35 protein-coding genes, 1 rRNA gene and 1 pseudogene (1 of these 37 cut by a window edge) are annotated in these 44,118 nt (G+C 60.9%); 13 read left to right on the top strand and 24 right to left on the bottom strand.

Annotated elements, in window-relative coordinates; translation table 11 throughout:
• A 16S ribosomal RNA gene (locus FE782_RS27715) occupies positions 1–287 on the bottom strand; the annotation flags it as partial.
• A 349-nt stretch (positions 288–636) separates the two neighbouring features.
• Positions 637–1,173 carry a hypothetical protein gene (locus tag FE782_RS27710; protein ID WP_138197598.1) on the bottom strand — a complete coding sequence of 179 codons (537 nt, stop codon included), beginning with the start codon at positions 1,171–1,173 and terminating at the stop codon, positions 637–639.
• 93 nt (positions 1,174–1,266) lie between these two features.
• On the opposite strand from FE782_RS27710, the gene FE782_RS27705 reads away from it, so the two are divergent.
• From FE782_RS27705 to FE782_RS27685, 5 genes are all read left to right on the top strand, one after another.
• Entirely contained in the window at positions 1,267–2,181 is a 915-nt protein-coding gene (locus tag FE782_RS27705) for a phosphatidate cytidylyltransferase (RefSeq protein ID WP_138197597.1), read from the top strand.
• An 89-nt stretch (positions 2,182–2,270) separates the two neighbouring features.
• On the top strand, positions 2,271–2,573 hold the full coding sequence (locus tag FE782_RS27700; RefSeq protein WP_238392687.1) for an alpha-helical endospore appendage domain-containing protein: 303 nt from the start codon (positions 2,271–2,273) through the stop codon (positions 2,571–2,573).
• A 3-nt stretch (positions 2,574–2,576) separates the two neighbouring features.
• Positions 2,577–3,041: a hypothetical protein gene (locus FE782_RS27695; protein WP_138197595.1), complete on the top strand. Its 465-nt coding sequence runs from the start codon at positions 2,577–2,579 to the stop codon at positions 3,039–3,041.
• Positions 3,042–3,137: 96 nt separating this feature from the next.
• On the top strand, positions 3,138–4,565 hold the full coding sequence (locus FE782_RS27690; RefSeq protein WP_158299589.1) for an MFS transporter: 1,428 nt from the start codon (positions 3,138–3,140) through the stop codon (positions 4,563–4,565).
• A gap of 101 nt (positions 4,566–4,666) precedes the next feature.
• Positions 4,667–5,788, top strand: coding sequence for a glycoside hydrolase family 88 protein (locus FE782_RS27685; protein ID WP_238392686.1), 1,122 nt, complete (start codon positions 4,667–4,669; stop codon positions 5,786–5,788).
• 64 nt (positions 5,789–5,852) lie between these two features.
• Here the strand turns inward: FE782_RS27685 and FE782_RS27680 are convergent, their stop codons facing one another.
• From FE782_RS27680 to FE782_RS27670, 3 genes are read right to left on the bottom strand one after another with little or no spacing between them, the layout of a single operon-like run.
• Positions 5,853–8,153: a DUF4962 domain-containing protein gene (locus tag FE782_RS27680; protein ID WP_138197592.1), complete on the bottom strand. Its 2,301-nt coding sequence runs from the start codon at positions 8,151–8,153 to the stop codon at positions 5,853–5,855.
• 5 nt (positions 8,154–8,158) lie between these two features.
• Positions 8,159–10,183, bottom strand: a complete 2,025-nt coding sequence (locus FE782_RS27675) for a heparinase II/III domain-containing protein (RefSeq protein WP_138197591.1) — start codon at positions 10,181–10,183, stop codon at positions 8,159–8,161.
• Complete coding sequence (locus FE782_RS27670) at positions 10,180–10,947, bottom strand: SDR family NAD(P)-dependent oxidoreductase (protein WP_138197590.1); 768 nt, start codon at positions 10,945–10,947, stop codon at positions 10,180–10,182. Before FE782_RS27670 ends, FE782_RS27675 begins: the two co-directional genes overlap by 4 nt.
• 167 nt (positions 10,948–11,114) lie before the next feature.
• On the opposite strand from FE782_RS27670, the gene FE782_RS27665 reads away from it, so the two are divergent.
• Positions 11,115–12,821 (top strand): outer membrane protein assembly factor BamB family protein, encoded by a 1,707-nt coding sequence (locus FE782_RS27665; RefSeq protein ID WP_138197589.1) that lies wholly within the window; start codon positions 11,115–11,117, stop codon positions 12,819–12,821.
• Positions 12,822–13,631: 810 nt separating this feature from the next.
• On the opposite strand, the gene FE782_RS27660 is transcribed toward FE782_RS27665, so the two are convergent.
• From FE782_RS27660 to FE782_RS27640, 5 genes are all read right to left on the bottom strand, one after another.
• Positions 13,632–15,497, bottom strand: coding sequence for a cache domain-containing sensor histidine kinase (locus FE782_RS27660; RefSeq protein ID WP_138197588.1), 1,866 nt, complete (start codon positions 15,495–15,497; stop codon positions 13,632–13,634).
• Entirely contained in the window at positions 15,494–16,531 is a 1,038-nt protein-coding gene (locus FE782_RS27655; RefSeq protein ID WP_138197587.1) for a response regulator transcription factor, read from the bottom strand. The genes FE782_RS27660 and FE782_RS27655 overlap by 4 nt, the downstream gene beginning before the upstream one ends.
• Before the next feature lie 112 nt (positions 16,532–16,643).
• Positions 16,644–18,266 (bottom strand): type 2 periplasmic-binding domain-containing protein, encoded by a 1,623-nt coding sequence (locus tag FE782_RS27650; RefSeq protein ID WP_238392685.1) that lies wholly within the window; start codon positions 18,264–18,266, stop codon positions 16,644–16,646.
• A gap of 114 nt (positions 18,267–18,380) precedes the next feature.
• Positions 18,381–19,259, bottom strand: a complete 879-nt coding sequence (locus FE782_RS27645) for a carbohydrate ABC transporter permease (RefSeq protein ID WP_138197586.1) — start codon at positions 19,257–19,259, stop codon at positions 18,381–18,383.
• A gap of 13 nt (positions 19,260–19,272) precedes the next feature.
• A complete protein-coding gene (locus FE782_RS27640) occupies positions 19,273–20,238 on the bottom strand; it encodes an ABC transporter permease (RefSeq protein WP_138197585.1) in 966 nt (321 codons plus the stop codon).
• A gap of 201 nt (positions 20,239–20,439) precedes the next feature.
• Here FE782_RS27640 and FE782_RS27635 point away from each other — a divergent pair, with 201 nt between their 5' ends.
• Positions 20,440–21,285 carry a hypothetical protein gene (locus FE782_RS27635; RefSeq protein ID WP_138197584.1) on the top strand — a complete coding sequence of 282 codons (846 nt, stop codon included), beginning with the start codon at positions 20,440–20,442 and terminating at the stop codon, positions 21,283–21,285.
• 58 nt (positions 21,286–21,343) lie between these two features.
• On the opposite strand, the gene FE782_RS27630 is transcribed toward FE782_RS27635, so the two are convergent.
• The 12 genes from FE782_RS27630 to FE782_RS27575 form a co-directional block, all read right to left on the bottom strand.
• Positions 21,344–24,013, bottom strand: coding sequence for a family 78 glycoside hydrolase catalytic domain (locus FE782_RS27630; protein WP_158299588.1), 2,670 nt, complete (start codon positions 24,011–24,013; stop codon positions 21,344–21,346).
• A gap of 164 nt (positions 24,014–24,177) precedes the next feature.
• On the bottom strand, positions 24,178–25,101 hold the full coding sequence (locus FE782_RS27625; RefSeq protein WP_138197582.1) for a carbohydrate ABC transporter permease: 924 nt from the start codon (positions 25,099–25,101) through the stop codon (positions 24,178–24,180).
• 15 nt (positions 25,102–25,116) lie between these two features.
• The gene (locus FE782_RS27620; RefSeq protein WP_138197581.1) at positions 25,117–26,088 is read right to left on the bottom strand and encodes an ABC transporter permease; all 972 of its coding nucleotides are present in this window, start codon (positions 26,086–26,088) and stop codon (positions 25,117–25,119) included.
• Between the two features lie 105 nt (positions 26,089–26,193).
• Positions 26,194–27,903 (bottom strand): type 2 periplasmic-binding domain-containing protein, encoded by a 1,710-nt coding sequence (locus FE782_RS27615; protein WP_138197580.1) that lies wholly within the window; start codon positions 27,901–27,903, stop codon positions 26,194–26,196.
• 111 nt (positions 27,904–28,014) lie between these two features.
• Entirely contained in the window at positions 28,015–29,790 is a 1,776-nt protein-coding gene (locus FE782_RS27610) for a sensor histidine kinase (RefSeq protein ID WP_138197579.1), read from the bottom strand.
• A 13-nt stretch (positions 29,791–29,803) separates the two neighbouring features.
• Positions 29,804–31,384 (bottom strand): response regulator transcription factor, encoded by a 1,581-nt coding sequence (locus tag FE782_RS27605; RefSeq protein ID WP_138197578.1) that lies wholly within the window; start codon positions 31,382–31,384, stop codon positions 29,804–29,806.
• Positions 31,385–31,614: 230 nt separating this feature from the next.
• Entirely contained in the window at positions 31,615–31,809 is a 195-nt protein-coding gene (locus FE782_RS27600) for a hypothetical protein (protein ID WP_138197577.1), read from the bottom strand.
• Between the two features lie 69 nt (positions 31,810–31,878).
• Positions 31,879–33,036, bottom strand: coding sequence for an ABC transporter permease (locus tag FE782_RS27595; RefSeq protein WP_138197576.1), 1,158 nt, complete (start codon positions 33,034–33,036; stop codon positions 31,879–31,881).
• Positions 33,037–34,137 carry an ABC transporter permease gene (locus FE782_RS27590; RefSeq protein ID WP_238392684.1) on the bottom strand — a complete coding sequence of 367 codons (1,101 nt, stop codon included), beginning with the start codon at positions 34,135–34,137 and terminating at the stop codon, positions 33,037–33,039. It lies immediately after the preceding gene.
• Between the two features lie 22 nt (positions 34,138–34,159).
• A complete protein-coding gene (locus FE782_RS27585) occupies positions 34,160–35,098 on the bottom strand; it encodes an ABC transporter ATP-binding protein (RefSeq protein ID WP_138197574.1) in 939 nt (312 codons plus the stop codon).
• Between the two features lie 96 nt (positions 35,099–35,194).
• The gene (locus tag FE782_RS27580) at positions 35,195–36,325 is read right to left on the bottom strand and encodes a sensor histidine kinase (RefSeq protein WP_238392683.1); all 1,131 of its coding nucleotides are present in this window, start codon (positions 36,323–36,325) and stop codon (positions 35,195–35,197) included.
• The gene (locus tag FE782_RS27575) at positions 36,318–36,986 is read right to left on the bottom strand and encodes a response regulator transcription factor (RefSeq protein ID WP_138197573.1); all 669 of its coding nucleotides are present in this window, start codon (positions 36,984–36,986) and stop codon (positions 36,318–36,320) included. Before FE782_RS27575 ends, FE782_RS27580 begins: the two co-directional genes overlap by 8 nt.
• Positions 36,987–37,154: 168 nt before the next feature.
• Between FE782_RS27575 and FE782_RS27570 the strand changes: the two genes are divergently transcribed.
• The 6 genes and pseudogenes from FE782_RS27570 to FE782_RS33440 all read left to right on the top strand — a co-directional run.
• On the top strand, positions 37,155–38,456 hold the full coding sequence (locus tag FE782_RS27570) for an efflux RND transporter periplasmic adaptor subunit (protein WP_138197572.1): 1,302 nt from the start codon (positions 37,155–37,157) through the stop codon (positions 38,454–38,456).
• Positions 38,456–39,175 carry an ABC transporter ATP-binding protein gene (locus tag FE782_RS27565; protein ID WP_138197571.1) on the top strand — a complete coding sequence of 240 codons (720 nt, stop codon included), beginning with the start codon at positions 38,456–38,458 and terminating at the stop codon, positions 39,173–39,175. The genes FE782_RS27570 and FE782_RS27565 overlap by 1 nt, the downstream gene beginning before the upstream one ends.
• Positions 39,153–40,325 (top strand): ABC transporter permease, encoded by a 1,173-nt coding sequence (locus FE782_RS27560; RefSeq protein WP_138197570.1) that lies wholly within the window; start codon positions 39,153–39,155, stop codon positions 40,323–40,325. Before FE782_RS27565 ends, FE782_RS27560 begins: the two co-directional genes overlap by 23 nt.
• 29 nt (positions 40,326–40,354) lie before the next feature.
• Complete coding sequence (locus FE782_RS27555; protein WP_158299587.1) at positions 40,355–40,918, top strand: RNA polymerase sigma factor; 564 nt, start codon at positions 40,355–40,357, stop codon at positions 40,916–40,918.
• 68 nt (positions 40,919–40,986) lie between these two features.
• Entirely contained in the window at positions 40,987–41,442 is a 456-nt protein-coding gene (locus FE782_RS27550; protein ID WP_158299586.1) for a ferritin-like domain-containing protein, read from the top strand.
• A gap of 261 nt (positions 41,443–41,703) precedes the next feature.
• A pseudogene (locus FE782_RS33440) lies at positions 41,704–41,875 on the top strand (transposase family protein); the annotation flags it as partial.
• Between the two features lie 702 nt (positions 41,876–42,577).
• On the opposite strand, the gene FE782_RS27540 reads toward FE782_RS33440, so the two are convergent.
• A complete protein-coding gene (locus FE782_RS27540) occupies positions 42,578–43,474 on the bottom strand; it encodes a Gfo/Idh/MocA family protein (protein ID WP_238392682.1) in 897 nt (298 codons plus the stop codon).
• On the bottom strand, positions 43,471–44,118 hold the 3' portion of the coding sequence (locus tag FE782_RS27535) for a GNAT family N-acetyltransferase (RefSeq protein ID WP_158299585.1). It continues 420 nt past the right edge of the window; the window shows 648 of its 1,068 coding nt (coding positions 421–1,068); its start codon lies off the right edge, out of view; it ends in the stop codon at positions 43,471–43,473. The genes FE782_RS27540 and FE782_RS27535 overlap by 4 nt, the downstream gene beginning before the upstream one ends.

Here is a 44,118-nt window from a genome sequence, read left to right as displayed (position 1 = left end):
ACGCATCGTCGCCTTGGTGGGCCGTTACCCCGCCAACTAGCTAATGCGCCGCAGGCCCATCCACAAGCGATGCCGAAGCATCTTTCACGATTCGCTCAGGCGAGCGAATCGATTATCCGGTATTAGCAGGCGTTTCCGCCAGTTATCCCGGTCTTATGGGCAGGTTGCCTACGTGTTACTCACCCGTCCGCCGCTAAGTGAACCCCGAAGGGAACACTCCGCTCGACTTGCATGTATTAGGCACGCCGCCAGCGTTCGTCCTGAGCCAGGATCAAACTCTCCAAAAAGGGTAGTTCAATATACTGCGCTCATTACAAGCTAGCATTTCTTACTTTAAGCATATGCTTGGAGATTTTTTCTCGGCGAGTTCCTCGCCTGCGAAAAAACTCCGGCTCATGTTCAGTTTTCAAGGAGCAAGCTTGTCTTACTCGGTGTTGCTTGTCCGACTCGCTCTCACGGCCGGAAGACTAATGTACCACATTCGATCATTCGATTGCAAGCGACAATGTTTTCCAATTCGTTCGACATCTTGTCGTTCGCCGTCGGATCGACCGGCCGCTCGTCGCGGCGGATTAACAATATACCATCCCGCCGCGATGTTGTACAATGGAAACTCCAACCAACGTCAAGCGAAGGTTAAGGAACGTACTCGCTTAGCTTTCCCTCGTAAATCAATCGCAATCGGTCGCTTTTCCTAAAGTCGTCCGGCGTCACCAGAGCGGGCAGTTTGTTCCAAAGCCGGATCCCGGACCGCTGCAGGATTTCGGCGACGAATTGCGAACAAAAATAAGAATTGCTGAATTCCACCGGTTCGTTCAGCACGATGCCGAAGACGCCCAGCAGGTTGTACAGATATTTCTGACGGCTTCGGATAAAGATACGCAGAACGCGCTTCATCTTATCGACTTCCCGCCGCGTCGCCTTCAGCTCGTAAATGACGCAGGTCGTATTGGGATATTTGCTGTAGGTCCCCGTCTTGATGTCTTCCTTCACGAAGCCGCCGTTCAGCGGGTTGTTCGGGTTTTTCCTCCCGAAGCTGTACAGCTCCGTCAACTCGCGGTCGAACGAGATCGAGGCATGGTTATACGGCGCCTTCGTATAACTCTGTATGGATTTCGTAAACAACGTACCGGTATTCGTAAGCAGGATATAAACCGAACGATCGGAATCCATGGCGAATCTCCCTTGCTTCATATCGTCTACATGTATTATGCCGTATCCCGATTTCGATGCCTACTATAAAAGTGCATAGGTTGGTGTTCGCTCATGGTCAGCGCGTTGTGGACGCTCGGCGTCATTTTCGCAAGCTTGGTCTTCATTACTCTTGCTTTCTATATCGTACGGAAGAAGCAGCCGAACAAGGATTTCGAAGCGATCTCCGCGCGAATCGGCACGTGGTGGGGCATGTTCTTCATCTTCAGTCTGGCGACGCTGTTCAATCCGGTCGTCTCTCTGCTCTCTCTCATGGTACTGACGTTCTTCGCGCTGAAGGAGTATTTCTCGATGATCAAGACCCGGAAGGCGGACCGCCGCATCTTCCTCTGGGCGTATTTGTCGATCCCAATTCAGTTCTATTGGATTTACACGGGATGGTATGGGATGTTCATCGTCTTCATCCCGATCTACGTTTTTTTATTTTTGCCGCTCCCGCGCTTGCTTAACAAAGGAACCGTCGGCTTCCTCCGCTCCGTCAGCTCGACGCAATGGGGGCTGATGCTGATGGTGTTCGGCCTGAGCCATCTGGCGTATTACCAGATCGCCACGCCGGAATACGGCGCCGAGCTCGTGTTGTTCCTGGTCGTCTTGACGCAGGTGAACGACGTCGTCCATTCGTTGATCTCCATCTACTTCGGCAAGCGGAAGATCGTACCCACGGCGAATCCGAACATGACGTGGGAGGGCTTCGCCGTCGCCCTGCTCGCCACGACCGCGGCGTCTTACTTCCTATATCCGCACCTGACTCCGTTCGACGTCTCCTTCGGCATCTGGTCGGGCATTCTGATCAGCGTAAGCGGATTTTTCGGGGCGTTGACGATTTCCGTGCTCAAGCGCGACCTGCTGATCGGGGACGACGCGAAGCCGGAGGAAGGAAAGAACAGCTACTTGAACCGCGTCGACAGCTTGACGTATACGTCGCCGATCTTCTTCCACGCGATCCGATATTTCTTCGATTTCATGTAAGCCTGCTCGCCTCCGCCGCGACATACTTTCCGGATCGGATCATATGATGAGAGAAACATCCGCGCCGGAAAGAGGGAACCGCCGTGAGCATGCCGGAAATCCCGGAGGGGACGAACCGACCGAACTTGAACGAGACGCTGATCGACCTGCTCGAGTCGATCGCGCTGGAGGAGATGGCGCTCGCCCATCTGATGAACGCCAAGGCCGAGGAGATGCAAGCTTTCGTCGGCAGCAACCTCGATTTCCCGACGAACCCGAGCAACGACGACATCCTGCGGTTCGACGTCAGCGTGACGCGGTTCATGGAGACGTTGATGTTTAAAGAGCTGTTCCTGTTGCGAAAATTGGAAACCGCGCTAGCTTTGCGGACGCAGCTTCCGGACGAGGAATAAGGTATGGGCGTGAAGGACTTGATTCGCGCCGACGAAGCGGCGGAAATCGGGATCGCCCGTATCCTTGAGCAATTCTCCCGCAGGTTAGCCGCAACCCGCCGCCGAGGCGGGTCCCGCCCGTCCGACGCGTATTTCGCCTCGAAGGCGCTCGCGGCGCTAAACGCCATCCTTCGATTCCATCTGCAGAAATACGCGTTATACGCCGCGGCCGCCGCGGGCGCGAGCGTCGACGACGCCGGAGCCGCGGAACGAGCGTTGATGCGGGCGTCGCGATCGCTTCGCGCTCAGATCGCGCCGCTGCGCGCCGGAGCGCCGGCATACCCGCTCTCCGCGGCGATGCTCGCGGAGCTGGAAGCGTTTCCCGCCCGGAAGAGGGACGCGCTCTCCGGGCCGACGTCCGAGGCTCGCCCTTCGCCGCCATGGCTTCATCCGAACGTGCCGAGAACCGCAAGAAGCGCCGAACCGTAATTCCGGGTTCGGCGTTTTTTCTTCAATGTCTTTGAAGGATATCGGGCGTCGACCATGGAAATGAACTATCCGTGAATCGACATGGAGGTGATAAGTTTGGAACGACTGCGGAGCTCGCCCTTCGACTCCCGACACCGCAATCGATGGAGCATTCTCCAGATCGTGAATATGGGCACGCTCATTTCGACGCTCGACGTGGGCATCGTCAACGTGACGCTCCCGACGATGTCGGAACAATTCGGCGTCTCCCTCTCGCAAATTCAGTGGGTCGCGACCGCTTATTTGCTGACGATGGTCGCGCTTCTTCCGTTCATGGGGAAATTGTCCGATCGGTTGGACCGCCGGAAAATTTACAGCTGGGGCTTCCTGCTCTTCAGCGTCGGATCCGCTTGCATCGCGCTTTCGGACGGGCTGGTCAGCATCCTGCTTTCCAGGATATTGCAAGGCGTCGGAGCGACGATGATCATGGCCAACAGTCAAGCGATGGTGCGCCAGCTGTTCCCCGATCGGGAAAGAGGCCGCGCGCTTGGAATGAATGCCGTCGTCATCTCGATCGGGACGATGTCCGGTCCGGCTCTAGGCGGGTTGATGCTCGAGGTCGTCGAATGGCCGTGGCTGTTTTGGATCAATGTGCCGATCGGCCTTTGCGCGTTCGTCTTGGGGCTTCGTTGGTTTCCGAGCACGGAAAGAGGGCAGGATCGAAGTCCGTTCGACTTTCTCGGGTCTTTCTTGCTGGCTGCAGGGACCTGCCTCCTCATGTTCGCGGCCGAAGCCGGCAAGGAGAACGGCTTCACGACTCCTATTCTGTACCTAGGCGCCGCCGGATTGGTCCTCTTCGCCGCCTTATGGTTCGTACAACGTAAAATTGCGTACGGGATCTTGGATCGAGAGTTGTTCGGTCGTCGGAAAATCGCGCTCGGCAACGCGAGTTCCTTCTTTATCAATCTCGCGCAAACGGCGACGCTGATCCCGATCGCGTTTTATCTACAAGGCCCGTTAGGCTTATCGCCTTGGAGCGTCGGTCTCCTGCTGATCGTTCAGCCGCTGTTGATGGGCGTCGCCGCTCCGATCGCCGGCTGGGTTCGCGATCGGTTCGGCGCCTGGTTTCCGATTACGGCCGGTTCCATGCTTTGCGCCGCATCGATGCTGTTCATAGCCGCGCTCCCGAACGTGACCGTCGTCGGAATCGCGCTGCAGCTGGCCTTGTTCGGCATCGGCGTAGGGCTGTTCCATGCGACGAACAACGCCGAAATTATGAGCGACGCCCCGGATCGTAAAATCAGCCTCGCCGGAAGCCTCCTGGCCATGGTTCGCTATCTGGGCAATATCGCCGGAATCGGACTCGCCACGCTGCTGGTAGGCTCGATGACGCTTGGGGACTCGCTCCGCGGCGGCGCGGACGAAAGCATGGACCTCCGGATGCGGATGTTATTCGGCATATGCTTCTTGTTCTGCCTAGGCGTCGCCGGCATGGGAAAGCTTCGTCCCAAGGACAAGCCCGCGACAACGGAGATCGGCGCATAACCGGATCGTAAAAAAACAAAACCCGACCTGAAGTTTCCCCATGGGGAGGCGGCCGGCGGCATGCTACAATTTCGATGGAACGACAGTCGGGAGGGGTACGCATGACCGGAGGGTTGTTGGAGAAGACGATACGGAAAATGGAACGCTCCTCGCGGCGCATCGGCGCTAAGTCGCCGCATGTCGCGAAGGAAGGCGTATACGACGACGCGCGGCTCGATTGGTGGACGTCCGGCTTCTGGCCGGGCATGCTGTGGATCGCGGCCGACTTGACGGGCGACGCCGCGTATCGGGAAGCCGCTTGGACGTACGACGAACGGATGGAGCGGCTGTTCCTCGTGCCGAACCGGTTCCACCACGACGTCGGGTTTCAGTTTTTGCCGACGGCCGTGCTGAAGCACCGGCTGACCGGCGACGAGGACGGACGGAGGCGCGGCCTGTTCGCGGCGAACTTCCTCGCCGGTCGATTAAACCTAGCCGGCGGCTTCCTGCGGGCGTGGAACGACGTCGCCGATCCGACCGCGTGGAACCGGAACAACGCGGGCTGGGCGATCATCGATTCGATGATGAACCTGCCGCTCCTCTTCTGGGCGTCGGAGACGAGCGGCGATCCGCGGTACCGGCACATCGCCGCCGCCCATGCGGATACGGTGCTTCGCCGCTTCGTCCGGGAGGACGGCTCCGTCGCGCATATCGCGAGCTTCGACCCGGCGACGGGCGACTTCCTCGGCTGGATCGGCGGTCAAGGCTTCGCGCCGGATTCCGCCTGGAGCCGCGGCGCCGCGTGGGCGTTGTACGGCTTCGCGGTCGCCTGCCGGTACACCGGCGAGGCGCGCTACTTGGAAGCGTCCCGACGGGTCGCCGACTTCTTCCTCGCCTCGGTCGAGGCGGACGGCGTGCCGCTGTGGGACTTCCGCGTCGTCCCGCGCGAGGGCGAGCCGCGCGATACGTCGGCGGCGTCGTGCGCGGCGTCGGGGCTGATCGAGCTCGCGGCGTTGCTGCCGCCGGACGAGGGCGAGCCGTACCGCGACGCCGCCCGCCGGACGCTCCGCGCGCTCGCGGACGGCTACGCGGCCTGGGACGATCCGAACGACGAAGCGCTGCTGCGCGGCGGCACCGGGAACAAGCCGGCGGGCCAGAACGTCGACGTCTCGCTTATCTACGGCGACTATTTTTTCCTCGAGGCGCTTGCGAAGCTGTCGGGGTGGAAACACCGAGTGTTCTAAATAAGCTGCGAAGGGCCGTCTCCGCATGTCGCGGGACGGCCCTTGCGTCGTTTTCCCGATATCGTTAATAGGCTTTCGGTACCTCGATGCGCTTCGTAACGCCATGCTCGGTGAAATATAGATGTACGCCGTGATCCTGATCGTCCAGGAACGTCGAGACGAGCTTCGGCTCGCCCTTCTTCGCCGGCACGAGCAGCGTCACGATTCGGTGCGACAGCGCGCGCTTCGTCTCCGCAAGCAGCCTTGCATGCGGCGCGAGCCCTTCGATCTCGGACGGTTCGACGTCCTCGAAGCCGGTAAAGGCGGTCAGCCGCAGCTCGCCCGAGGAGCAATAGACGAACTTGCCGGCGAGCTCGGCCTTCTCCCCGTCTACGCGGAACGTCTGCCGGTTCGGCTCGGGCTCCCGGAGCGCGTGCAGCTGCCAGGTCACGCGGCCCGGCTGCTCCAGATCGACAAGGTCGACGACGACGACGTAAGAGCCGCCGACGAAATACAGCTCCCTCGCGACCCGCTTCGCATACGGAATCTCGACGCGATACGCGGCCGTCGCGTCCATCCGCGCATACCCGACGCCGTCCCGAAACCGCGCGTCCTCGACGCGGCCCGACGCTTCCAAGTTGAGCGACTTGTCGCGGCCTGCGTACTGCCCCCGGCCGTCGATGAGCGGCGCGTTCTTCGACCGCGTCTGCCGGCGCCAGTTCAGATGCATGGTCGAGCCGAAGGCGACGTAGTATCCGCTGTCGATCGCGAGCGGCTCCCCGTAGGCGTGCAGCAGGAAGCCGTTCTGGTCGCCGTGGCTGTGGCTGATCGAGCCGTACGGGCTGCTCTTCGCGAGCAAGACGACGTGCTCCGCGGGATCGTCCATCCGGTGGTGCATCGCGACCCAGCCGACGTCCCGGAACCAGCGCAGCGGTTCGACGCCGTCGAGAGAACCCGGGGCGTCGTCCGGAATTTCGTGCCGGTAGACGAGCTCGTCGAAGCGGAAATCCCACCAGCCGTAATTGTAAAACTTCGTATCCGCCTCTTCCGGCGATTCGCGCGCGCGCACCTGATCGTAATACCACCGATACGCCGGATTGCCCGTCTGACCGGCGAACAGCCGCATGAGCGCACCCGTCTTCAGGCTCGGCAGGTCGCCCAGCGTCGACTGGTCGCCGAAGCTTGCCCGCGTCGTGTCGGGGGAGAAGCAGTAGAGCGGGAAATCCCCGGTTTTGCGGAAGAAGGGTCGCCGGTATAAGTCGATGCCGACGTAAGCCTTCAGCAGCCCCATCGCCTCGGTCACGAACGCCATGCCGGTCGTCCAATACATCGGCCCTTCGGCCCAGCCGCCGTCCGCGCCGCCCCAAGGCGAATACAGGCAAGCGAAGTAGTCGATCGCGTAATCGAGCCACTCTTTCGCTTGCTCCTCCTCGTGGAGCAGGGCGATGCAGCAGGGCGTCAGCACCGACGAGAGCGAGCGGACCGCGTGCGAGTCGTACGGCACGTGGTGAATTTTCGACCGGTCGATGACGTGGAACGCCACCTGTTCGGTTCGGCGAAGCAGCGAGGCGCGCACGAGGCGTCGTTCGTCGTCGGTCAGCTCGCCGTGCAGCCAGTCGTATCCCCACGCGAGCGCCCCCGCGACGCGGAACGCCGCTTCGTCGTTGTAATCCCTGGATGTCGTGCCGTCCGGGTCCCACGACGCGGCATGAAGCAGCCATGCTTTAGCCTTCGCAAGCAGCGCCTCGTCCTGCAGCACGACGCCCGCCACCGCGAGATGCCGGATCGCGTACAGCGTCTCTTGACAGTCCATGTACATCCGCCGCCATAACGACGCCACCCGCTTGTTGTCCGGGTACCGCGCGGGCTCGGCGATCTGCTCCCGTTCGGCCCACGGCAAGACGGATCGCTCGTAGAAGGCGGTCCAACCGCAGCCGTCCGCGTCCGTGCGAACGCGTGCGCGGAGCGCTTCGACGCCCGCCGCGTCCAGCCACAGCCGGGGATGCGCCTCGGACGACCCGGCGTACCGGTCGGCGCGGGACGGCAGCGGCGTCTCCGGCAGGCCGGGCGCGACGCGGAACCGGCGCGTGCGGCTCCAGTCGGACGCCGGACCGTCGCCGTCCCAGAGCGCATATCGCCAGTAGTACGTCCCCGGCGCGAGTACGCGGTCCGGGGTATAGAAGTTGTAGGGCAGCGGCCCGAACGTTACCGTCTCCTCGCCTTGGAACAACTCGTCCGTCGACAGCTGCAGGGCGTAGCGTTCGTCTTCCCACGAGCCGCCCATCCAAGTGAAGCGGGGCGGGTTTTCCCGAAGCTCCGTCTCCTCGGTCGGCGCATACTGCACCGTCAACGGGCCGCTGATCGGCTCGAACAACGTCTTTCGCATCTCGGTCACTCCCTATGAAGTCCATGTTCGGTCATGCGGAACCGCATCGCCGTTCCCCCGCCGCCGGCGGGCGCGACGAGGACGCTGCCTTCGTCGCCGCGCGCGAGGCGAATCGGCGCGTCGCCGGCCGCGAACGCGGCGACGAACGTCGCGCGCCTCCCCCGCGCGCGGTATAACAGGCCGTCGAGCGGCCGCGACGGGTCGACCGACGTACCGGGCGACGCGATCCGGTACAGCTCCCCGCCGGGGACGGCGAGCAGCGACGCCGTCACCCGCTCCCCGCCGCACGTCGCGGCGACGGCGGCGAACGGCTCCTCGGCGGTCCATCTCGCCGACGTCGCGACGTACCCGTACGCCTCGTCTTCGCCGGGCGCCGCGTCGGGCGTGCATGCCGTCCACCCGCCCCCGACGTTCAGCGGCTCCGCGAAATGGAGCCAATAATCGACCGTCTCCTCTAGATCGAGACGGACCTCGAACCAATCGAGCGCGACGTCTCGATCGACCCATAGATGCCGGTCCAGCGTCGCTCCGGCGTACGCCCCTTCGCTGCGCAGCCACGCGTACGAGCGGCGGGCCTCGGCGTCGAACCGGAGGCAGACGCCCGTATGCGGCGCTTGCGTCCGGCCGCCGACCGAGACGGCGTTGTGGCTCGGCGTCCGGGCGAACCAGCGCCGCCGCAGCTCCGAGCCGTACGGGACCATGCCGCGCTCCGGCAGCACGAAGCCGTTCCGGTGCATAAGGACGACGTTCAGCTTGTCGTCGTGGCCGTGGCTGCCGCCGTGCGGACCGAAATCCGCGAGCAGCGACAACGGGTTATCGGCATGCCGGAGCACGGCGAACCCCGCCGACGCGTAGAGGCGGGACGGCTCGCGCAGCGGCTCCGCCGCGGGCCAGTCGCCTTCGCCGTACAGCACGGCTTCGAGCCCGCGCCGTTCCGCCGAGCCGGTCCCGCCGCCGCAGCCGCCGTCCGCGCGCCGATACGCCTCGCGCAGGATCGGCGCAAAGCGCGCGTCGCCGTACCGCGCATACCCGATCTCGAACACCTCGGCGATCTCCCGGGCGTACGGCGGACGGCTGTACGGGCCGTCGTGCAGCGCAGGCAGCTCTCCGTTCGGCGCGGCGAGGCCGACGAGCGCCTCCAGCATGCCGCGGAAGCTCTGCCCCGCGCTCCCCGTCCACGCCGTCGCGTCGAATCCGAGCCGCTCCGCCATCTCGGCGGCGATGAAATACGCTCGCAGCACGAAGACGTGATAATAGAGACTCCCCTCGAATTCCAGCTGATCCGGCAGCACCCCGATCTCCAGATGATGCCGCAGGCCGCCGCGCGCCGAGACGAGCGTCTCCATCCCGTCGCGGTCGTCCCGTACCGCATAGTAGCAAGCCAGGCAGGCGTTCAACCAAGCCGTATAATTGTTCGCGGGCTCGTCCCGCTCCTCGATCAGGATGCGGCGATACTCCGTCATGCTGCTCGAGACCATCGCGAAGAAGACGTCCGACGCCGCAGCGTCGACCTGCAGCGCTCCTTCGTCCCGTAGCAGCAAGAAGGCGCGCAATATCGTCGTCGCCCAGATCGCCTCCGTAAGCGCCTGATGGAACGCCCGTCCCTTCAGCATCCATGGCTGCGCGTCCGGATGAACCGGATAGCGCGGATATCGCGAAGCGTACGCTTCAAGAATCGCGTTCGCGGCCTCCGCGTACTTCGCCTCCCCCGTCGCCGCGTACATCGCCGCCGCCGACAGCGCCGTGCGCGCCCGCTCCTGATGCTTGAAGACGAGCCACGCGCCGCGGTACGCCTCGCCTTCCAGGACGCAGCCGTGCGGACAGCGAAACGCGGTCGCCTCCCGCTCGCGCGGATCGAACCGAAGCTCCGTCCCGTGCGTCGGGCAAACGTATTGGTGCCACCAGCCCCCAGGCTCCTCCGGCACGTCCACGCCGGCTTCCAGCGCGGCGTCGGTCTCCTCCAGCAGCGCCCGGAGCGCGGCGTCGAACCACCCGTACCGCTTCTTCTCCCGCAGAGGCGCCGCGATCATCGCATGAACATGCCGCCGTTCACCTCGATCGTCTCTCCAGTAATGTAGGAGGACAGATCGGAAGCGAAAAACAGCGCAGCCCCCGCCACGTCGTCCGGCGTCCCCTCCCGCCCGAGCGGGATGCCCTGCACCGTCGCCTTGCGCGCCGCCTCCGGGGTGAACGTATCGTGGAAGGCGGTCTGCCCGATAAAGCCGGGCGAAATCAGATTCACGCGGATGCCCGCGCCCGCAACTTCCTTCGCCAGTCCCTTCGAATACGCGATCATCGCCGCTTTCGCGCCGGCGTACACCGCCGCCCCCGCGCCGCCGCCGTTATGCGCCGCGACGGATGTCATGTTAACGATGCTGCCGCCGCCCTTCTCCCGCATCCCCTTGCCGAACGCGGCGCACATGAGCACGCAGCTCTTGAAGTTGACGTCCATCACCTTGCCGTAGTGCGCTTCGGTCATGTCGAGACTCGGGACGCGCCCGATCAGATGTCCCGCATTGTTCACCAAGACGTCGACCGAGCGTCCGAACGTCTCCTCGATTTCCGCCGGAAAACGCGCCACCCGCTCCGCGTCGCTAGCGTCGAGCTGGAACGCCGCGCTGCGGACGCCCTTTTCCCGAATGGCCTTAGCCGTCTCTTCTCCTTGCTCCCGCCGGTTCATATACGTGACCGCCACGTCGGCGCCCGCGGACGCCAGCGCCAGCGCGATCGCCCGTCCGATGCCGGCGTTCGAGCCCGTCACGAGCGCAAGCTTTCCCGTTAAGTCGATGTTCATGTGCTGATCCTCCCTCATCGGTCGTTCTACCTTTCATCTTAGGGGGGAGCGCCGAGCGCAACAATGGGGCCGTTTCCCGTGAAGTTGTGTTTTTTTTAGGTGGAAACCTTTGGGCGAATACATGCGTCTGAGGAGTATCGAGACTTCGCAGAGGAGTGAATAGTTCGATGACCGCCCCATTTCGGAAAATGATCCTCCCCGCAGCGACCGCCCTCTCTCTTAGCCTTGCGGCGCCCCCGGTCGGAGCGGAGGTGTGGTACGAGCCGCAGCTGATTCCATCGGGGACGGTAGCGTCGTCCGATTCCGCCTTCGCGGCGCCGCTCGCGAGGCCCCGCTGGACGATCGAGTATGACAAGCCGACGGACGGCGACGAATGGAACGACGACCGGGTCGTCGCGACGGACAAGCGGCCGTATTATATTCAGCGCGGGAAGCTCGTCGCGGCCGAACCGTCTTCGGGTCGCCGCGCTTGGACGGTCGACGGGAACGTCGTCTCCGTCGCGGTCGAGGACGATACCGCCGTGTACGCGCTAAGCGCCGCCGGCGCCTTGTCGCGGCTGTCCGCGTCGGACGGGGGCGTGGCGTGGCGAACCCAAATCGACGACGCCGCGAACGGCGGCGAGCTCGTCGTCGCAGACGGGACCGTGTACGTCAAGTACGCCGGGGGCCTGCTCGCCGTCGACGCGAAATCGGGCCACCGGCTCTGGCGCAACACAGACGCATACAGCTATGGAACGCCTATCCCGTTGAAGGGTCTCCTTCTGTTCGCGACGTCGGAATCCGGGGCGATTACGCGCGACTTCACCTACGGCATCGATAAAGCGACCGGACGAACGCTGTGGAAAGCCGAAGGCGTCCCTCTTCAAGTCCGCAGCGACGTCGTCTACTTGCGGGATACATACCCGGTGGGCGACGACGAAGCCTTCGGATTGAAAGTGGACGTCGTGGCGACGATGACGGGCGAAGCGAAGGGGTCCCGCTACTTCCTCCCTCTCCCCGAGGGGCGCGATCGACTGACGGGCGGCGCAGGCCGCGCCGTCATCGCCGGAGACCTCGTCATCGCCGCGGCGTTCGACGGCAGCGTATATCGGACGCATCTGGACGCGGAGCCGGCGAACGCCGCCGTAATGGCGGCCGAAAGCCGCAGCGACTTCGCGGGCCCTTACGGCGGGAAGCTGTTCTTCGCCGACCCCGGGGGCTCTCTCCATTCCCGTGATGTTCTCACCAACGCTCGCGTAGACTATTCCGGCCTCGACAATCCCGTCGCTCGGCTCGACGTACGCGAGGACGGTCTCTACGTCGGCCAGACGGACGGCGACTTGTTCGCCTTCGACGTCCATTCCGGAAAAGCCTTATTCCGCTTCGAGACCGGCGCGAAACATTTCGGCCCGTTCCGGGTCGTCGGCAACCTTCTGCTCGTGCAGACCGAGGGCACGCTTTACGCCTTCGACCTGCCGAAGGAGCTGCAGCGCACGCCCGGACAGGTCCTAACGCCGATCCAACGGAAAGCGGAGGCGGCGCTTCGGATCGACGGAGTCGAGCAGCGCTTCGAGCCGAGCCCGATCATGATCGACAACCGGATGTTCGTGCCGCTTCGAGCGCTGTTCGAAGCCGTCGGCGCCGCGGTCGAATACGACGAAGCGACGTCCGGCGTGAACGTCGCCTACGCCGACCGCGCCTTCACGCTACGCGAGGGCGCCCCGTTCGCGCTCGTCGGCGGCAAGCAGCAGTCGCTCTCCTATGCACCGCTGCTCATGAACGCCGCCGTCTACGTCCCGCTGCGCGACGTCGGCGGCTTGCTCGGCGTCGAAGTCGTCTGGCACGACGACACGCGCACCGTCGAAATCGCCACCGCACCGACGGGTTCTAGGTAAGGTTGCGGCGCCTTTCTAAGTTGATTGCCTCAGCTCAGGAGATCGCCCGGTAGGGATATTTGGTACGACGCGCCTCTTCCTTGCTTCCCAACTCAGTTTTCCTGAAAAGGAAAGCAGGTTTGAAGGGCACCGAGAAGGTGTGTATCAGTAGGAGCTTTGCCGATAGAATTCTAGAGGTTGTCACAGGGTGCATAGGCGGTCTGCGGTCCTTTCTAAGGTGATGTCTTCAACTCAGTTTTCCTGAACAAGGGGAATCCGGTTAAAATCCGTCAGGAGAGAGTGTGTCTCAGCAAGAGCTTTGCCGGTAGAATTCTAGAGGGTGTCGCAGGGTGCTTAAGTGGTCTGCGGTCCTTTCTCAGGTGATTGCCTTAGCTCAGGAGATGGCCCCTGGGAATTCCCCCCATCCCCTTTCTAAGGTGATGTCTTCAATTCAGTTTTCCTGAACAAGAGGAATCAGGTTAGAATGCCGCCGGGATAGAGTGTGTATATGTAGGAGCTTTGCCGGAGGAGTTCTAGCAAGGGGCGGTGGCTCGGGTTTACGTACAGTTTACCTGAACAAGAGGAATCAGGTTAGAAAGCCGCCGGTAGAGAGTGGGTCAATAGGAGCTTTGCCGGAGGAGTTCTAGCAAGGGGCGGAAGCTCGGGTCTACGTACAGTTTTCCTGAACAAGAGGAATCAGGTTAGAAAGGCGCCGGGAGAGAGTGGTTCAATAGGAGCTCTCCCGGTAGAGTTCTAGCAAGCGGCGGCGGCGGCTCAGGTTTGTGGCGGTCCTTCCAATCGCAATGTAATAAAGGGGGACAGCCACAGCCGTCACCCCCTTCTTGGCATGCGCATCGTGAAGCGGGTGCCGCGCCCCTCTTCGCTATCGATGGCGAGGCCGTAGCCTTCGCCGTACACCATGCGGATGCGGCGGTGCACGTTGACGATGCCGATGCCGCCGCGGCGCAGAATCGTGCGGGCCGCGGCGGGGCCGCCGCCGTCGGGACGATCGAGCGCGGCCGTCGCCGCCGCTTCGGCTTCCGCCGCGTCTTCCGCCAGCTTCGACCGCAGCGCGGCGAGCTTCTCCGGCGTCATGCCGACGCCGTTGTCTTCGACGTACACGCGGAATTCGTCCGCGGTCTCTGCGGCGTCGATGCGGATGTAATGATGCGGCTCCATGCCGTCCCGAAACGCGTGCTGCAGCGCGTTCTCGACGAGCGGCTGCATCGTGAGCCGGACCATGTGCCGCAGCAGCAGCGACGGAGGAACGGCGACGTCCAGCTCGAAGCCGTTGCCGAGCCGATGCCGCATGATGACCATGTAGTTGCGCACATGGTTCAGTTCGTTGACGAGCGTAATTTCTTCCAGATGCGTCTGTACCGAGTATCGGAGCATGAACGCCATCGCTTCGACGATCTCCGAAATTTCGTCCGAGTCCTGCACGATGGCGTAGCAGTTGATCGTCTCCAATGTATTGTACAGGAAGTGCGGGTTGATCTGCAGCTGCAGCGCCTGAAATTCCGCCTGCTGCCGTTCGAACCGGCTGCGCTGCAGCTCGAGCTCCGACTTCTGCTGCTTCAACTCCGCGTCGTAGACGAGGTCGATCATCTCCGACAAGCGGCTGACCATCAGGTTGTAGCGATGGATCAGTCCTCCGAGCTCGTCGTCCCGTCCATGGTCCTCGAGGCGGCTCCAGTTCCCCTTTTCCGTCTCGCGCATCCCTTCCATGACGGAACGGATCGGCCGGGTGATCGTCCGTCCGAATCGATACGCGAGCAGCAAGGCGATGAGCAGCGTCGCGAGGCCGACGGCCCACGTCGTCGTCCGGATGGAATCGACCGGACGGCGCAGCTCGTCGACGGGGAGCGAGACGATCATCTTCCATTTCAGATAAGCGGATTCTCTGGCGACGAACAGCGTCGGCTCCCCGCCGATCGGAATGATCTCCGACCGCTCGGTCCCGCCCGTCAGTCGAGACGCGACGGCGACCATGTCCGCATCGGTCAACCTCGACGACGACGGCTCGTAGATGATGCGTCCGCTCTCGTCGGCGATGAAGAACGTCGCGGACGGTCCGAGATCCGCCATGTCCCACAGCGGAGCGAGCTGCTCGGTCTTGATTTCCATGGCGAGGATGCCCTTCGGCTGATAGGAGACGAACCCCCGGATTCGGCGAGCGATCGTGATCGTCGCGCCCCGGCCCTTCTCATCGTCGTTGCGGAATATCGCGATCTTTCCGTCCGGCGGCACCTTGGCGTTCACGTACGCGAGCGTTTGCTCGGGGTCGAAGTTCGTGTAAGTCGCCCAGTTTTGGTTGTCGTCGATGACCGCCTTGCCGTGGTCGCCGATAACCGTGATCGAATGAACGCTCGGATAGGCGATGAACGTCTTGCGGAACAAATTTTTCTGAATCGTCTGGGTCAACTCGTAGAATCGATAGCTGTCCTCGGGATCCATCTCCATGAATTGCTTCACCGCGTCCTCGGACAGCAGCGAATCGCTCGCCAGCTCGTAACGCCGCAAATAAGACTCGGTCTGCGACGTCGAGTGCCGGATCAATTGGCTGATGTAACGCTCGACCTGATCGTCCAGGGCGCGCGACGACTGCATATACGAGACGACGCCGACGCCTAAGATCGAGAGCAAAATGACGACGGTGAAGTACAGATAGATTTGGCCGAATAAGCTCTTCCTCATGAGTCGATTCCCAGCTTCTCCCTGAATTGTTTCGGCGTATCGCCGGTCATCTTCTTGAACGTCTTCGTGAAATGAGGGTGGTCCGCGTAGCCGACCTCGTACGAAATGTCCGTGATGCGATGCCGCGGCTCGGCGAGCAGCCGCTTGGCCCGCTCCATGCGGCGGCGGATGCGGTACGAGGCGAACGTCTCTCCGGTCGACTGCTTGAACAATTGACTGAAGTACGAGGCGTTCAGTCCGAGCATGTCGGCTACTTCCTCCAAGGAGAAGTCGCGGGACAGGTGAAGCTCGACGAACTTCTTCGCTTCTTCGATCGGATCCTTCGCCTTGCCCTTGCGCTTCGTTCGGAGCGCATCCATGGCGGAAGCGGCGAACTCGACGAGGCGCGCCCGCGCATCCTCGCTTCCGGCGACGCTCTCCTTCCGGAACGACGTCTCGAGCGGATAGACGTCGCGCGCGTTCAGCTTCCGCGCAAGCAGCTCGCACAGGTCCGCGACGATCGCCGTCTGTTGGTGCGTCGACAGCCCCTTGCCCCGGAGCTCGCCGAACAGCGACTCGATGCCGCGGGCGACGTCGTCCTCCGACAACGACCAGACGGCTTCCTCCATCGCGTCGATCCATGCCGTCGACTTCGCCAGGGACGGAAGCGAGCGCTCTCGTTTGCGCTCCGCGTCGAGCAACCGAACGACGACCTCCTGAATGCTCTTCTTCGTAATGGGCTTAAGCAAGTATTCCTTCACGCCGCACGCGATCCCTTGCCGGGCGTACGCGAAGTCGTCGTAGCCCGTCACGATCACGATCTGGATGTGCGGATATTCGCGGGACACGACGCCGCACAATTCCAAGCCGTCCATCTTCGCCATCCGGATGTCGGTGAACAGAAAGTCGGGCGGAAACGCCCGAATCTGCTCCAGCGCCTCGACTCCGTTCTCCGCCGAGCGAATGTCCTCGAGCCCGAAACCGCCGCTCTCTAAGATTTTCGTCAGCCCTCGTCGAATCATCGGCTCGTCGTCCACGACCAACACATTGTACATAGAGCGCCTCCTCCGTCGAGCGGGAATGGTTGCAACCGCTTTCAAATCTCTTATGAACTTCATCTTAAAAGAAAGACGCTCCCCGCGCAACCGCGCGGGGAGTCCGATTCTATTATCGCTGCGGCGCATACACGACCGCGCCTTCGTTGTATTTCTTGGTCGCCTCCTCGATCAACGCGTCGCCGCCCTTCGAGCGCCATTCCTCGATAACCTTCGGCCAGTCTGCGATCGGCTCTTGGCCGAACACCATTTTCATAATGTGCTCGTTGATCAGCGGCGGGTACCGGTCGGAGAACGGGTTGATGTCCGGATTGTTCACCCATGCTTCCAGCGGATCGTTGAACTCGTAGCCGTCGCGGCCTTCGTTCGCCAGCATCGTGTCATAGATCTCGATCAACGCTCTGCCTTCCTCCGTCTGGCTGAGCACGAGCTCGTTGTACGTCGTATCCTGGACCATCCACAGCCAGTAGTTCAAGTACCGCTGCTTGTCGAGCTCTTCGTTCGTCTCCGGCGCTTTATACGCCGGCTCGCTGCCGTTCATCGCGTAGTCCGTGCCCTCGAGGCCGTAGCTGAAAAACAGCTTCGCTTCCTCCGTCGTCTGCCATTCGAAAAATTTAATGATGTCCACGACTTTGTCTTCCGCTTGCTTCGTGATCAGGAAGGAGCGCGTCACCGGGCTGTATAAGGAATACCCGCCTTTGCCGTCGGGCCCGATCGGCGACGGAATGAGCGCCACCTTCGCCTCCGGCACGTTGTTCACGAGCTGTTCGCCCCAGATCGGGAGCTCGTTGGCGTTCATGCTCCACATGCCCGCCTTGCCGGACGTAATGGTCGCCTTGAACGTGTTCGGGTTGACCGTCGCGAATTCCTTGCTCATGAGCCCTTCGTCGTACATCGTCTTATACACCCCGATAGCGGCCTGCATGTTCTCGACGTCCAAGAACTTCGGCTGCATCTTCCCGTCGACGAGCTCCAGTTCGTTGCCGTATCCGAATACGTCGTACGCCCCGAAGAACGTATCCGCGTATTTGAACTCCGCCCGGCCCGCGAACGGCTCTTCCACCCCTAATTTCTTGAACGCGCGCAGCACCTCGAGAAATTCGTCGACCGTCTTCGGCACCGGCAGCCCGGTTTTCTCGAGCAAATCCATCCGAATCCACGTCGCCCGGCGGGACGGATTGCCGAGATATTCCGGAATGCCGTAGATATGTCCTTCAGCGTCCGTCACCCTCTCCCAAGCGGCTTCGGGAATCGTCTCGAGCAGCGCCTTGCCGTGTTCTTCGAGGTATGGCTTCAGATCGACGAACACGCCGGCTTCGACCGAACCCGCCAGCTCCTTGCCGCTGATGCCGCCGCTCGCCTGGATGACGTCCGTCAAGTCGTTCGTCGCGAACATCTGCACCATCTTCGTCTCGTACTCGGCGTGCGGGATGAGACGAATGTCCAGGTCCGTGTTCGTAAATCGCTCCAACGCCTTCACGTACGGATCGTCGTTGATGTTCGCGTGATTTTCCACGTACTTCACGTTCAACGTCCGCATCCCGATCGAGAACTTCGTCGGCTCCTTCGGCGCCTCGGGCTCCGACGGCTTGTCGTCCGCGGGCTTCTCCGTCGCCGTCCCGCCCGACGCCGGCGGCGCGTCCGTCGAAGGCGTCGCCGACGGGCTTTGCGTGCAAGCCGCCAGAAGACTGATCATAAGAACGCTTACAAGAAAGATGGATGACCTTTTCTTCAAGTGAATCCCCTCTTCTCGAATAATGTCGCTACGCCCTCATTTTGGTATCGCATGTATTTTCCAACAATGGAATGATATTGCATCGACTTGTCGTTTTTTTAGGTGACCCCGCGCTTACGACTTGATCGAGCCGACCATCATGCCCTTGACGAAGTACCGCTGCAGGAACGGATAGATCATGACGATCGGCACCGTCGCGACGATAATGACCGTCATCTGCACCCCTTGCGGCGACGCCGTCGCGAGGTTCGAGAACAGATCGTTCCCCGTGTCGACGATGTCGTCGGTAATGAGCATCTCGCGCAGCTTGATCTGCAGCGGGTACAAGGCTCTGTCGTTAATATAGTACAACGCGTTCTTATACGTGTTCCAGTTCATGACCGAGTAGAAAATGCCCACCGTCGCCATCACCGGCTTCGACAGCGGCAGCACGATGCTCCATGCCATGCGCAGCTCGCCGGCGCCGTCGATGCGGCCGGAATCGATGAGCTCCTTCGGAATTTGTATGAAGAACGATCGCATCACGATCAAGTTGAACGCGCTGATCGCCGTCGGAATCATGAGCGCCCAGAGCGTATTCGACAATCTCAGCTCGCGAATCAGGATGAATTCCGGAATGAGCGGCGCGGTGAAAATCATCGTAAAGACGATCATCAGCAGCAGCTGCTTCCGGCCGACGAATTCGTCGCGGGAGAGCGGATACGCGAGCGACGACGTCGCGGCCAGGTTAATGAACGTGCCGACGACGGTAATGAATACCGAGATGCCGAAGGCGCGCCAGATCGAGGCGTCCTGGAACACGTATTGGTAATAAATCGTCGTGAACTCGACCGGCCAAAACAGCACCTCCCCTCGGTCGATCGCGAACGGACTGCTGAACGACTGCGCGATGACGTTCAGGAGCGGCAGAAACATGCTCAGCGTCGCGACGGTCAAGAAAATGTAGTTGAATATCGTAAACGTCCGGTAGCCGGCGGTCATTCGTGCGTTCATGGCGTCCCCCTCCTCAATACAGCGACTCGCCGGTCGCCCTGCGGCTCAGCGTGTTGGCGATGACGAGCAGCGTCAGTCCGACGATCGATTTGAACAGCCCGATCGCCGTCGCGTAGCTGTACTGCATCTGCTGCAAGCCCGCCTTGTAGATGAACGTGTCCAGTATTTCGCTGCTGTCGAGATTAAGCGAGTTTTGGAACACGAAGACGCGTTCGAAGCCGAAGTCGAGGAAGTCGCCGATCTTCAGCAGGAACAGCACGGTAATGACGGGCAGCAGCGACGGAAGCGTGATCGCCAGCGTCTGCTTCCACCGGTTCGCGCCGTCCATCTCGGCCGCTTCGTACAGCTCCGGGTTAATGGACGTCAGCGCCGCCAGGTAGATGATCGTGCCGTACCCGACGTCTCTCCATACGCCCGAGCCGACGAGCACCGGCCGGATCCAGGCGTTCTCGACGAGGAAATAGATCGGCTCGATGCCGAACCAGCTCAACATCGTGTTCACGAAGCCGGAGGACGGCGACAGGATGCCGACGAAGATGCCGCTGATAATGACCCACGACAGGAAGTGTGGCGCATAGATGATGGTCTGTACCGTCCGCTTGAAGGCGAGCTTGCGCACCTCGTTCAGCAGCAGCGCCAGTACGATCGGCGCCGGGAAGGCGATCGCGATGTCGAGCAGCCCGAGGTAAATCGTGTTTTTCAAAATACGGAGGAAGTCGTAGTGCGCGAACATTTTCTGGAAATGCGCCAATCCCGCCCAAGGGCTCCCCGTGAACCCCTTGAACAAATTGTAATTCTGAAACGCGATGACGGAGCCGAGCAGCGGCACGTACTTGAAGACGAGAAAATAGACGACGCCCGGCACGGCCAGCAAGTACAACGTCTTGTATTTCAACATAAAGCTTAGCGTCGAGCGAAGCTTCGGTTTCGGCGGCTTGGCCCGCGAGGCGTTCGGCGTCGTCGGTGCGTGTGAATTCATGGCTCCCCTCCTGATGGGTCGTTCGAGTCGATAGATTCGGTTCGTGATGTTCCTATCGTACGCGATCCGTGGAAGCGGTCACAATGGAATGCAACGCTGCGCGTTTGTGTTTTTTTTAGGTACGCCGTTCGGCGGGTTTGCTATACGCTTTCGATGGGGAACATAGTGATACGTCATTAGATTCATAGCAGAGAGGTTCCTATGCCGAATTACATCCCTTATCTTGCCTTAAGCGCCGTCAGCGTCGCCGCGCTTGCGGTCCTGCTCGTCCGAAAGCGTGCGTTTTGGCCGCTCATCCTGGTGCTCGCTTTCTCGGGCATGATCTACTTTTTGGAATTTTTCACCTTCGTGCTCTACGGAAGCTATCGCTATTTCCCGCATCTCGTGGGCAAACCGTATTACGACAATACGTTCGGCGCCGTCATTTCGAATTTGATCGCGGTGCCGGTCGCCGCCGTGTACGTCGCCGTTTACCGGCTCGGCGCGCGGTGGTGGATCTTGCTGGCGCTCGGCTTCGGCGGGATCGAATGGCTGTTCCGTTGGTTGGAAGTTTACAATCTTCATTGGTGGAAAATTCCGTATACGATCGCGGCGCTGATCTTCTTCTTCTGGCTTTCCCGCCTGTGGCTCGAGAAGGTGCGCCAAGGCGCATCCCCGTACGTCTTCCTCACGCTGCATATGTTCGCGTGGTCCGCTATCGGGACGTTCGCCTTCGTGCTGGCGGTCGCCGGCGTTCGGGCGTTTCACACGGGCGTATTCGAGGACCCCTATCGCGACGATATCTTCATGTCGGCGATATACGGGTTCGCGAAGGCGACGCTGCTGGCGGCGGTCGTGTACCGGACTCGAAGCCTTGGGTGGTGTGCGGTCGCGCTGCTGCTCATCTTTGCCGCGAACGCCGCGATGATGCGATTCGATACGCTTCGCGTCTACCTGCCCTTATGGCAATATTGGCTCATCTATGTCCCCAGCATGGTGGCGGTGCTGTGGTTGATGATCGTCGCGCTCCGCACCATGAAGCGGTTGAGGTTTTCCTCTTTCCGATAAATAAGAAAAAGAAGCCCGCGAGGCTCGATCCTCGCTGACTTCTTCGAAATGCCCGTTTCTATTCGATTTGGAACATGTGCTTACCCGGACCCGCGAGGACCCGCTCGCGTTCGTGTTCCGCACGCTTTGTCGATCCGCCCGGCAAGACGATCCAGGCGGTCGCCCCCTCGGGGATGTCGACTTCGAACCGGAGCCGTCCCTCTTCCTTCCTCCATGCCGAAGAGATTCGGCCCTTCGGGGTGTCGACGCTCGCTTCCGCCCAATCCAGCGCGCTGGGAATGCAAGGGTGAATGCGAATCGTATCGTACCCCGGGGTAAGCGGTCGAATGCCCGCCAGCCGGGTATAGAAGGAAACGCCGATGCCTCCGAACATCGCGTGATCGTGCGAATGCATGCCGCCCTTCTCGCTCCATTGCTCCCACAGCGTCGTCGCCCCCGACGCGATCTGGTACCCGAAGCTCGGATAATTCTCCTGCGTGAGCACCTCGAACGCCAGATCGACATACCCGTGGTCGGCGAGCACGTCCAGCAAATACCGGGTGCCGTAGATGCCCGTGTCCAAGCGGTTATCCTTCGCGGCGATCGCCTCCGCCAAGCGACGGACGGCCGGGGCGACCGTCTCCTCCGGCGTCAGGCCGAGGGCGAGCGGCATCAATTGCGCGGTTTGCGAGCCGTTGCCGTACCGGCCGTCGCCCTTATAGAACGTCTCGTTGAACGCGCGCTTGATCGTATCCGTAAGCGCCGCGTACCGCCGCGCTTCGTCCGGCAAGCCCAAGACGGCGGCCGCCTCGGAGACGATCGACGTCTGGTTGTAGTAAAGCGACGTATTGACGATGTCCACTTCGCGGAAATACGACTCCCATCCGTCCTCGTTCGGGGCGCACCAGTCTCCGAAGCCTTCCGTCACGACGCCTTCCGGCCACCGGCCCGAGAGATGATCGATATAGGCGCGCATAGACGGGTACTGTCTCGCCAGCGTCTCCTTGTCTCCGTAATACCAGTACAAGTGCCAAGGGAGCGTCACCTTGTCCCCGCTCCAGTCGGGGTTGGTGACGCTGTCTTCGATGTCCCCGAGCCACTTGCGATAATAGAGCCGCATGTCGAAATTATGAATGGCCGCTTCCTCGACGACCGCCGAGTCCATCAAACACGGCGTCCGTTCGTCGCGTTGACAGCAATCCGTCGGGATCGTGACCAGGTTGTTAAGGAACGACCACCGGATATTGCTCTGGATCCGGTTCACGAGCGCGTCGGAACAAGCGAATCGCCCCGTCTCCCGGACGTCCGCGCGAATCGGCACCGCGCGAACCGCGATCGGCCGGGCATCGCCGGACGCCTCCACGTACCGGAAGCCGTGGTACGTAAAGCGCGGCTCGTACGTTTCAATCCCCTCGCCCTTCAAGAGGTACGCGTCCGTCGCCTTCGCGTTCCGGTTCGTCCACGGGTCGATGTTGCCGTCCGCGTCGATCAGCTCGCTGTAGCGGAGCGTTAGGCGGCTCCCGGCCGCTCCTTCGACCGTCGCCTTCGCCCATCCGGCGACGTTCTGGCCGAAGTCGTAGACGGCGACGCCATCCCGCGGGCGCAGGACGCGGACCGGCTCGATCGGCGCGAACGCGCGCACCGGCGGCTGCGGATTCGGCTCGAGCGTCCCCTCCGGCGGGACGGCCGGCGCGGCGGGAAGCCAATCATCGTCCGCGAAACCGTAAGTATCCCAGCCCGGCCGATCGAGGCGGCCGTCATACGTCTCGCCGTCGTAGATGTCGTTCTCGAGCAGCGGACTATCCGCCGTCCGCCACGTCTCGTCCGTGACGATCCGCCGCTTGCCGCCGTCGGCCAGCTCGACGTCCAGCTGCAGTACGACGGCCTTGTTCCGCCTCCACTTCCAGCCCCAGCGAGAATAGTTGGCGTTGTAGCCGTTGCCGAGCCATAGGCCGAGCGCGTTGCCGCCGGTCCGCAGCGCGTCCGTCACGTCGTATTCGTCGTACAGCATCCGACGCTCGTACGGCGTATTGGCCGGCGTCAGCACCCGATTGTCGGCTTTCCGACCGTTGACGCGCAGCTCGTACCAGCCGACGGCATACACGCGTGCGACGGCGCTCGCCACCGGGACGCCGGCGGGAAGCTCGAACGCCTTCCGGAACAGCGGGCTGTCGGTCGCCGCCGGCGTCTCGAGCAGCGCGACCGCGTCCCCTTCGAGCAGCAAGCCGTTCGCTCCCTCGATGCGGCCGGCGCCGAAATGCACGGCCGTCGGGTCGTAGAAGCGATTGACGTACATCGCCCGTCCGTCCTCCGCCAGCACGCGAAGGTCGCGGAACACGGCTCGCTGCCCCGCGCCCGTCGCGAAACCGATCGTGCCGGGGCGCAAGTCGGGCGCCGCCGCTTCGAGCGCGAGTCGGCCGTTCGCGAAGACGCGAACCTCGCCCGTACCGAGCTCGATGCGAAGCGACGCGCGCGTGACGGCGGCCGCCTCCCCTCCCGGGAGCGCCGCGCGTCCAAGTTCGGTCCGGCCGCCGCCTTCGACCGAATAAAGCGTCACGGCGGCGCCAAGGCCGATGATGTCTAAGCCGCAGCCGTAAAAGGCGGTTTCGTCCTGCGCGCCGAACAGCACCGCGGCGCCTCCGGCTTCGACGGCGACATCCGCTTCCACCGTATATCGACTCCAGCTCCGATGATCGATCGCCGGCTTCTCGATCCAACGGGCTTCCCCTTGCCCAACGTTCCATTCCACGATATCCATTCTCCTCCGCTGCTTGGTGCTCTTGATTCTTCTTCTATTATCGAGCGCTGTGTTGTCGAAGTCAATCGTTTTCGATTATATGTTATTGTTTGTTAACGAGTCGCGAACAAAAAAACGCGCGCCTCTTGAAGGCGCGCGTCGATGCATGTATACGATTAGCCTTTCACGCCGCCCAACGTCATCCCTTGGACGAAATACTTCTGCAGGAACGGATACACCAGCATGATCGGCAAGCTGGCGACGATCGTCATCGTCGCGCGGACCGACGTCGGCGTCACGACGTTCGCGTCCGCGTTCATCCCCCGGGCGAACGCGTCGCTCCCGCTCGAGGACATGGAGGCGTTCGAATTTTGCAAAATTTTCATCAGCTCGTATTGCAGCGTACTCAGCTCGACCGTCGAGGAGTTGTATAAGAAGACGTCGAACCAAGAGTTCCACTGCCATACGCCCGTAAACAACGCGACGGTCGCGAGGACGGGGACGGAGAGCGGCAGCACGATCTTCATGAACGTCGTGAATTCGCCGGAGCCGTCGATCCGAGCCGATTCCAGGATCCCCTCGGGCAGCCCTTCGATGAAGGAACGAATGATGATCAGGTTGAACACCCCGATGATGCCGGGAATGACGTACACCCAGAAGCTGTTCAGCATGCCGAGCTCGCGGATGAGCAGGAAGTTCGGAATGAGTCCGCCGTTGAAGTACATCGTCAGGACGAACGCGACCGTCACGAACTTGCGGAGCACGAACTCCGGTCGGCTGATCGTGTAGGCGACCATCGCCGAACAGAACACCGTGACGACCGTGCCGATGACCGTGCGCAGGATCGAAATCAAGGTCGCGTGGAAAATGGTCGCTTCGCGAAACACGTATTCGTAATTATCCCAAGTGAATACCCTCGGCCACAGGTAAATTCCGCCTTTGATCGAATCTTTCGCATCGTTGAGCGAGACCGCCATCGAGTTGACGAACGGATATAAGGTAACGATCACGAGCAAGATCATGAAGACGACGTTGCAGAAGTCGAATATGCGGTCGCCCGGAGAACGGTAACGGCCGTAGATCTTTTTGGTTTTCTCCATGTTCCATTCTCCCCTCTAGAACAGTCTGGCTTCGCCGAGCCGCTTGGCGATCGAGTTCGCCGAGAACAACAGGATGAAGCTGACGACGGTCTTGAACATGCCGGCGGCGATCGCGAGCGAGAAATTGCCCATCGAGATGCCGTACCGCAGGACGAAGATGTCCAGGTTTTCGGAATAATCCACGTTCATGCCGTTGCCGAGCAAATACTGCGGTTCGAAGCCCGTCTCCAATATATTGCCAACGTTCATAATTAGCAGAATCACGATTACGGGCTTCAGCCCCGGAAGCGTGATGTTCCAGATGCGCTGGAACCGACCCGCTCCGTCGATCTCCGCCGCCTCGTACTGCGCCGGATCGATCATCGTCATGGCCGCCAAGTAAACGATTGTATTCCAGCCGACGTTCTTCCACACCTCGGACGCGCCGAGAATTCCCCAGAAATATTCCCCGACGCCGAGCCACAAGACCGGTTCTTTCATGACGCCGAGCCAGAGAAGCAGCTCGTTGATGATGCCGCCGTCCGCGGACAATGCGGTGGAAATAATGCTGGCCGCGACGACCCAAGAAATAAAGTACGGCAAATAGCTGATCGTCTGCACGACGCGCTTGAACACGATTTGCCGCAGTTCGTTCAATAGAATGGCAAGGGTGATGGCCGTAGTGAAGCCCAAGACCAAATTGATCGCGCTCATGGCGAGCGTATTGCGCAGGACGCGGTAGAACGCTTCTTCCTGGAACAAAAACCGGAAATGCTCTAGGCCGACCCAGGTTTGGTCCATAAAGTCCTTGGCCGGTTTAAAGTCTTGGAACGCGATGCTCCAACCCCATATGGGCACGTACTTGAAGATGAACAGCCAGATCAGAAACGGGACGGACATGAGAACAAGGGCTTTTTGTTGAAACAATCTCTTGAAAAACAACCGGATTCCCGTCGGATTCTTCGGGGTCGCCTTGGCGGTGCGCAGCGATGGTGTATTCGTCTCCATATCCTCTCTCTCCTTATCGGAACCGAATCGGGGGCGGAAATCGGGAAAGGCCGGCTTTATGCGCGAGGCATGCAAGCCGGCCTTCCGCTTCCTTCCTGCCTGATATTATTTGAGCGAGTCGATCACGGCTTTGATCTGCTCCGTGTACCACTTCTCGTAGCCGGCCGTATCGAGCTTGCCGAATTCGCCCAAGTACTCCTGCCATACCGCTTCGAAATCGCCCGGTTCCGCCAAGATCAGCTTCGGAATGTACTTTTTCGTCAGCTCGTCTTTCTTCGTTTCCCAAATTTGCTGCGGCGATCCCTGCTCTTTCGGGATGCCCCAAGCCGGGAACCATGGGCGCTCGTCAGGCGCGGCGAACAGCTCGGAATACGTCTTCACGCCGTACTTGTCGAGAATCGTCTTGTCTTCCGCCGTCAGCCCCATCTGGAACACTTCAGGCTGCAAGCCCGGCGACAGCGCGTTGCCGTCCGAGAGCGTGGAGTTCGTGTTGTATTGCGGCCAATCCCAATCGAAGTACTTGAAGCCGAATTGCTCGCGGAACGCTTCGTCGATCTTCAGGATTTGCTCCTCCGTGCGATAGAAGCGGCCGTTCGCGTCGACTTCGTACGTTTCGCCCTGAATACCCCAGCTTCTCATGATCTGGTTTTCTTCGGAAAGCAAGGTGTCGAAGAACGCCATGATGCGGTCCGGATCCTTCGCGCTGACCGTAACGCCCACGCCGCGGTTTTTCACGAAGCCCGGCGGATCGAGGTACTGGTCCTTGCCGCCGTCGAACGTCACCGGAAGCGGGAAGTAGACGAAATCGTCCTGGGTCGCGTCCTTCTTCGCCGCGTCTTTCAGGTTTAGTTGGGCATTGTTGATCTGCCAGCCGTAGTCGAAGAAGCCGACGACTTTATGCGATGCCAGCTTCGCGATGTATTGGTCGTAGTTGTCTACGAACGAAGATTTGTCGAAGAGACCCTTGCTGTTGATCTCGTTCATCTTCTGCGCCCATCGCTTCGTATCCTCGTTCGCCGCGTACGTCTTCGCCTCGAAGGTGTTCATATCGACGAGCACGTTGCCGTCGTTCGGGTACCCCGCCAGATGCATCGGCTGGTTCGAGGTGGCGAAGAATCTCCAGTCGTGCGTCAAGGAGAGGAAGCCCGTCAGGTTTTCTTCCGGATGCTTCGCGACGAAATCTTCGATCAGCTTGAAATACTCGTCCATCGTCTTGATTTGCGGATAGCCCGCTTCTTTCAGCACGCGGCGCTGCACCCACCATGCGCCTTGATTGATGTTCGGGTCAGGCATATATTCGCCGACGACCGTGGAGAACGGGAGGATGTAAATGTTTCCGTCCGCCGCTTTCATCTGGTTCAAATAAGGCCCGAAGACGAATTTGAGGTTCTCGTATTTTTCGATATAAGGCGTCAGATCGATAAAGCCGCCCGCGTCGATCACTTTGTCGATCGCCGCATCGGGAACGAGCACGTCCGGGTATTCGTTGGAGGCGATCATCGTGCCGATCTTCGTGTTCAAATCCCCTACGAGATATTCCATTTTGAAGTTGACGCCCGTCTGGTCTTCCAGGAGCTTCCCGATCGTCGTTTCGTTCGTGTTTCTATCTTTCTTGCCCGACGCCCCTACGAAGTAAGTGAACGTAGCTTTCTCCAACGGCTTCTCGGCTTGCTCTTCGGTTTTCGTCCCGCCCGTAGATTCGTTGTTCGTCGAACCGGCCGTTTCGTTGTTCGAGCCCGAGTCGGAGCCGCAGCCCGCGACGAGGGAGGCCGACATGACGATCGCTAAGCCCGATAGCCAGTGTTTCTTTGCCATCTGTTCGTAAACCCCTTTCATTTTGTTGTAAGCACTTTCATACTCAGTATAGAAAACAGCCGCTTTTTCCGTAACCTGACAATCTAAAGTTCGTACTTAGAAAACCACACATTACGTCGAAGGGGGCGCATCGCCCTGCAGCGGCAATTCGATGCGGACGATTGTACCGCGGCCCGGCTCGCTTTCGAACCGAAGCCGGAACCTGTCGCCGTAATACAGCTTTAAGCGGTAGATGACGTTTTGGACGCCGATCCGGTCGCCCATCTCTTCCTCGCTTTCCAAGTATCCGTGGAGGCGTCGGATCTTCTCCTCGTCCATCCCGACGCCGTTATCCCGCAGCGTAAACAGGAGCGCATCGGCCGTCCGGCCGATCTCGAGCTCGATCCGCCCGTTACCCTTCAGCGGCTCTACGCCGTGAATGCTCGCGTTTTCCACGAACGGCAGGAACGCCATCTTCGGCACTTGGCAGTCGTAGGCCGATTCGTCGACTTGCAAACGGTAATCCAATTTATCGCCGAATCGGTATTTCTGGATTTCGAGGAAGCAATTGATGAATTCCATCTCTTCCCGTATGGTGACGGTGTCTTTGCGCCAAGCGAGCGAATTGCGAAATATTTTCGCCATGTTCTGGATAATTTTCGCCGTCTCGGTTTCCTGCTTGATCAAGCTGCGCATGCGTATCGTCTCGAGCGAGTTGAACAGAAAATGCGGATTGATCTGGCTCTGCAGCGCGTTGAGCTGGGCGTACCGGGTCTGCAGCTCATGCTCCTTCTTCTGCAGATCCGCGAGGTACACGTCTTGAATCAGACTCTTGACCTGCAGCGTCATCCGGTTGAATTCGCTCGTCAGCTGCCCGATCTCGTCGCGGGAATCCGCCCGATCGATCGTATCGTATTGTTGATTTTTCACTTTTTTCATATGTTTTAAAATTTGAGCCAGCCGATCGCTGAGCGATTTCGTAAACCATACGATGATGAGCGTCGGAATGACCATATTGATGCTGGCGAGCAAGATGATAAATTCTCTGGACTTGCGCACTTCCTTGAGCACTTCGTCTTCGGAAATCGTGCCGACGATGCGCCAGCCGTTCAAATAAGCGGCGTACTCGTTTTCCGTACCCGACTCCAGCGTCAACGTGCCTTCCGGCAGCGTAAGCTCGCTGAAGTTCCTCTCTTCCCGCATCCAATCGATCGTCGGGTCCGTCGTGAATTCGATCGCGCCGTTCTCGTTGACGAGATACATATTTCCCTGCAAATTGAGATTCGAGAAAATTTGCCGCAACGCCGACGTTCGAAGGTCGATTTTCAATATTTTCTCGCGTTCGTTCTGCCCGTCGACGAAATCCATCTTGCGAACGATGCTGAACGTATCTTTGACGCCGCCCGTTTCGGTGCGCATAAACACCGGCGCGGAATATTTCGCCTCGGCGACGACGCGGTACCATTCCGCGTTTCGGACGTCCTCCGAGATGTAGCCGATCCCCCCGGAGTGAAGCATCGTGGGATTATCCACGTACACCGTAATCGCTTGCACGGAATGGTATACGGGCGCGTAGCTGTTCAAGACTCTGCGCAAATAATAATCGTACGCCTCGATATATTCGATCGGACTCGCGTAATCCGCTTCCAAAATTTCGTTCAGAAGAAGATCCGTATAAAACACGCCCGAGATGCTGACCGTATCCTCGATTTCGACGCGGAATTCCTGCCTGATTTGTTCGATCGCGCGGGAGATGTCCTGCATCCGCTGTTCCCGAACGTTGTCGATCGTCACATGATAAAACACGATGTTCGTAAACACGATCGGCACGAAGACGGACAAAATATAAACGACAAGCATTTTATTGCGGAGCCGGACGTTATCGAAGGTCAGCTTCACGCGCCCCATCCCTTCGCCTCTGTTATTTTTTTTCGAGCAGCTTGTTTCGGTATTCCGTCGGCGTCATCCGCTCGAGCTTCTCGAATCGGGTGACGAAGTAGTCCGCGCTGCCGAAGCCCACCTTCTCCGCGATCTCGTACACCCGAAGGTCGGTTCGGCGCAGCAGTTTCTTCGCTTCGCCGATGCGAATCTGCAGCAGGAATTCATTGAAATGAACGCCGTACGTCTTCTTGAACAGTTGACCTAAATACACCGGATTCATGAAGAAGATCGAAGCGATGCTCTTTAAGCTGATGTTCTCGTTATAGTGGGCTTCGATGTACGATTTGATCTTCTGAATGCCGCCCTTGACGCAATCCTTCCGGAGCCTTGCGATTTCTTCCGCGCTCTCCAGCACGAAGTCCAGGAACAGCCGCTTCAGCTCGCCGGGCGACACATTCAGATCCTGCCAGCTGACGATCGGCTCGAGCGCGGTCAGCATCCGCTCGTCTCCCTCCATGCTCCGGATCAGCGTCAGCACGCCGGCCACCACTTGGCGGATGGCCGACTTCACCGCTTCCGGCGCGAAGCGGCGCTCCTTGAATTCGCGGAACGTCGCTTCGACCTGCTGCGCGATCCGCTCCGCGTCCTTCTCTTCGATGCTCTCCAAGAGCTGGCGGCGGAACGCGTCGTCCGGGACGACGTAATTCGCGGAACCCTCCACGGGATCGGGACAATAGATGACTTGGCTGTCCGGTCGAGCGAACTTGAGCTGCAGCGCATCCTTGGCGGAAAGATACGAATCCCGCAGCGCGGCGAGACGCGGAACGGGCTTGCCCAAGTAGAGATAAACGACCGCCCCGACGGCGTCGGATACGGCCTGCCGCAGCTCGGCGGCGTACGCCTCCGCGTCGCTGCAGGGTCCGGACGCCCCGCCGCAGGCGATCAACAATCCGAATCTGCCATGGTGCTCTTTCAAGAACGCGTCTTCCTCGGCCTTCGCGAAGCCCGCTTCGACGATGCGCCGGCGAATCCTCTCCTTCCACTGCTCCGCGGACGGCGGCTCCGGCGCGTTCCATGGGTGAACGTCGTTCACTTCAAGGAACGCGTAGTGGATCTCCTTCGCGCGGTCGACCTTCAGCTCCTTCGCCCATTCCTCGAGCTGTTCGTCCTCGAAATCGCCGCGGATCAGCGCATCGACGATCCGCTCCTTCCGCAAGTCGCCGCTCCTCAATTCGAACAGCTTGTTTTCGGCGATCTTGCGATGCAGCTGCGTCAGCGCGTCGGTCAACTCCCGCTCGTCGATCGGCTTGAGGATGAAGTCGTGAACTCCGTATCGCACAGCTTTCTGAGCGTAGCCGAAATCGTTATACCCGCTGATGATAATGAAGCAAGCGTTCGAATTGGCGCTTCGCGCCCGCCCGATCAACTCTAATCCGTCCAGCGCCGGCATGCGGATATCGGTGACGACCAGGTCGGGCTTCTTGCGCTCGATGAGTTCGAGCGCGTCTTCGCCGTTATCCGCCTCGTCGATAATTTCGTACCCGAGGCCATTCCAATCTATTAAATTTCTTAGACCGATTCGAACGAAAACTTCGTCGTCTACCAAGATGACCGTATGCATCGTTTTCGAACCTCCGTTCCGTCGACGGTAATATCGTTTTCACGTTCTTCTATTGTAGCTTCATTTTCGAAGAAGGAAAGCGATAAATAAGCCCTTCCCGCTCGGAACGTCCGGTCGGCGTTCAACTCCTTTAATTTCCTCGGTACGAAGTTTAATTTCCTAAGTTCATATGAAAAAAAACTCCCCCGCCTCGGATATGAGCGCGAAGGAGCTTTCTGGAAACCGCAAAATTACATGACCGAATCTTCGTCGACGTCCCGCAAGTTGTCCGGATCCTCGCCTTGGGCCAAATTGTCGATTTGGTTCGCGATTTCGGCCGGCAGCCGCGTCCGGAAATACCCGACGATCGTCTCGACCGCCTCGTTCGACAACGCCTCCGACAATCCGGTTTTGTCGGACACGAGCTTCGTCAATTGATGCTTCACCGTACCCCTCCTGACTCTAACCATATTTTCCCCCATATAGAGTGCACAGGATCGGCGCGCGTATGCATCTTAATAAAAACTCCGCATCGTATCGTTCCGGCCGAAGCGATAGACGGCGACGAGCGTCAACGCGGCGGCGAAGGCGAGCAGGATCGAGAAGTTGAGGGTCAAGTCGCCGAGCGGGCTTCCGCGCTGCAGCGACTCCAACGTCTCCAGCAGCCAATGCTGCGGCAGGAATTCCGCGATCCGCTTGAGCGCCTCCGGCATCGCGTCGGTCGGGAACATGCAGCCCGCGATGAGGCTCGTCGGCAGGAATATCGCGTTTTGCATGGCGCCGACCTTGAGCGAGCTGCCGGCTATCGAGACGATCGCGAGCGACGCCCCGATCGCCGTCAGCGCGAACAGCTGCAGCAGCAGAAACAGCTGCCAGAACGGGACGCCCGGGTCCATCCGGAAGAACGTCCCCATAACGAACAGCATCACCGCGATCTGAACCGTCAACACAAGGAAATTCACGGCCGCGTTCGCGACGACGTACGCCGCCGGTGACGCCGGCGAAGCCAGGATGCGGAAGTACGTGCGGTGTTCTTTCTCCCGCAGGAAGGCGCTCGACTGATGAACGGCGGAAAACAGCATGAGAAAGAGCAAATACCCTACGGATTGCCTCGCCATGGCGCGGGACGCGGAGTCGTCCTCGACCGTCCGAGTCGTGACGCCGAACTCGGCGCTCCGAAACTCGTCGTACCAAGCGTTGAACGCAGCCTCGTCTCCTTGCGCCGCTAGCCCGAGGGAAGCGACCTGCCCGATGTATGCGTCTAGGAACGCCGCGACGCGCTTCGCGGCCAAGCTGTCCGGGCTCGACTCCAGGTCGGCGGACGGCGGAGCGCCGCCGACCAGACCCGCCGCGAACCCTTCGGGGAACGTCAGCACCGCCGCCAACTCGCCTTCATTCAGCAGCGCGCCGACTTCAGCCGCCTCCGAAGCGGCGAGTTCGCGGGTCGCGACGCCCTCGAGCGCCTCGATATACGCGACAGCGTCCGTCGCGAGACGTTGGCCGACGTCCCGATTCACGATGCCGACGGTCGCGTCGGCCGATCCCGTTCCGCCGTAGATGACGGACGAGAGAAGGAGGCCGACGACCGGAATCGCAACGGCGAATATCCATGGTTTCCCTTCGCGGAACGACGTCAGCAGCGCCTTCCGGATGAACCGCATCGTATCCTTCATTTATAGTCCCTCCCGCTTGCGCATCGTCCACGCGGCGACCGCTAACAGCAGCGCGGCCATGCCGACGTTCCATAATATCGCGGGAAGCGCCGCCGCCAGACGGTCTGCGTATATAATCTGGATTATGGCCTCGTTCGTCCGCGCGAGCGGAGAAACATTCGAAATCGTTCCCATCCATCCCGTCATGGCGCTCGTCGGGGTATACGCCCCGCCGAAGAAGCACTCCAACTGCACGATCGCCAACGTCACCGCGCCGGCGGCGCTTCCCTTGAACGCATAGCTGACGCCGAGGCCCAAGCTGATCGCGAAGACGATCTGCGACAACAGCACTAAGTACACGATGCCGAGATCGTCCCCCCACTCGGCGCCGAACATCCACTTGCTGATCAGGACGACGATCGCGACGAAGATCGCATTCATCGCGACGGAGCCCCCGACCTTCCCGGCGAAGACGGCCGCCTTGGAGACGGGCGCCGCCGCGAGCCGGAGCGCCGTGTTCCGCTTTCGCTCCTCCTCGATCAACCCGCCGGCCGTAAGCGCGCCGTACAAAATTATCATCGTCGTCACGGCGACGGCGTAATAATCCAGCGCTCCGGGCTTCGCTTGCGTCTCCGCGGCGACGCTTCGCACGAAGCCTCCTACGGACGGCGGAGCGCCGATCGTCGCTTCGACGTTCCGGGCATCCGCGAACGACGTCAGCAGCCCGGAGACGATGCCGTTCGCGGCCGCGCCTCGTTCGTTCCCGGCGTATTCGATGCCGGATTCGGTCAGCGTCACGACGCCGGCGTACCGCCCGGCGGCGACGTCGGCCTCGACGTCCGTCCCCGGCGCGGCCGCTTCGAACGCGATGCCGGAGCCCGCCGCTTCCTTCGCGAACGCGTTCCAAGCTTCCGACAGTTCGCCGTCGGCCGCGTCGTCCCGAACCCATACGCGGATCTCGCCGACCTCCGCGCCGCCGCCTTGGAAGGCGCTCGACAGCAGCGAGCCGAGTATCAAGATGAGCAGCACGGGCGTCGCCAGCATGAAGATAAGCATTTTCACGTCCCGGATATTGGTTATGATTTCCTTGCCTGCGATTCGTAACGCGTTCAAGCTTTCCACCCCCGTCTCCTCGGGTCCGAATTCAATCGTCCCGCAGGCTTCTGCCCGTCAATGTCAAGAACACCTGCTCCAAGCTCGGTTCCCGCGCTTTCACCGCGCGAATGTCGACGCCGTCCGTCATGAGCCGCTCGAGAATGCGGTTTAAATTCCGAACCTCGGCGGCGGAGGCGATGCGCAAGACGTTCTCTTCGAGCTCCGCCGACAGTACGCCGGGAACGCGCTTCAGCTCGGCGAGATCGAGGCCGCCCGCGCCGCGCACTTCGATGTCGATCTCCTTCCGGTCGGTCACGATCGCTTTCAGCTGCTCCTTCGTCCCGTCGGCGATAATTTTGCCGTGATCGATAATCGCGATCCGCGTACAAATTTCCTCGACCTCTTCCATGTAATGGCTTGTGTATAAAATCGTGCACCCCGCCTCGTTCAGCTGCCGCACGGAGTTCAAGATGTAATTCCTCGATTGCGGGTCGATGCCGACCGTCGGTTCGTCCATAATGATCAGCTTCGGCTTATGGGCGATGGCGCAGGCGATGTTCAGACGCCGCTTCATGCCGCCCGAGAAGTGCTTCGGGTAGCTCTTCGCCTTGTCCGCGAGTCCGACGAACGCCAGCGCTTCCTCAGCGCGCCGCTTCAATTCCGAGCCGCCCAGCCCGTAGAGCCCCGCGAAAAATCGGACGTTCTCCAATGCCGTCATCTCCTCGTAGATCGCCAAATCCTGAGGCACGATCCCGATGTTCGACTTGGCGAATCGGGGATGCTTCGCGATATTTCGGCCGAGAATCTCGATTTCCCCCGAAGAGATCGACAGCAGCGACGCGATCATGTGAATCGTCGTGCTCTTGCCGGCGCCGTTCGCGCCGAGGAAGCCGAAGATTTCCCCTTCGCGGACCGACAGCGTAATGCCGTCCACCGCGATAAAGTCTCCGAATTTCTTGGTCAGCCGTTTCATGTCCAGAACGTTCATCCGTCGCCCTCCCTTATTCTTCTTTGTATCCCCATCATAATCAAAAAGGGATGAACCGCGGCAGTGCACAAGTTCATCCCTTGCATATGAGAAATCTCATGATCTTTCGACGAAAGGAAGCAACGTCGTCACGGTAAACCCCCGCGACCCGTCCGCGACGACCGTTCCGTTCGCGGCGGCCGCCCGCTCTTCCATGCCGATCAGCCCTAGGCCCTTCACGACGCGGGACGTCCCCTTGCCGTCGTCGGAGACGACCGCCTTGATCATCGTGTTCAGCACCTGCACATGGACGGAGACGGCCGTCGCGCCGGCGTATTTCATCGTGTTGGTCAGCGCTTCTTTCACGTTCTCGTGAATGATCCTCCAATACATCGGAGGAATGAGGTCCACGTCGCCTTCGTAGGTGAACGCGGTCTTGATCGGATGCGCGGCGGCGAATTCGTCGATGAACAATTTCATGCGTTGGATGCCAAGCTGCTCCGCCGGAGGTTTCGATCCCTTCAGCACGCGTCGGATATCGTCGATGCCGTCCTTCGAGATGCGGATGGCGTTCTGCAGCAGCTCCGCGGATTTCTCCCGGTCGACCTCTAGCAGCCGCTTGGCCGCCTCCATCTGGATTAACGCGCCCGTCATGGAATGGCCGATCGAATCGTGCATTTGCTGCGACAGCCGGTTGCGCTCCTCCAGCGCGTACGTGTACTCGAACTGCCGTACGTATTCCTGCTGCTCCTCCAGCCGCGCGCGGACCCGATCCAGCTCCCGGCGCAGCCGTTCCGCCTCGTCGCGGTCCGCCCGGGACCGGGACGCAAGCTCGTCCAGCATCGTCACGAACAAGAAGCTGAAGGCTGCGGCGGCCCCGTATGCGATCCAGAGCCGCTCGGGGACGTAAGGGAACGGCGCGAACGGGAGCAGCGCCGCGATCCAACGCTTGCGCGTCACGCTCGCCGCAAGCTCGCATAGCTGGATCGGGAGCAGCAGGAGCAGCGCCGGATGAGCGACGGCGGCGGCCAAGACGACCGCGATCGGCGCCGCGGACAACCCTGTCCGCCAACCGGCCGCTTGCGGCAGGCTCGATGAGATCGCGGCGCACGCGTACAAGAGGACGAACAAGACGAACGACGCCGAGACGGCGCCCTCCTCGACGGACGCGATACCGATCGCCGACAGCAGGAACACGCCCTTCCCGAGCAGCGGCCAATACGTCTTGGGATCTCTCCCCTCAATCACTGGAATGTACTTCCCCGGTCAAATAATAGATCGCGATTTGCGTCCGGTGGGTCAACCCCGTCTTGCCGAGAATCGAGGTGATATGATTCGCGACGGTGCCCTCGGACAAAAACAGCTTTTTCGAAATATCTTTGTTCGTCGCGCCTTTCGCGATCAACGTCATAATATCGAGCTCCCGCTCCGTGAACGCGGTACGGTCGATGTCGGCGCCTCGGGCGGCGCCCCGCGCTTCTTCCGAGATGCCCGCGCCCAAGCCGGATTTCAGCTTCTCCAGCACTTCGTCTTGAAGCACGTTATGCCCGTAATGCACCGTCTTAATCGCGTCTCGGATGCGTTCCGGGTCGTTGTTTTTCAGCAGGTACCCTTTCGCCCCGTTCTTGATCGCCTCGACGATGAACCGGTCGTCGTCGAACGTCGTCAGAATGAGCGGCTTCGTCTTCGTCCGTTCGACGATCCGCTTTGTCGCCTCGACGCCGTTCAAGTTCGGCATCCGCACGTCGAGCAGCGCTACGTCCACCTCGTGCCGTTCGCAATAGTCCACGGCTTCCAGACCGTCCTGCACCGTCGCCGACACCTCGATGTCGCCGAAGGTCGACAGGATGATCTTCATCCCTTCCCGAACGAATGCGTTATCGTCGGCAATAAGTACTTTAATCTTCACCTGCGCTCCACCCTCTCGTCGCTTCCATTATAAAACGGCGAAAGAAGCAATACGAGTCTTAAAACTTTCAGCAAACGTTCAGTTGAGCTTCATGTTCGTTTCAGGTTACGCCTCCATAATTCGTGACAGTGGCAAGCCTAAGGTCTGAGGAAGGGTGGATCGATTCGAATGAAAAGGAAATGGTGGATCGCGGGACTCGGCGTCGTATTGGTCGGCGGATCGGCCGCCGGCTGGTTGTACTGGAACGAGGAGCCTGCGCCGACGGCGTCCGCGGCGGTCACGACGACGGTTCGCAAAGGGGAGCTCGTATCTTCGATCGGCGGCACCGGAAGCATCGAGCCCGCCGATCGGGAGACGATCGTCTCCGGCGTCGCGGGAACGGTAGAGGAGGTGTTCTTCCGAGACGGCGATACGGTCAAGAAGGGCGACGTCCTGCTGACGTTCGAACAGGAGGACGCGGCAGATCAGCTCGCAAGCAAGCGGATCGAGCTCGAGCGGCAGCGGTTGGAGCTGGAGCAGCTGCAGCTTCAATTCAAGGAAGCGGCCGAAAGCGGGGATGCGGCGCAGCAATCGATCGGCATCAATATTAAAAAGCAAGAGTTAACGATCGAATCGTTGGAAAATGAGATCGCCTCGCTCCAAGAGGAGGATGCGATCGATCCGATTACGGCGCCCATCGACGGCAAGCTGTCCGGCTTCGCCGTCGAGCCGGGCGACGCGCTGCGGGAAAACGCCGAGCTCGGCGAGGTCGTCGACTTCGCCCGCATGAAGATGGTCGTCGGCGTAGACGAGCTCGACATCGCCGAAGCGGCGCTCGGCCAGGAAGCGACCGTGCTGGTCGACGCCCTTCCGGACGCGGTATTCGCCGGCCAAGTCGCGGCCATCGCCGAGGAAGGCACGGCCAATAACGGAGTCGCGAGCTTCGACGTGACCGTCCTGCTGACGGACATCGAGGGCCTCAAGGCCGGCATGTCCGCCGAAGCGAGCATCGTGACGGCGAAGAAGACGGACGCGCTGTTTCTGCCGATCGATGCGGTGCAGTCGTTCCGCGGCCAATACTTCGTGTCGGTCCCGTCCGCCGAAGGATCGGCGGAGCAGGGCCGGTCCCCCCCGGCGCAGCAAGGGCAGGCGGAAGGCCAAACGGCGCCGCAGCGCCGTCCCGACGGCGGCGCATCGACGGGGCGCGGACAAGCCGGAAGCCTCGGCGATAGCGCGGCGGCCGGGCAAAGCCGCGTCTTCGTCGAGGTCGGCATCCATAACGAGGACAGCATCGAGATCGTCTCCGGCCTTGCGGAGGGCGACGAGGTCATCGTCCCGACGACGGCGTCCGCATCCTCGGCCGCTCCGGGCGCCGTGCCCGGAGGCTTCGGCATAGGCGGCTTCGGCGGCGGCGCCGTGCCCGGAGGCTTCGGCGGAGGCGGCGGAGCGCCCGGCGGTTTCGGGGGCGGGACCGGGGGAGGACGGAATTGATGGCCGCCTCGACGCCCGCCCTCATCCGCATCGAGCGATTGTCGAAGCAATACCGCATGGGCGGCGAAATCGTCAAAGCGCTCGACGGCGTAACGCTTACGATCGACCGGGGCGATTTCGTCGCCATCATCGGGCCTTCCGGCTCCGGCAAGTCGACGCTCATGAACGTGCTCGGCTGCTTGGACGCTCCCACCGAAGGGGAGTATTGGCTGGACGGCGAGGAAGTAAGCGCCTTGAAGGACAACCGATTGGCGGAAATTCGGAATCGGAAGATCGGGTTCATTTTCCAAGGATTTAATTTGCTCCCGAAGCTCAGCGCCTTGGAAAACGTCGAACTGCCCCTGATCTACGGCGGACTCCCTTCCGCCCGGCGAAGAGAGCTGTCGGTCGATGCGCTCCGTAAGGTAGGGCTCGAGGAGCGCATGCATCATACCCCGCTCGAGCTGTCCGGCGGGCAGCAGCAGCGCGTGGCGATCGCTCGGGCTCTCGTCGGCTCGCCGCCCGTGCTTCTGGCCGACGAGCCGACGGGCGCCCTGGACACGAAGACCGGCCGCGAGGTCATGTCGCTTATTCGCGAGCTGAATCGCGCCGGGCACACGATCATTCTCATTACGCACGACATGGATATCGCAAGGCAGGCGGGACGCGTCGTCCGCATCTCGGACGGGCGAATCGGGGAGGAGGGCGCGGCGAAACATGAACTTCAGTCAGGGCTTTAAAATGGCGTTCAAGAGCATCTTGGGCAACAAGATGCGCTCCCTCCTGACGATGCTAGGCATCATCATCGGCGTGGCCGCGGTAATCGCCCTCGTCGCGATCGGACAAGGCGCCACGAAGCAGGTGACCGAGCAGGTGCAAGGTCTCGGGACGAACCTGCTCACCGTCAACATCCTAGGGCGCGGCGGCACGTCGACGCTCGCCTACGAGCAAGCGACGAGCCTCGGCGAGCTCGAAGGCGTCGAATACGCCGCGCCGTACAATACGAACAACGGAACGGTGAGATACGGTACGGACAGCGTTTCCGTCAGCGTCGTCGGGACGAACGCGCAATACGCCGACGTCCGCGACTACGAGGTGTCCGCGGGGCGGTTCGTCTCCCAGATCGATCTGGACTTCTATCAGAAAATCGCGGTGCTCGGCTCGGCGACGGCCGTCGACTTGTTCGGCTTCGCCGACCCGATCGGCGAGTACGTCCAAATTAACGGCACGCGGTTTAAAGTCGTCGGCGTGCTCGCGGAGAAGGGCGACTCCTCGCAAGGGTCGAACGACGAGCTCGTCGGCGTGCCGCTTACGACGGCGGAACGCGTGTTCCAAAGCCGAGGCGTTCGGAACGTGTACATTCAAGTCGAATCCGCCGACGCCGTCGACCGGACCGCCGCGCTGCTCGAAGCGGAGCTCGCCGGCATGTTCCGGAACAACGCGGACAGCTATCGCGTCTTCAATCAGCAGGACGTCTTGGACACCGTATCCTCGGTGACGGATACGCTGTCGCTCGCCTTGGGCGGCATCGCCGGCATCTCGCTCCTCGTCGGCGGCATCGGCATCATGAACATCATGCTGGTATCCGTGACGGAGCGAACGCGCGAGATCGGGATCCGTAAAGCGATCGGGGCCAAGAAACGCGACATTCTCATGCAATTCCTCATCGAAGCGATCACGCTCAGCGGCCTTGGGGGCCTCCTCGGCGTCGGAGTAGGCCTCGGCGTCGGGATCGCCGTTTCGTCGGCGCTGAATATGGATGCGGTGTTTTCCTATGAAAACATCGCGCTCGCCTTCGGCTTCTCCGTCGTCATCGGCATCGCCTTCGGGCTGTTTCCGGCGAACAAAGCGGCCGGCCTGAAGCCGATCGACGCGCTGCGCTTCAGTTGATGAGCCGATCGTCTAAGGAGGCTTGCCTTATGCAGACCGCGTCCCGCTTCGAAGCGCTCGTCTCGCCGCATCTTCAGGATCTTCGCGGCTACTGCCATTCCTTAGCCAAGTCGAAGTGGGACGCGGAAGACTTGATGCAGGAAGCGCTGTTGAAGTCGTTCGTCTATTTCAAGAATAACGATCGGTACGAAATTACGAAGATGTTCCTGCTGCGAGCGGCCAAGCTGTCGTGGATCGACCGGTATCGGAAAACGCAAGTCCGGAGCGGCCGGATGGAATCGCGGCCGGAGGCGGCGTTCGACGCGGACTACATCGAAATTCGAGGGATCATCGAATGGATGGCGGAACGATTGACGCCGCAGCAGATGGAAATATGGCTGCTCGCCGAATACTTCGGCTATTCCATGGCCGAGATCGCGGAGCGGCGGCGTACGACCGTCTCCGCCGTCAAGTCCGCGCTGCACCGGACGAAGCAAGGCATCCGAGAACAGCGATTCCGTCCGGCGCCCCCCGCTTCGGGCGGAAGCCCGGCATCGGTGGAGCGTTGGGTGCGCGCCGTCCTCCGCGAAGAGCCGCGCCGCATGTCGATGTGAAGCTCGTCCAGAGTAGATTGCGCGCTTCGGGTTAAAATATGGTAACTACGACTGAGGGGCGCGCGAACATGGACAAAACGAAGACGATCAAACATCTGAATGAATTTCTGCAAGGTCGTTATATGGGAATTCGACAGTACGAGCACCTGATTCATCAAGCGGGCGACGAAGCGTTGAAAGATTTCCTGCAGCATCTGCAAGCTTCTACGAAAGACCAAGCGGCGAGAGTAGCGAAGCGGATCCAGGATTTAGGCGGGCAAGCCGCGAACGACATCAGCATCGCGGGCCGAGTCGAGGAATGGATGTCGCAGCTGCGGCGGGAGCCCCGGACGACCGAGGAGATTTTGTCGCAGGCCTATCAAGGCGAGCATAAATACGGCATTCACGTCTCGCACGACATCGTGGAAGGCGAACTCGACGCGGAGAGCGCGAAGCTGATCGACGAAATCTTGGACGAAGACCACCGCCATGTAGAGCAAATCCAAGAACGCCTTGGAAAACGGCAACCCGCCCCGTCGCGATAACCGCCCGCTTCAACCCGCGTCCCCCTCTTCGTGGAGGGGGATTTCCTTTTCGAGGGACACTTTTCCTGCACCTTTCCAAGGTGATTTCTCTTATTCAGGCGGCCCGAGCGGCACTCTCTCCTCTTCAGCACTTTCTAAGGTGATTTCCTTTAATCAGGATGTATATGTTGGAAATTTATCATTGATATTAGAACAAATGTTCGGTATAATAAGGAAAAGGAGGCGGCGTTCATGGAGCAGGCGGAACTGGTGGCATTGTTCTTCCGGCGGCGGTGGCCGAACGGGTTTGTTTGCCCGAGCTGCGGACACGGAGCGTATTATACGATCTCGACGCGGCAGCTCCCGCTCTATGAATGCCGCCTGTGCGGCCATCAGACGTCCGTAACCGCCGGCACCGTCATGGCCAAGACGCGTACGCCGCTCGCCAAGTGGGCCGCCGCCATCGAGTTGCTCGCTTCTACGAACGGGGTGAACGCGAAGCAGCTCGCCGACCTCATCGGTGTGAAGCATAAGACGGCGTGGCTCATGCTGCGCAAATTCCGGCAAGCGATCGGAGAAGTCGAAGACGCCTTCAAGCTGCAAGGGACCGTACATACCGGGCTTCATTTTTTGGCGCCTAATTATATTTTCATCTTCCTGCCCCACCGGCATTACCGCTGCGAACGCGTCGTCTCCATCTCCGCTTCCGTCGGGAGGGATGGCAAGCCGACCGCGTTGAAGCTCGGGTACGTGCCTCGCGACCGGCTCGTTCGAGGGTTCAAGGAACCGACCGCGTACGGGAAAGAACGCATCCTCGAGGAACACGTCGATCCGAGCGCGGACAAGCATTGGCTCAATTCCGATCGGATGCACCATAGCCCGCTGCGGGATTGCCTGCTAGAGGCCCGCGGTTGGATGAACCGGCTGTTCAACGGCGTCGGCACGAAGTACCTTCAGAGCTACCTCAATGAGTTCTGCTTCCGTTGGAACGCCGGCGCGAGCGGCGCATCGTTACGCGACAGCTGGTACGGACTTACTATTTGCCCTGAGCAGAAGATATCAGGTTAGAAAGACGTTGGAAGACCTACTCCCGCCTCCCCCGGTAACGAAAGAGGAGCGTCGGGACGGCAGCTCCCGGACGCTCCTGAATGAACCTCTACAACAGTACCGGCTTCCCGGTTTCCCTGCTTTCGTTCGCCGCTTCCATGAACCGAATGATTTCTATCGTCTCGTCGATCGGAACGGCGGCCTCCCCGGTCCGGCAGAAATCGACGATACGTTCGACGAGACTGGCGTAGAACGGCTTGGCGTATGCGCTGACGTCGGCGAACCGGGTCCCTTCTTTCCCATGGATCGCCGCGCCAAAGCCATGATTGCCGCTTCGGTTGCCGCGGGCGATGCCGATGCGTCCGTCGCGCCACTCCCCGACGGCGACGTCATGCTCGGCGCTGACGGACGCCGTTACTCGCACGCAGCCGGGACCCATCGCGGCGTATAGCATCTCGACCGTGTGGATGCCGTACCAAAACCACCCCGGCTGGGAAGGCTCGATCGCCATCGGCCCGAAGCAGTCCGCGCCGATGACCCGATCCCGCCCGCCGACGCCTTCCAGCGCTTCCGCGACCGCTCCGGAATACCGCAGCGAGGAGCCGCTCATGAGCGGCACGCCATGCGCAGCCGCCAGTTCGCGGATCGCCAGGGCGTCTTCCGAGCGAACGGCAAGCGGCTTATCGATGAATACCGGCTTGCCGTAGCGCGCGATCTCGCGGAAGAGCGGGAGATGGACGCGACCGTCCATCGCCTCGATCAGAATCGCGTCGGCTTCTTCGGCGACGCGCGCCGGGGAGTCGACGATCGTTACGCCGAATTCGTTCGCGAGACGTTCGGTAAATCCGCCGACGCGCGTTCGGCTTAATTCGATGTCCGGCGAGCCGCCCGGGAACGCGACGGCGACCGTGGCGCCGGGTACGTGATGCGGGTGATTCTCGTCGTGAAGCAGCTCCGTGAACGCCGTACAATGCGACGTATCCAATCCGATCATGCCAAGTTTCATATAAAATAGATCCCTCCCGTATATGGTAGCGGAATCGGCTCCCGCGACGACCGCGCCGCGTGCGCCGTCGATTCTAGAGCGTCCATGTCGACGCGTCCGAAGCAAGCGGCGACGAGCTGCTCGGGGGACAGCGCCTCCGCCTCCAGCGTCTTCCCCTCAAGCCACGGATTCAGCTGCCGCAACAACCGCGCCGCGTTCAGAATCCGAACGGTTCCCTGATTGTTTTCGTCGAGCGCGGTCGCTCCGGACGCGTCCAACCTCTCGCGCAGGGCGGTTTCGTGCATCGGCACCGGAACCTCAAGCGCGCTAATCTCCGGCATCGCCGCGCAAGCGGCGAGCAAGGGCGCCGCCGTCTCCGCCGGGCCGGCCCATTCCACCACTGAGGCACGCTCCGCGCGGAATGCGACGACGGCGAAGGCTTGTACTTCGCCCGCCGCTTCGGCGACGAATACGCTCTGCTTCGCCTTCATGGTACTGGCGACCGCTTCCGCCTGCATTAGCGCCCCCAAGCCGTTAACGTCGGTTTCGAAGCGGACGGGCATCGCCGCGGCCACGGCATGCATGGCGAACAGGTCGGACGGCTCGGCTTCGCGTACGATAACGGATGCGCCGCCCGCGCCCGACGTCGCCAACCGCGACGCCGC

It is taken from the genome of Paenibacillus antri (genome assembly GCF_005765165.1).
GTDB lineage: Bacteria > Bacillota > Bacilli > Paenibacillales > YIM-B00363 > Paenibacillus_AE > Paenibacillus_AE antri.
The sequence above is the reverse complement of the archived record's forward strand: the minus strand, read 5'-3'. Positions and strand labels throughout refer to the sequence as shown.

Excerpts from the sequence above, each read along its gene's own strand:
- FE782_RS27685 (WP_238392686.1), top strand. The coding sequence starts at position 4,667 with ATGACCGGAGGGTTGTTGGAGAAGACGATACGGAAAATGGAACGCTCC.
- FE782_RS27620 (WP_138197581.1), bottom strand. The coding sequence starts at position 26,088 with ATGGAGACGAATACACCATCGCTGCGCACCGCCAAGGCGACCCCGAAG.
- FE782_RS27695 (WP_138197595.1), top strand. The coding sequence starts at position 2,577 with ATGGGCGTGAAGGACTTGATTCGCGCCGACGAAGCGGCGGAAATCGGG.
- FE782_RS27625 (WP_138197582.1), bottom strand. The coding sequence starts at position 25,101 with ATGGAGAAAACCAAAAAGATCTACGGCCGTTACCGTTCTCCGGGCGAC.
- FE782_RS27635 (WP_138197584.1), top strand. The coding sequence starts at position 20,440 with ATGCCGAATTACATCCCTTATCTTGCCTTAAGCGCCGTCAGCGTCGCC.
- FE782_RS27555 (WP_158299587.1), top strand. The coding sequence starts at position 40,355 with ATGCAGACCGCGTCCCGCTTCGAAGCGCTCGTCTCGCCGCATCTTCAG.
- FE782_RS27680 (WP_138197592.1), bottom strand. The coding sequence starts at position 8,153 with ATGCGAAAGACGTTGTTCGAGCCGATCAGCGGCCCGTTGACGGTGCAG.
- FE782_RS27710 (WP_138197598.1), bottom strand. The coding sequence starts at position 1,173 with ATGGATTCCGATCGTTCGGTTTATATCCTGCTTACGAATACCGGTACG.
- FE782_RS27665 (WP_138197589.1), top strand. The coding sequence starts at position 11,115 with ATGACCGCCCCATTTCGGAAAATGATCCTCCCCGCAGCGACCGCCCTC.
- FE782_RS27540 (WP_238392682.1), bottom strand. The coding sequence starts at position 43,474 with ATGAAACTTGGCATGATCGGATTGGATACGTCGCATTGTACGGCGTTC.
- FE782_RS27570 (WP_138197572.1), top strand. The coding sequence starts at position 37,155 with ATGAAAAGGAAATGGTGGATCGCGGGACTCGGCGTCGTATTGGTCGGC.
- FE782_RS27615 (WP_138197580.1), bottom strand. The coding sequence starts at position 27,903 with ATGGCAAAGAAACACTGGCTATCGGGCTTAGCGATCGTCATGTCGGCC.
- FE782_RS27705 (WP_138197597.1), top strand. The coding sequence starts at position 1,267 with ATGGTCAGCGCGTTGTGGACGCTCGGCGTCATTTTCGCAAGCTTGGTC.
- FE782_RS27605 (WP_138197578.1), bottom strand. The coding sequence starts at position 31,384 with ATGCATACGGTCATCTTGGTAGACGACGAAGTTTTCGTTCGAATCGGT.
- FE782_RS27595 (WP_138197576.1), bottom strand. The coding sequence starts at position 33,036 with ATGAAGGATACGATGCGGTTCATCCGGAAGGCGCTGCTGACGTCGTTC.
- FE782_RS27660 (WP_138197588.1), bottom strand. The coding sequence starts at position 15,497 with ATGAGGAAGAGCTTATTCGGCCAAATCTATCTGTACTTCACCGTCGTC.
- FE782_RS27585 (WP_138197574.1), bottom strand. The coding sequence starts at position 35,098 with ATGAACGTTCTGGACATGAAACGGCTGACCAAGAAATTCGGAGACTTT.
- FE782_RS27670 (WP_138197590.1), bottom strand. The coding sequence starts at position 10,947 with ATGAACATCGACTTAACGGGAAAGCTTGCGCTCGTGACGGGCTCGAAC.
- FE782_RS27565 (WP_138197571.1), top strand. The coding sequence starts at position 38,456 with ATGGCCGCCTCGACGCCCGCCCTCATCCGCATCGAGCGATTGTCGAAG.
- FE782_RS27550 (WP_158299586.1), top strand. The coding sequence starts at position 40,987 with ATGGACAAAACGAAGACGATCAAACATCTGAATGAATTTCTGCAAGGT.
- FE782_RS27640 (WP_138197585.1), bottom strand. The coding sequence starts at position 20,238 with ATGAATTCACACGCACCGACGACGCCGAACGCCTCGCGGGCCAAGCCG.
- FE782_RS27560 (WP_138197570.1), top strand. The coding sequence starts at position 39,153 with ATGAACTTCAGTCAGGGCTTTAAAATGGCGTTCAAGAGCATCTTGGGC.
- FE782_RS27645 (WP_138197586.1), bottom strand. The coding sequence starts at position 19,259 with ATGAACGCACGAATGACCGCCGGCTACCGGACGTTTACGATATTCAAC.
- FE782_RS27700 (WP_238392687.1), top strand. The coding sequence starts at position 2,271 with ATGCCGGAAATCCCGGAGGGGACGAACCGACCGAACTTGAACGAGACG.
- FE782_RS27675 (WP_138197591.1), bottom strand. The coding sequence starts at position 10,183 with ATGATCGCGGCGCCTCTGCGGGAGAAGAAGCGGTACGGGTGGTTCGAC.
- FE782_RS27655 (WP_138197587.1), bottom strand. The coding sequence starts at position 16,531 with ATGTACAATGTGTTGGTCGTGGACGACGAGCCGATGATTCGACGAGGG.
- FE782_RS27610 (WP_138197579.1), bottom strand. The coding sequence starts at position 29,790 with ATGGGGCGCGTGAAGCTGACCTTCGATAACGTCCGGCTCCGCAATAAA.